This is a genomic window from Saccharospirillum salsuginis (genome assembly GCF_014651855.1).
Taxonomy (GTDB): domain Bacteria; phylum Pseudomonadota; class Gammaproteobacteria; order Pseudomonadales; family Natronospirillaceae; genus Saccharospirillum; species Saccharospirillum salsuginis.
This window is the reverse complement of the sequence record NZ_BMXR01000002.1, coordinates 346,030-403,557: the sequence shown is the minus strand read 5'-3', so window position 1 is coordinate 403,557 and position 57,528 is coordinate 346,030. Positions and strand designations below refer to the sequence as shown.

Here is a 57,528-nt window from a genome sequence, read left to right as displayed (position 1 = left end):
AGCCTTTTCGAATGGCGGGTACCAATACCCGGGTGCGCAGACACAATTCCAGCATGAAAAGATCGAGAATGGTCATGCAGCGGCCATTGTTGAGATGACCGTTGATGTCGATATCGTTCGGCAACACCCGCAGTTCACGTTGCAAGGTGTCCGACAGAGACATGGTGGGTTTGAAAAATCCACGGATGATCGAAACGATCAGTCGAAGATAGAGGTTCATACGATTGTCTTCCCTTGGATTGGCCGGGTTGGCTCGAATAAGCAAAACGGTACGACGCTCGAGGGAGGCGTCAGCCCCTCCCTCGACTCCTTGCATCGATACCGGGGTACACCCGTGTACGACGGCGGAAGTTACTCCCGCCGCTTGAAGGCTGTCAAACGTCACTCACCGCGAACACTCAACAAACGTGGCTGTGTGACGGATTTGTGAGAATTACTCCATGATCATCAACGATTCGGCCCGGATCTGATAGACGTCCGACAAGACACGGTCAAGCCCTGAACACTGTAACCTGCTGTTGCAGATCATTCGACAAGCGTGCGATTTCCCCGCTGGCACGGGCGCTTTGCTCCGCGCTTTGGGCAACTTCACTCAGCCCGCCGCTGAAGCGGTTGATGTTCTCGGTGATTTCGTTGGCGACGGAGGCTTGCTCTTCGGTTGCCGTCGAAACCTGAATGTTCATCTCGGCGATGCGGCTGACCGATTCGGCGATCGCTTCCAGGATATCGCCCGAGGCCTGGGCGAATTCCACGCTGCGCCCGGCCTGTTCACTGGCCCGGCCCATGGTGGACACCGCATCCTGGGCGGAGAGCTGCAACTTGTCGATCATCTCCGAGATGGATTCGGTCGCCTCCTGGGTGTTCTGCGCCAGCTTGCGCACCTCGTCGGCCACCACCGCGAAGCCGCGTCCGGCCTCACCCGCCCGCGCGGACTCGATGGCGGCATTGAGCGCCAGCAGATTGGTCTGTTCGGCGATGTTGCGAATCACGGTCAGCACTTCGGTGATGTCGCCGGATTGTTCGTGCAACGCGGTGATAACTCTGGACGCCTCCCGGATGGATTCCGACAGGGTGTGAATCGAGTCCAGGTTGTCCTTCACCTTCGCCCGCCCCTGCTGGGACTGGGTGTCCGCCTCCGACGCCCGGTTCGAAGTTTCGCTGGCGTTGTTGGCCACCTCCTGCACCGCGCCCGACATTTCGGTAATGGCCGTGGCGACCATATTCACCTGTTCCTCCTGCTCCTGCACGGTGGTGCTGACCTGGGTGCTGACCGCGCTCATTTCCTCGGCCGCGGTGCTGGATTGTTCAGCCGCGTCACGAAGCTGCGCAATCAGAGTCTGGAACCGCTCGAGCATTCGGTTGAAGTCGGTGCCCAGCTGCGCGACCTCGTCCCGACCGATGACCTCCACGCGGCGGGTGAGATCCTTGTTGTCGGCGATGTCGCTCATGATGGTCCGCAATGCACCGATCGGCCTGTTAATCGAGCGATAGATGAAATAACCGGCCAGTGCTACGGCGATGACCAGGACGACGGCGGCGATCACCAATTCCCAGAACAGCACTTCGAAGTCGGCATCGGTTCGCTCGACAAACACACTGGCCTCGTCCTTCTGCAAGTCGACCAGGTCGTTCAAACTGGCGGTTAAAGGGTCGAACGTAGTGTACAACTCGGTGGTGAACCGGTCCTGATCGACCGAGGCCAGCGTCTCGGCCTCGGCCATGGCGAGGTAGCGGTCGATGAATTGCTCTACCGGCCCAAGATGGGTTTCGGCCGCCTCGATCAGGGTTTTCTCGCGTGGCGTCAACCGGGTTTGTAAATACAACGCCCACTCTCTGGATCCGGTCTCCACCGCTTCGGTCACCTCGTCGATCAGTTCGGACCGTCCTATCATTCCAGCACGGTATTTTTGAAACGCATCCACCACGGCGATGCCATAGCTGTCGGAGGTGACCTTGATCTGCTTGAGCGGGACCACTCGATCGGCATAGAGACTGTCCACCCCCTGCACCAGTCGCACCATGGTTTGCAGAGACAGAACGATGACGAGGACGAGCACCGCCAGGGGCACGAGGACCAAAGTGGCCAGAAGCGCTTTGATACTGAAACGACTGAGCATGAGTACAACTCCGGATTCAAATGACAGCATCGGGTCCATCCCGCCCCGATGACGGCCGTTTATTTGACTGTAATGTCGGTATACAGCTCTAAGTCGTTCCTTCTCATTCCCGGGGGTGGGAATGACGCTTCCACTCACGGATGCGAATATACCCCTTATTGGGTACGCGCATCGTTTTATTGTAGATCGGTTTCCGCGTGTCCGACATGTCGAATAATGCAATTAATCATGACAATTCGATGTCGGCCGCGGCCAACCGGCGCCCCCGGATAAATGTCGACACCACTGGTTTAAATTATCGGGACTTTCTTATTCGAGTATTGTCGAACTATTTGTCCAACTATTACCGGGTCGATGCCTTTATATTTTCTATTCTTTCTATTTTTTCTTATCGGTCAGCAGGTAATCCGGCAGCCTGGGCATCCTTTCTTTCAATAAACCCACCAAGCGGCTACTCGACCACTTCGGTTTATAGATAAGGCCGAACTGGTAGTGAAATGTCGGTTTGAACGGTTTTATCACCAGATCGTCGCGAAACAACTGATGATCGTAAGCGGTAATCGGGTTGATCAGACTGATGCCGACACCATTGGCCACCAGTGAGGAAATGGCGGCGATATTGGCTTCCGTCTTACCGGATATACGAATGTTTTGCTCGGAGATGTGCAGCAACAGCTGGTCCGCCGCCAGGTTGGGCTGGTTGGGGATCACCAGGTGTTGCCCTTTCAGGTCGGCGGCCGTAATGAGCTCGGCGTCGGCCAGGCTGTGATTTTTGGGAATCAGACAAACCGCCTCGGTCGACATCAGTTCGTCGACAACCAGTTCTTCGCTGGTCACCGGCAAGGTCACGAAGCCCACATCGAATTGACCGGCTTCCACGCCGCGCGTCACTTCCGGGGTGGGCAGAATGTCCAGATAGACGCTGTATTTGGGGTTGTCCTTGAGTATTCGGGCGATGATTCTGGGAACGAAATCGAAACCCAACCCCGGAGCACAGGCAATGCGAATGCGCGAGGCACCAAACTCGCGCAAGGCGACAATGCTGTGCTTCATGTTCTCCAGGTTACTGAGCAACCCCAGGATTTCGCTGTAGAGCTCGTCGGCTTCGGGCAGTGCGACCAGCCTTTTTTTATGCCGCATGAACAGCGGAATGCCGATGTTTTCTTCCAGTTGAGCCAGCGATCGACTGACCCCGGACTGGGTAATCCCCAGTTCCCGCCCCGTATGCGTGGCGGTACCCGTCTCGTATAGCGTTTTAAAAATAAGCAATGATCTCAACGAGTTAAGGTTCATTTCAGTCATTTTCCGCCCCTTTCATCCAGGTACAGCCCTGTCACCAGGACTCTCTTCTTGCGCTTAAAACATGACAATAACTCATCAAATAATTAAAAAACATTATGCGTTGAAATTATTTTTTTGCTGTTCCTATAATGCGTCAGAACAAAAATTAACCAGACAATCCGAGGAATCACCGAACCCATGCCCAGCAATGCCTTGTTCTATCTGACCCGCGATGACATGCCTCTGGTGAGTCATGCCGATGGTATTTACATGTGGGATACCCAGGGCCGTCGTTACATCGACGGCTGTTCCGGCGCGATCACCTGCAACATCGGTCACAACCATCCCAGGGTGAAAGAGGCCATGGTTCGCCAACTGGACAAGGTTGCATTCAGCTATCGCACTCAGTTTGAAAGTCAGGTCGCACTGGACCTGGCGGACCGCATGGTGGAGCTGACACGGGGCGAACTGGACAAGGTGTTTTTCGTGGGCAGCGGCTCCGAAGCCGTCGAAAGCGCCATCAAGCTGGCCCGACAATACTTTGTCGCCAAGGGCGAACCGCAGCGGTCCAGGTTTGTGTCGCTGCGGCCCTCCTATCACGGCAGCACGCTGGGCGCCCTGGGCCTGACCGGTTATGAACCGCTGGAAGCACCCTACAAGGCGATCACCCTCGGTTCGATCAAGGTGCCCTCGCCTGACTTTTATCGCTACGAAGAAACCGATATCGATGCGCATATCGACGCCGTCCTCAAGCAGACCGAATCCGCCATGTTGACGGCCGGCCCCGAGACACTGGCGGCTTTCGTACTTGAACCGGTTGGCGGTGCAAGCACCGGCGCCCGCATGGTCAACCAGGCCTACCTGGATGGCATTCGCGCCCTGTGCGACCGCTTCGGCTGTCTGCTGATCATGGATGAAGTGCTCAGCGGCATGGGGCGCACCGGCGAATGGTTCGCCTATCAGCACTGGGGCGTCGCGCCCGATATTCTGGCCATGGCCAAAGGGCTGGGCTCCGGCTATTACCCGATCGCGGCGATGATGGCGCGCGGAGACCTGGTCGAAACCGTCACCGACGGCGGCGGTTTCATGCACGGACATACCTATGCGGGCAACCCGCTGGCCTGCGCCACGGGTCTGGCCGTTATCGATGCGATCGACGAGGAAAACCTGATTGACAACACCCGGGAGCAAGGCCGGCATTTACGGGCCCGACTGGATGAACTGGCGGACAAGTACGGCTGTATCGGCCAGGTACGCGGCATCGGACTGCTGCAGGGCGTGGAACTGGTCCGGGACCCGACCACCAAAGAACCCTTTCCGGCGGACCTCAATGCCTTCGACATCCTGACCCGCCTGGCCAAACAGCGCGGCTTGTTGATTTATCCGCGCCGCTCACTGAACGGGTTGCGGGGCGACCATGTTTTGATCACGCCTCCGCTGACGGTCACGCGCCAGCAGATCGATGACATCGTTGAATTGTTCGACGACAGCCTGGCGGCCTTCGAAACCAGCATCGCTGGCCAGGAGGCGTCGTAAGCCATGAAAAAGAACCGTTCAATCGAAGACGCCATCGCGGCCATCCCTTCCGGCGCCACTGTGATGATCGGCGGTTTCGGCAACCCCGGTACGCCCTTCAGCCTGATCAACGAACTGGTGCGTCAGGGTCAAACCGATCTGACCCTGATCAAGAACGACGCCAATGAGCCCGGTCATGGCATCAGCCGGCTGATCGAAAACGGTCAGGTCAAGAAATTGATCACCACCCATATTGGACTCAATAAAAAGGTGATCGAGATCATGAACGCCGGGGATCTGATCGTCGAATTCCATCCGCAAGGCATTCTCGCGGAGAAAATCCGTACCGCCGGAGCCGGCAGTTTCGGTTTTCTCAGCGACATCGCCCTCGATTCGGAAATAACACGCCCGGAGGATCTGCTCGACTGGCAGGGTCGCACCTACAAAGTGGAAATGGCCCTGAACGCCCAGTTCGCACTGGTTCATGCCGCCCGGGCGGACACCATGGGCAATCTGGCCTATCGCAGCGCGGCGATCAATTTCAATCCACTGATGGCGATGGCCGCGGACTGCGTCATCGCCGAAGCCATCGACGTCGGCGACCCCGGCTGCATCCCCCCCGAACACGTTCACACCCAGAGTGCTTTTGTCAGCCTCCTGGTGGCGCTGCCTTCGCTCACTTCCGACTACGGAGTTATGGCTCATCATGTCCGCCACTGATCGCATTTTGAACCGGGCCGCGCAGGAAGTCGTGGCCGGCAGCATTGTCAATCTGGGTATTGGTTTGCCAACGCAGGTCATCCACTTCCTGCCGGACGACTTCGATGTCCAGATTCACTCCGAGAACGGCATTCTGGGCGCCTGGAAACAGGCGCAGCCGGAAGCCATGGACCCTTTCCTGATCGACTCGGCGGGCGCCTATGTCACTACACGGCCGGGCAGCAGTTTCTTCGACAGTGCCGTCTCGTTCGCGATGATTCGCCGCGCCCGTCTGGACCTGACGATGATCGGCGCCTTCGAGGTCGATGCATCCGGCAACCTTGCCAACTGGAAGATCCCGGGCAAGTTTTCACCCGGAATCGGCGGCGCGATGGAACTGGCGCAGAAAACCCGGCGCATTGTCGTACTCACCACACACACCGATAAAAAAGGCCGTTCCAAGATTCTCGAAACCTGTCGCCTGCCGCTGACGGCGAAGCGATGTGTCAATCGCATCATCAGCGACCTGGCGGTGATGGACGTCACACCCGACGGCCTCGTGGTTCGGGAAATACTGACGGACATCAGCGATGCCGAACTGCAGGAGCTCACCGAAGCGAAACTCACCTTCACCGGGGCGGAGGCGGCGAATGACGGTCAGTAAACTTGAGTCGAGCATTCTCGACAGCGCCGATGCGCTGTTTCCCGACGCGGTCGACTTTATTCAGGACATGGTCGGCCAGTATTCGGTCCTCGGTCAGGAGCAGGGTGTGCTCAATAGCGTCGAAGCCCGGATGCGGGACCTGGACTTGCCGGTGACGCGTGTCGGTATGCCCAAGTCATCGCTGAGCGAGCATCCGCTCTATGCGCCGGTTCCCTGGGATCATGAAAACAAATACAACCTTGTGTCACAGCAAAACCCGGCCGCCGAGGGCCGATCCCTGGTGCTGAACGGACATCTCGACGTTGTCGCCGCCGAGCCGTTCGACATGTGGTCCCAGGCTCCCAACACCACCTGGCAACGCGATGGCTGGTTGTACGGTCGGGGAACCGGAGACATGCAAGGCGGTGTCGCGGCGATGATTTACGCCGTTCATGCTCTGCGCCATGCCGGTTATCGAGTGACCTCGCCGTTGACGATACAGACCGTCGTCGAAGAGGAATGCTCGGGCAATGGCACCCTGGCGTGCCTGCATCAGGGGTACAGCGGCGATTTTGTGTTGATTCCCGAACCCTTCGGCCCGGCCATCTACTCCGGTCAGGTCGGTGTGCTCTGGTTCAAACTGGGCGTGCGCGGTAAACCCGTACATGTGCAGGCGGCGAGAACCGGCGTCAATGCCATCGAGAAATTGCAGCGACTGGTCCCCCGGCTCGAGTCTCTGGCAGACGAACTCAATGAACATCACCGCAACGGTCCGTATCAACACCTGGACAATCCATTCAATCTGAACATCGGCACCATCCAGGGCGGAAACTGGCCGTCGAGCGTGGCCGCTTTCGCCGAGATGGAGGGACGCATCGGCTTTCCGCCCGGCATGACGGCCAACGAGATCATGCAGCGCGTCACCGACTGCATCGAGCACGCCAGCCAACACGATCCCGCTTTCGCCGAGGACAAACCGGTTTTGCGTTTTCACGGGTTTCGTTCCGAAGGGCACCTGATCGATACCACCCATCCCGGTATCGGTTTGTTGTCCGACTGTCACCACTCGTTGTGTCAGGCCGACCCAGAACCGTACTGGTCGACCTGTACCACCGATTTGAGAGCGTTTCATTTTTACAACCGGACCGGTGGTACCTGCTATGGCCCGGTGGCGAAAAACATCCATGGTGTGGACGAGTGCGTCAATCTGGAGTCGATACGCCATACGATGAAAGCCTACGCCTTGTTCATCAGCCGTTGGTGTCAGCTGGAGGCCCTATGAAATCCGTCTATCTCACACACTATCGGCGCACGGCGTTCAGTCGCGCCCACCCCAAAAAAGAAGGCGTCGATGCACTGGCGCAGTGGCCGGCGGACCGGTTGTTGGCGGGTTTGATCGACCACTGCCTGGAATCGACGGACCTGGCACCGGACCAGATTGACGACTTAAGTCTCGGCTGTGCTCTGGCGGTAAAAGAACAGTGGAGCTTCGGCGGTCGCTATCCGCTCATGCAAAGCCGACTGGGGAATCAGGCTGCCAGCCGCATGATCGACCAGCAATGCGGCTCCGGTATCGCAGCGCTGCGGTTCGGCATGATGACGCTGGCCAGCGGTTCCGCCGAGATCGCCCTGGCCGGGGGCTACGAACACATGAGTCGGGTACCGATGGGACCGGATTTGTTCGCTCAGGGCGTGTTGGGTGTACCGGACATTCCGGCGGCGTCCGGTAAGGACTATGACATGGCGGTGGCACTGAACATGGGCCTGACGGCCGAACGGCTGGCCACCGAGTCAGGCATTGGCCGGGAACATATGGATGCCTTCGCCTGCGAATCCCACCGACGGGCGAATCAGGCTCAGCGGTCCGGCTATTTTGCCGGGGAAATCATGCCGGTGCCTTCGCAGGAGGGTCGGACGTTCGCAAGCGATGCCCACATTCGCCCCGATACGAATACCGAGCGTCTGGCTCAATTGAAACCCGCATTCAGTGAAACCGGTCAGGTAACGGCCGGAAACAGCTCACCGTTGACCACGGGTGCGGCTCTGGGCCTGTTGATGACCGAAGCGGCTGTCGAGCGAACCGGCGCCACACCCCTGGCTCGTCTGGTGGCGTGCGCCGACCGGGGAACCCGACCCGAGTTGATGGGACAGGGCGTGGTGCCGGCGGTTCAACGGTTGCTGCGGAATCAGGGGCTGACACCGGACGATATCGACGTCTGGGAGATCAACGAAGCCTTCAGCGTCGTGCCCCTGTTCGCCATCCGTGAACTCGGGCTGGACCCGCAAACCGTCAACATCAACGGAGGGGCGCTGGCCCTGGGTCACCCTCTGGGCGCGACGGGGATCCGCCTGGTGGGAACCCTGGCTCGCACCTTGTCGTCTCGCCAAGGCCGATATGGCATTGCCGCCGCCTGTATCGGGGGCGGCCAGGGCATAGCCATGTTACTGGAACGGACTGGTGAATCGCTGTCGTCGGAACACTGACGACTCAGCCAACGTGCACAGCAATGTGCCAACATAAAAACAAAGACCAAACAGGATGCAACTATGATGAATGTAACGAGAAAGGTCACTCAAACCCTTGCCGTAACCGCCCTCGCGCTGGGCATGACGTCGATGTTGTCCGTGTCGGTTCAGGCGCGGGATCTGCCTGAAATTCGCGACGATGTGTTCGAGGTCGCCAACTCGGGAGCCTACCCTCCGTTCAGTTTCGTGAATACGGACGGCGAGCTGGTCGGTTTCGACGTTGACATTGCAGAAGCCCTCGCGGATCGGATGGGCGTGGATGTCAATATTCAAACATCGCCCTGGAACGGCATTGTCGCCGCACTGGCCGGTGGCCGGTTCGACGCCTGCATATGCAGCATGAGTGTCACCGAAGAACGCAAACGCGCCGTCGATTTCACCGACTCCTATTACAGCGCCGGCTTGTCGGTCTGGGTGCGTGGCGACAACACCGACATCAACAGCCTGGACGATCTCGAAGGCAAACGGGTCGGTTCCACACTCGGTGAAACCGGTAACCAGTGGGCCGTCGAGAACGGCAAGGGCAAGTGGCGCAACCAGACGTTCCAGGGCCTGCCCGACATGCTGTCCGGTCTGACCACGGGCCGCGTCGATGCTATCATCGGCGACGATGTACCCATCTACGTGGCGCTGAATGAGAACAACGTCGACATCAAGGTGGTGGATGTCGGTGAACTGCCCAGATGGCCGGCGGCGATCTCCATCCAGCAGGACAAACCGGAATTGATGGCCGCGCTCAACGCCGCATTGGCGGAGATCAAGGCGGACGGCACCTATCAGGACATCGTCGATAAATGGATCGGCGAAGGTGCCAACATCAAGTAAAGGTCCGGTACCGGACAGCCCAAGCCAGGGAGGGTTGGCTTACAGCTGGGACAGCGGATGCCCGCGTTGGACGCCCTCGTCTTACGTACCGTGGTAATAACAAGAAAAGGGTACTACCACCATGGACTTTGAATTAATGGTCGAGGTCACACCCCTGCTGGTCAAGGCCGCCTGGGTGACCATCGACATTTCCGTTCGAGCGATCGTATTCGGCTTTCTGGTCGCCAGTGCTCTGGTTTTTTTCCGGTCGGTTAAATTTACCCCCGTGCGGTGGTTCTCCCGTGCCTATGTCAGCGTTGTTCGGGGCACGCCCTACTTTGTTCAGCTCTTGCTGATCTTTTACGGGGGGCCGACCATCGGCCTGGATCTGGACCCCTTCACCTGCGGTGTCGTCGTCGGTGCCTTCAACATCGGCGCCTACATGAGCGAAGCCATACGCGGCGCCATCGAATCGGTCGACAAGGGGCAAAGCGAAGCGTCACGCTCCCTGGGCCTCGGTCGCCTGGCGACCATGGTCAATGTTGTACTGCCGCAGGCCGCCGGCCTGATGATCCGCTCGATCGGCGTACTGGCCATCGTATTGATCAAGAACTCCTCTCTGGTCTCGATCATCTCGGTTGTGGAGTTGACCTACCAGGCTCAGAGACTGATCGGCTCCACCTACAAGCCATTGGAAATTTTCGCCGTCAGCGCCCTGATGTACATCGTGATCATTTACGCCGTCATGGGCATCGTCGAGTTGGCCTATCGACGCACCACCCGTTTCAACGCCTTGTAGGAGACCCGCCGATGACTTTCGATTTTTCACCTGTCCTGACCTACCTGCCCACCCTGATTCAGGGCATCGGTATCACCTTGCTGATTGGCGTCATCGTGGCGTTGTTTTCCGTAGCGGGAGGGCTGTTGGTCGCGGTTATTTCAATCTACACCAACAAAGTGATCAGTTGGCCGCTGCGCGCCTTCATCTGGTTGTTCATGACGACGCCTCTGCTGTTGCAACTGTATTTTCTGTATTTCGGGCTGGGTGAACTGATACTGATCCCCGCCATCGTGGTCGGCATTCTGGGGCTGGGTTTTCACTATATGGCGTACAACGCGGACATCTTCATCGCCACAATCCGGTCGGTATCGGATGGCCAGTACGAAGCGTCGCGGTCGCTCGGTTTCGGCCATGGCGCGACCCTGTTCAACATCATCCTGCCTCAGGCTCTGATTCGGGCCGTTCCGCAATTGGGTAACAACCTGATCCTGATGGTCAAGGACACCTCGGTACTCTCCGCGATCGGCGTGGCCGAGTTGGTTTACGCATCTCAGTACGCGATCAGCGTATCGTTCCGACCGTTCGAATTTTTCATTGTGATCGCACTGATTTACTACGCGATCAACATTCTAATGGAGCTGGGCCAAGCCTGGCTGGAACGCCAGACCGCCTTCCGTCGATAGGCGCGATTGTCACAAGCGACGCAGAATAAAAAATGGAGTGACTATGAGCACGAACAGGCAGACAGAAACCCCCATGGTGGAAATCACCGATGTCCACAAGCGCTTTGGCAATCTTGAAGTTCTCAAAGGCATCAACCTGACCGTACCCCTCGGCAAGATCATTTCCATCATCGGACCATCGGGGTCCGGTAAAAGCACCTTGTTGCGGTCGGTCAACCATCTGGAAGTGATCGATTCCGGGACCATCACTCTGGACGGTGTCGCCGTCAACCGGCCCGACATCAAGGGCCTGGCGTTCGAGCGGCACATCAACCACATTCGCCAGAACATGGGCATGGTGTTTCAACACTTCAATCTGTTCCCGCACCTGTCCACCCTCGACAACGTCACACTGGCCCCCAGAAAACTTAAAAAGATGGACAAGAAGATCGCCCGCGAACTGGGGATGGAACTGCTGGATCGGGTGGGTCTGGCCGACAAGGCGGATGTGTTCCCGGCCTGGTTGTCGGGCGGGCAAAAGCAACGCGTGGCCATCGCCCGGGCCCTGGCCATGCAGCCCAAGGTCATGCTGTTCGACGAGGCGACATCCGCGCTCGACCCGGAGTTGGTGGAAGAGGTGAACCAGGTCATGCAGAGCCTGGCGAAAGACCACATGACCATGCTGATCGTGACCCACGAAATGGGGTTTGCCCGGGATGTGTCGAGTTGGGCCATGTTCATGGACGGCGGTGTCGTGGTGGAGGAAAACACGCCGGACAAGCTGTTCACCGCACCGGATCAGGAGCGCACCCAGAACTTCCTGCGCAAACACCTGGGTTCCAATCTGTAGGCGGATCGACATCGGCCGGTTTTGCGGTGCCGGTCGGCTGATGACGATGGATTACGCGCCTCGCGCCAAGCCTGTTATGATTCGACACCGTTCCAATTATCCAGAGTCATAGCATGGCATCCTTTGATATCGCCATCGTCGGCGGCGGCATGGTGGGACTGACACTGGTTCGTGCGCTCCGCCCCGCGCTCGACGCGGGCGCCCGTCTTGTCCTGATCGACCCGGCGCCGCAACCGGCCAACGCCGCCCCGAATTCACCCAGTTTCGACGACCGGGCCACGGCCCTGTCCGCCTTCACTCAAACCGCCCTGGACCGGCTCGATGTCGGATCCCGCCTGGAGCCGCACGCCAGCCGGATCGACTGGATCGAGGTCAGCGACCGGGGCCATGCCGGTTACCAGGTCATGGACGCCCGGGAGTTCCCGGGCCATCCGTTCGGGGCCGTGGTCGCCAACCGCAATCTGGGTCTGGCGCTGTGGCAGGCCTGCGCGGATCTGGACAACGTGGACTGGCGCTTCGAATCGTCGGTGGATCGGCTGAAGCCCGAAGCCGACCACCAGCAATTGACCCTGACCGATGGCGAGGTACTGACCGCGCGCCAGGTGTTTCTGTGCGACGGCGGCCGGTCACCGCTGGCGGACCGGCTCGGTATCGGCCACCGGCTGCACGACTACCACGCCCGCGCCCGGGTCGCCTCGTTGCGCACCGAGGAACCGCATCGTGGCCGGGCTTTCGAACGTTTCACCGAAGACGGTCCCATTGCCCTGCTGCCCTTCGGGGATTATTCGGCCCTGGTCTGGACGGTTCCGGAACATCTGGAAGGGCGTGTTCAGGCCATGGACCAGGCACAACAACTGGCCTGGTTGAACGAACATTTCGGTCAGCGCCTGGGTCGCATCACCGACATCAGCGAGACCGCCGACTACCCCCTGGTGTTGCGCCAATGCCTGGAACCGGTCCGGCACCGGCTGATGGTGCTCGGCAACTCCGCCGCCACCCTGCACCCGGTCGCCGGCCAGGGGTTCAACCTGGCGATTCGCTCGGTACTGCGTGCGGCGGACCGGATGAACACCCGGCTGGTCGATAACCTGGACCCCGGCGACTACGCGACGCTGAACGATCTGGCGCAGGCGATTGATCGCGACCAGTCGATGACCGCGCGGTTGTCCGACGGCCTGGTGCGCACCTTTGCCTCGAACCGGCTCGGGTTCCGGCTCGGCCGCAACCTCGGTCTGGGCATACTGGACCGGCACCCGCAATTGAACAAAGCCTTTACCCTGGCCAGCATGGGCCTGCTGCAAGGCGCGCCACTGCCCGAAGGAGCCCGTCCATGAACGACGCCTTTACGCACGACGCCATCATCATCGGTGGCGGTATGGTCGGCCTGTCGCTGGCTGTGGCCACAGCGCGACAGGGCTTGTCGGTCGCGGTCGTCGAACGCGGTCACCCCGAGCCCGACGCGCCCGAGCCCGGCCGATTCGCCCCCCGGGTCAGCGCCCTCAGCCGGCACAGCCAGGCCTGGTTGCAAAGGCTCGACGCCTGGCGCCGCATCCCAAACGGCCGGGCCTGCGCCTATTCGCACATGGCCGTCTGGGACGGTCTTGGCAATGGCCGGATCGAATTCGATGCCGCCGAGGTCCAGGCCGACAATCTGGGCCATATTGTCGAGAACCGCTGGCTGACCCAGGCGCTCTGGCAGACGGCGGAGGAAGGCCGCTCATTGCGATTGCTGGCCGGCCGCACGGTCGATCACTGGCAACAGGACGATTTCGGTGTGCAGGTGATACTGGATGACGGCGAGACGCTGTCGGCTCCGGTCCTCGCCGCCTGCGATGGCCGGTTTTCCACCGTGCGCGACCAGGCCGGTTTCCAGACCCGGGAATGGGCTTACGACCAAACCGCCCTGGTCACTTCCATTCGCCACAGCCACCCGCATGCCTTCACGGCGCGCCAGATCTTTCTGGAAACCGGACCGCTGGCCTTTCTGCCACTGAGCGACGAAACCGGCACGCAACACTGGACCTCCATCGTCTGGAGTGCGGACACCGACCGGGCCGAGGCTTTGCAGGCCCTGGATGACGCCGACTTCCTGGCCGAACTGAACCGGGCCAGCGAGGGCTGCCTGGGCACGATCGAGGCGGCGGATCCGCGCTTTTGCTTCCCGCTCGGCCAGATGCACGCCCACCAGTACTGGCAAGGCCGGGTCGTGCTGCTCGGGGACGCGGCCCACGCCATACATCCGCTGGCCGGTCAGGGGGTCAACCTGGGGTTCCTGGACGCCGAGGCCCTGAGCGATGTCTGGGGCCGGGCGCATGCACAGGGCCAGTCGCTTGGTGACGCCTGGACGATGCGGCGTTTCCAGCGCCGGCGCCAGACGCACAACCTGGCTGCCATGGCGGCGATGGAAGGGTTCAAGCGGCTGTTCGGCACCGATCACCCGGCGCCGGTACTGCTGCGCAATCGCGGTTTGAACTGGGTGCACCGGTTACCCCTGGCCAAACGCCCGCTGATTCGGGCGGCCATGGGCGAACTCTAATAAGCTACACCGCGCCGTCGAAATCCACCTGCCGCCAGGCCTCATAGACCATGATGGCAACGGCATTCGACAAATTGAGACTGCGACTGTCCGGTTTCATCGGCAGTCGCAACACCTGGTCGGCTGGCAGCGATTCGCGCACATCCACAGGCAGGCCCCGAGTCTCCGGGCCGAACATCAGATAGTCCCCTGCGTTGAAAGTCACATCGGACGGGTACCGCTTGCCCTTGGTCGAGAGGGCGTAGAGGCGCTCAGGGCGGGCTTGTTCGAGGAAGGTCGGGTAGTCCGGCCAGATGCGGATGTCGGCGAATTCGTGGTAATCGAGGCCGGCCCGACGCAGGGCTTTCTCGGCCATGCTGAATCCGAGCGGTTCAATCAAATGCAGATGACAGCCGGTGTTGGCGCACAGCCGAATAATGTTGCCCGTATTGGGCGGTATTTCCGGCTCGTAAAGCACAATGTGAAACATACCCGGATTTTCCTTTAGAATTGTGAGACAGTTAACAATAAATCACATAAACTGTGGACGGTATTTCATATTTTTGACACCCGACCCATGCTTAAGCGGATGAGTGTCAAAAACTTGAACGATTCCAAGGACATCGCACAAACCGCTTTTCAGCGCCCGTGATCTTTACACGAGCGGGAGGCGGACGGAATCGGCCAACCCCGGGAAAGGTTGCTAAACTCGTTTCTAACTGTATTTGAATACCGGAGCGTTGGGCTTTTGGGCTTATTGTCACCGATTCGACGTAACAAACGCCAACAGTGGATCTACCTCACCGAAGAGGGCATCGGCCGGGCCAGTTTCCAGAGCTCAGCGAACGCCATGCCCCGGTTGCATCGCTTTGACTGGAAAGTGGAGTCCGATGCCGTCAACCGCCCCGGGGAGCTTGCCGGCTGGGCGGCCGAAAAGGCCAGCGGCCCGGTTAATCTGCTGCTCGGCGAAGGCCTGTACCAGATGCTGATGGTCGACGTGCCCGATGTGCCGGCCGAGGAGATCGAATCCGCGTTGCGTTTGAAATCGGCCGATCTGATCAGCTACGACATCGAAGACGCCACCCTGGACGTCATCCTGTTGCCGACGGATGCCTATCGAGGCCGGCTGCGCATGGCCTTTGTCATCGCGGCGATGAAATCACCGCTGCGCCAATGGGCACTGGAACTGGCCAAACGCGGGCTGACGCTCAACGTGATCGATGTCGATCAACTGCAATTGAGGAATCTGGCCATTCGCAGCCAACAGCGCCATCAGAGCGGATTGCTGCATCTGGGGCCGGATCGCTGCCGTCTCGTGCTGCTGTACGAAAACGAATTGGTGCTGTCGCGCCAGTTCGATATCGGCTACCAGAGCCTGGGCATGAGCGGCCCGGACGAACCGGCACTGACTCTGGAAGGCCAGGACGATATCCAACTCGAATCCCTGGTGCTGGAGCTGCGCCGCTCCTTCGACTACTACGAATCGCAATTGGGGCTTGGCAGCATCGGCGAAGTCTCTCTGATCGGTTGGCCGGGCGACGTCGGCCTGACCGCCTCCCTGGGAGAAAAACTGGGGGTTCGCTTCCAGCCGTTGCGGGCCGAGGACCTGATCCTGCTGCCCGATCCGCTGGAGGGTGTCGTCCCCGACCCGTTGATTCCCATGCTGGGTACCGCCTTTCGGGGGGTGGCCGTATGACCCGACACATCAATCTGATGCAGCCGGACATTCTGCCCGGCTATGGCCCCTGGCAGGTCCCCGCCTTCCTGATCGCCCTGTTGCTGGTCGTGGTCGGAGCGGCGGGTTATACCGGCTATCACTGGAACCTGCGACAAACGCTGCTCGACGAGACCGGCTATTGGCAATCCCAGGTGCAGAACAGCCAGCAACGGCTGAACGATTTCCGCCGTGAAAACCCGAGCATGGCCAGCGAAGCGGATCTGCTTGTGGAAAACGAAACCCTGACCACTCGCCTCGGCGAGCGGCAGGCCGCCCTGAGCGGGCTCGCCGATCAACTGGACGTCTCCGCACAGGGCTTTTCCGAGCCGCTGGCCAGTCTGTCCAACTACGACCTGGACGGCATCTGGCTGACCCGCATCGAACTGCGCGACAGCCGGGCGCACCTCGGCCTGGAAGGGTTCGCCCGGGACCCGGGCCTGGTACCGCGCTATCTCGGTCAGTTGGAAGGCTCGGTGTTCGAGGGGCTCAGCATCCAGAACCTGAACATCCACCAGGCTGAGGACGATAACGCCTTGTGGCGCTTTTCCATCGCCGATTCGGTGGTCGGCGCCACTCTCGATCCCAAGCAGGAGGCTCGCTGATGGCACTGACATTTCGCCTGCGCCTGCTGCTGGACCGTTTTCAACCCCGGGAACGACTGCTGATCCTGATCACCCTGATGCTTGTGCTCGGATTTGCCGCTTATGGAGCGGTGTGGGTCACAGGATTAACCCAGCACGACCGCCTGCGCGACCGCATCGAGACCTTGCGCAACGAATTCACGGCCAACCAGAACGCCCTGCTGTCCCTGCAGGAAGCGCAGAACAACCCGCGCGCCCGTTCACTGAGTGAACGCAACGAGGCTCTGCGCGAGGAATTGTCGACGCTGGAAGATCGCATCAATCGGGTTACCGATGTGCTGATCCCGCCCAATCGCATGGCCAATCTGCTGCGCGAACTGCTGGTCGACAACGACCTGACCCTGGTCCGGCTCGGCGTTCAACCGGCGTCCGAGATCCAGACCGGCGACGGCGATTCGGGCGTTGTGCTCTACCGCCACCGCCTGGAACTGGATTTGCAAGGCAGTTTCCCGGCCCTGATCGGCTATCTGGAGGCGATCGAGGACAAACCCTGGCAACTGTTTTGGGACGAAATCAGCATCGAAACCGACAACTACCCGCAACTGCGGATCCGTCTGCGCGTGCACACCCTCAGTGACAAGAAGGAGTGGCTGAATGTCTAGTAGTGCCCTGTCGCTGTTGCTTGTCGTGCTGGCACCGCTCTCCGCCATCCAGGCGGATCCGATGCGACCGGATACCTATGCCGAACCCAAGGCCCAAACGGCACCGCGCCCGGTGCCCGAGCCCAGTTTCAACCTGTCTTCCGTCTACATCATGGACGATCAGCGCTACGCCGTGATCAACGGCCAATGGCTGACCCTGGACGACACCATTCACAACTACCGAGTGACGGACATCCAACCCGACCATGTTCACCTCAGACGGGGCGGCCGGGATCGCACCCTGAACCTGAGCCAGCCGGGTACCCTGTCCATCACCGAAACCGACGAGGAATGACCCTGTGACTGACCTCACGCCCTCGGCCATATCCCCGCTCAGAGCCATTCTCGGCACCGTACTGGTCGTGTCTGTCCTGGCCGGCTGTACCTCTGTTACGCCGAAACAACCCCGGGAAACCCCGGATTTCGACGCCAAGGCGGCCCTTGAGGAGAGCCGGCCGGACGCGGTACCCGAACGCACGCAAAAAGCCCCCGTCGAGGCCCCGCAGGCGCTGGAGGATGATTTACTGGATTTCAGCCAGGCCCCACGCGCCGCCAAACGCTTCGACGTCCAGGCCGACAATGTACCGTTGCAGCGTTTCTTCGCCGATCTCGGCCGAACCGAGGGCATCAACGTCCTGGTGGATCCGTCGATCAATGGCACCATCAGTCTGAACATGCGTTCGGTCACCATCGAGCAGGTCATGAGCGCCATGCGCGATCTCTATGGCTATGACTACCAGCGCACCGACTACGGTTACCGGGTCCTGCCGAACCAGATCCAGACCCGGATCTACCATCTGAACTATCTGAACGTCGCCCGTTCCGGCCGCTCGGACACCACCGTCAGTGGCGGCCAGATCTCCCGGCAGGGCAGCGAAGCCAATGAGACCAGCAGTGTCGCCACCGAATACAGCGCCGACTTCTGGGAAGGCATGGAAACCACGGTGATGGGCCTGCTCGATGAAGGGCCCGGGCGTCAGGTCGTGGTCAACCCGCAGTCGGGCCTGCTGGTTGTACGCGCGACACCGCGTGAACATGAAGTGGTGGGACGCTTCTTGGACGACGCCGAGGGCAGCCTGCAGAAACAGGTGGTGATCGAGGCCAAGGTGGTCGAAGTCACACTGAACAACGAATTCCGCTCCGGCATCAACTGGGAGACCTTCACCGAGGATGTTGCCCAGTTGTCGGGCAATGCGCTGGCCGGCGTCGGCAACATCGGCGGCGTATTCAGCCTGAACGTGGATTCCGAAGACTTCACCGCCATGCTGCAACTGTTGTCGCACCAGGGCGATGTGCAGGTGCTGTCCAGCCCGCGCGTGTCCACCGTGAACAACCAGAAAGCGGTGATCAAGGTCGGTACCGACGAATTCTTCGTGACGGAGGTGACTTCGCGCGACGAGTCGGACGACAACGGCAACAATACGTCCACGCCCGAATTCGTGCTCTCGCCGTTTTTCTCGGGCATCGCCCTGGACGTCACCCCCCAGATCAGCGCCCAGGATAACGTTATCCTGCACGTGCGCCCGTCGGTGACCGAGGTGGTGGAAAGCACCAAGGTCATCAATGTCGGCAACCAGACCTACAACCTGCCGCTGGCCCTGTCCAATGTCCGCGAGACGGACAGCATCATCCGGGCGGCCAGCGGTCAGATCGTCGTCATCGGCGGCTTGCTGTCGCAGAAGCAGGACACGTCGGCCACGGGTCTGCCCTGGCTGTCGCGGGTGCCGGGCCTCAAGTTCCTGTTCGCCCAGAACCGCGAGACCCAGAGTAAAAGCGAACTGGTGATTCTGCTCAAGCCCGTGGTGTATGACGAACGCACCACGCTCGACGACCTGGACAAGGTCCTGAACCGGATGTAGGTGACCGATTCCATGTACGAAGCGCACTTCGGACTCCAGCAACGACCCTTCAGTCTGTCGCCGGATACAGCCCTGTTCGTGCGCCTGGAAGACCACGAGGCCTGTTACAGCCTGCTGACCCATGTACTGGACACCGGCGAGGGCTTTCTCAAGGTCATCGGCGACGTCGGCACGGGAAAAACCATCCTCTGCCGCCGGCTGCTGCGCTATCTGAGCGACGACGAGACCGCCCGCGACCGCTTTCACAGCGTCTACATTCCCAACCCCATGCTGTCGCCGGTCGGCCTCTATCGGGCGGTCGGTCAGGAATTGGGGCTGAATCTGTCCGAGCAGGCGGACAACGCCGCCCTGCTCGACCACATCAACCGCCGTATTCTGGCGCTGGCCGAACAAAAGCGCGGTGTAGTCATCGTGGTCGACGAAGCCCAATCCCTGCCGGCCAAGACACTCGAAGCGCTGCGGTTGATCACCAACCTGGAAACCGAACAGCAAAAACTGGTGCAGATCATCCTGTTCGGTCAACCGGAACTGGACGACCTGCTGAACCAGAAACGTTTTCGTCAATTGCGGCAACGCATCACCTTCGCCCACTACCTGAAACCCCTGGACCGACAGGCGACCCGCCAGTACCTCGACTATCGATTGTCCCGCTGCGGCTACAACGGCCCGCCGCTGTTCGACCAGCGCACCGTCAAGGCCCTGCACAGACGGGCCCGGGGTGTCCCCAGGATGATCAATGTGCTGGCGCACAAGGCGTTGCTGTCGGCCTTTTCCGACCGCCGCCGGCAACTCAAGCCGGCCGACATCGACCGCGCCTACCGGGACAGCCGGCCGGAACCCGACTCCAGCGGCTGGCTGGCACCGTCGATGGCTCTGCTGGCCGTGGGTGCCCTGCTCGCCGTCTCCGCCTGGAGCTTCCTGTGAGCCGGATTCACAAAGCCCTGAGCACACCGGAACGGCTTGATACCGATACGGATTCGGACTTCAACCCCCTGACCCGGAGCGAACGCCGGCACAACCGCCCCTGGTGGTGGATCACCGCCCTCGCCAGCCTGGCTACCGTGGCCCTGCTCGTCCACCGGGGTTGGGAAACACCCGACCCGCCGGTCACGACTGAGAGTGCTCCCGTCACGCGCGCCGAACCGGTTGAACCAAAAACCGGAGTCGCGACCGAGGCGACCGAACCATCGCAACCCATGGTGGCCACCGAGTCGGTCAAGCCCCCTGTGCCGGAGGCGGAACCGACTCCAGTGGCGGCATCGGACTCGACGGTTCCATTACCGGACACCAAGGCGGAACCGGAGACTCAGCGTGTGGCGTCCACAGCCGTCGAGTCGGCGCCGTCCACACCGAAGGCTGATCAACCCGTTGCCGAACCGGATCCGGCGCCAACCGTGCCGAGTTCGGCAGAACGGACGGAACCGGACGACCCGGCGCCGGAGCCGAGCCCGGAACCCGCATCAACGCCGGAACCCAAGCCGGAGCCAAACCCGGAACCCCAATCAAGACCGGAACCGGAACCCGCCCCCGAACCGGCACCCGAGCCTGAACCGGCGTCAAACAGCCCCCGTTCCGATCCCGGTTCGGTCACCCTGGCCGAAAACCGCTCGGCGGACCTGGAACGACGGGTCCAGGCTGCTCTGGACCGGGGTGAACTGGAACGGGCCGAGGCCTTGCTGCGGAACTGGATCGATCGAGACCCGGACGAGGAATTGCCTCGTCTCTGGCTGGCGAAGATCTATCTGTCCAACCAGGTTCCCGAATCGGCCGAACCGCTGCTGACCGGCCTGACGTCCATCGAGGCACTGGGCCTGCGGGGAATGGCGTTGGAAAAGACCGGCCGCTATTCGGAAGCGTCCAAGTTGTTCGAACATCTCAGTAGACGCGAACCGGAAAATCACCAGTGGTGGCTGCATTGGGCCATCAACCAGGAAAACAGCGGCCAACTGGCGCAGGCACGGATTTTGTATCAGACTTACCTGGAGGAATTTTCGACCTATAACGCCAATCTGACCCAATTCGCCAGGGAGCGGTATCGGGCTCTGGCGGGGGGATGACAACCATGGCGACCAGTCGCCTGTATCAGGTGCTGAGCGAACATTCGAAACTGGATCCAGAGGTGCTCGATGCCTTGCAAGCCGAGTTGGAGGATCCGTCGGACGGCCGGGCGTTGGGCGAGTTGATCGTGCGGCGCGGCCTGATGTCCTTTTACGAGATGATGTCGTTCGCACTCAAACACGACCTCTTCCAGAAAACGGAGGCGGTGCTCAAGCGAATGGCCGAGGCCCGCAAGCACCACCAGGTCATCAAACCCCAGCAACATGTCAGCCGCTACAAGCTGTCCGAAGACGAGAAATTGAAAGAAGAGGTGACGCTGCCCGGCAGGTCCTTGAAACTGACCATTCCACGGCCCAACCTCGGTCGCTACAGCGCGATCAGCACCGATGAGAAACAGGTGGTGGAAATGGCGGTCGAACTGGTCAACATCGGCCAACTGCAGGAAGCCGAAATGTTTCTGATCGACGCCAGCGAGGAGTTTCCCAATTCAGTGCGGGTGAAGGTCGTGCTGGTCTGGCTGTATTTCATGTGCCAGCAATACAAACTGGCGCGCGATGTCTGTGCCAAGGCACAACGCGAACACCCCAGCGACATCAACCTGGTGGAATACCTGGGGTTACTGGAGCAGAGTCTCGGCAAGCATCTGTCGGCGGTCAATCATTATCAGCGCCTGACACTGTTGCCCAAGGTCAAACCGGTCTGGTACCTGTTGCTGGGCCTGTCACTCGAACACGCCGGCCTGCGCCAGGATGCCATCATCAATTACCGAATGTACGTCAATCTCGGTCAGCAGGAAGAACTGATCCACTACGTAAACCAGCGCTTGCAAGTATTGGTGCCTCAATGACACAACCGAACGAATCCACGCGTCCGCAAAAACGGGTCCGCCTGGGCGATCTTCTGGTCGAAGCCGGCCTGATCACCGAAGGCCAACTGAACCTGGCTCTGCAGGAACAAAAACACACCGGCAAAAAAGTCGGTCGTGTGCTGGTGGACATGGGTCTGATTCCAGAAAACAAACTGCTCAAGACCCTGTCGGAGCACTTGAAAATCCCCTTTATCGAGCTGCGTCAGTTTCAACTGGACAATGCGGTGATGCAGAAGCTCGACGAATCCATTGCCCGGCGCTTCCGCTGCCTGTTACTCGCCGACAATAACGACGGCCTGCTGCTCGCGATGGCCGACCCGCTGGACTTGATGGCCATCGACGAAGTCGAAAAGAAGCTGAAGAAACAGGTCAAACCGGCGATCGTGCGCGAGTCCGAACTGTTGGCCACACTCGATTCGGTCTATCGGCGCACCGGACAGATCGAGTCGATCGCCGTGGAGCTGGAAGGCGAACTGCGCGACAGCGATTTCGACCTGGCCAACCTCGCCGACGATACCGACCTGCAGGACGCGCCCGTGGTGCGCCTGCTGCAAAGCCTGCTGGAAGACGCCGTCTCGGTGCGCGCCTCGGATGTGCACATCGAGCCGGATGAAACCGTCTTCCGCATTCGCATGCGCGTCGACGGTGTCTTGCAGGAACAGGTCATCAAGGAGAAACGCGTTGCCTCAGCTCTGGTGTTGCGCCTGAAGATCATGTCCAACCTCGACATCTCCGAGCGCCGCATGCCCCAGGACGGCCGCTTCAACATCCGGGTCAACAACAAGTCGATCGACGTGCGCCTGTCCACCATGCCGGTGCAGTACGGCGAATCCGTCGTCATGCGTTTGCTCGACCAGAGCGCCGGTATCATGTCGCTGGAAGACCTGGGCATGCCCGAATCCATCCGATCGCGTTTTGAACTGATGATCGAACGCCCTCACGGCCTGATCCTGGTGACCGGACCGACCGGCAGCGGTAAAACCACGACACTCTATTCAGCGCTGAACCTGCTGAACAAGCCAAAGAACAAGATCATCACCGCCGAGGATCCGATCGAATACCGCATGAGCCGGATCAATCAGGTTCAGATCAACCCCAAAATCAATCTCGATTTCGCCGGCATTCTGCGTTCCGCCCTGCGCCAGGATCCGGACATCATCCTGGTTGGCGAGATGCGGGACCAGGAGACCGTCGCCATCGGCACCCGGGCGGCATTGACCGGTCACCTGGTGATGAGCACGCTGCACACCAACGACGCCGTCTCCAGCGCCATCCGACTGGCGGACATGGGGGTCGAGTCCTATCTGGTGGCTTCGGCCCTGCGCGGTGTGATGGCGCAGCGACTGCTGCGCAAGGTCTGCGAGGACTGCCGCCAGCCGCATGAACCCAGTACACGGGAAAAGCTCTGGCTGCAAAACATGGCCGACGGGCGCTACGTCGATCATCAGTTCTATACGGGTGCCGGTTGCTATCAATGCAACAACACCGGTTACCGGGGACGCATCGGTGTGTTCGAATGGCTGGAACTGGATGAGCCCATGCTGCTCGCACTGCGCGACCAGAATCACAACGCCTTCGTCGAGGCCGCCAAGGCCAACCCCAATTTCAAGACGATGGAAGAGTGGGCACTGGAATTCGCTGAGCAAGGCATTACCGACCTGAGCGAGGTGTTTAAGATCTCTGTCGACCTGAGCGACGAGGCACCGATCGAGCGAGCGGCGACCCATGGCTGAGTTTTACTACAAAGGGCGCACCGAGGACGGGCAACCGGTGGAAGGCGTGTTGGAAGCCGCCTCCCAGGGGGCTTTGTTGCAACAGCTTAAACGCCAGAACGTGATCCCGACGTCAGTCCAGCCGGCCGGCAAGAAACGCGGCGCGGCGACTATCAACTTGAACATGTCGCTGGAGGGCCTGTTCAACCGCAAGAAGAAAGTCAGCATCGACGAACAGATCATGTTCTGCCGTCAGATGTACGCCCTGACCCGATCGGGTATTCCGCTGATGCGGGCCATCAACGGCCTGGCGGATGCCACCCGCTCGCCCCGGCTGGGAGAGGTGCTGCACGACGTGGCGCGCAGCCTGACCCAGGGCACGACGCTGTCCACCGCCTTTCGCGCGCACCCGGACGTCTTCGGCGACCTGTTCATCTCGATGATCCGGATGGGTGAGTCGACCGGTCAACTGGACACGGCTTTCAAGCAGTTGATCGACCATCTGGAACTGGAGAAAGACACCCGCAAGCGCATCGCATCGGCCACGCGTTACCCGATCATCGTGGTCAGCGCCATCCTGGTCGCCATCCTGGTCATCAACTTCGCGGTCATCCCGGCGTTCGCCGGCGTCTTCGCCAAATTGGGCGCCGACCTGCCGATTCCGACCCGAATTCTGATCTTCAGTTCCGAATTCATGCTCAGCACCTGGCCCTACCTGCTCGGATTGATTGCGCTCGGCGGCTACGCCTTCTATCGCTGGAAGCAGACCACCGAAGGCCAGTACAAATGGGACCGCATTATCCTGAAGGTCCCGATACTCGGTGGTGTATACGAACGCATCGCCCTCGGTCGCTTCGCCCGCCCGTTCGCCATGATGCTCGATGCCGGTGTTCCGCTGCTGCAGGCGCTGAACGTCGCCAGCCGGACCACCGGCAACCGCTACATCGGTCGCGGCATCGAAGGCATGGTCGGCGGCATCGAACGCGGCGAATCGTTGCTCGCCACCGCCTCCGCCAGCGGCATGTTCAACTCGCTGATTTTACAGATGATCGCGGTGGGGGAAGAGACCGGCAACGTCAGTGACCTGCTGGTAGACATCGCCGACTTCTACGATCAGGAAGTGGAGTATGACTTGAAACGTCTCGCCGAGGCAATCGAGCCCATCCTGTTGCTGTTTATGGGGGCTATGGTGTTAGTGCTGGCGTTGGGTGTCTTTCTGCCGATGTGGGATTTGGGGTCGGCGTTTGGGGGCTAGCCATGCATCGTTGGTTGTGGCTTCATCACGGCCTGCCCCTCCCGGGACTCCTTCAGCGCCACGGCAACCAGAGCCAAGGCGGATATATTCAGGGTCACCGGATTGAACGCCTCGAATAACAATTCGGTACTAAAAAAAGCCACATCCAGCAATAACAGGATCAGCATTCCGCCAACCAGATAGAGGGGCCAGCGATGGTGTGAAAACACCAGTAATACGATGGCCAGTAGAATCTCTATTACGCCCCCCGCCCTGGCTACCCAAAGCGGATCCACCGGTAACCCATGTGCTTCGATCATTCGGATCTCGGTTTCACTGGTAAACAGGATTTTGGGAACCAGACCGTGATAGAAGAAAATGAACGCCAACACCCACCTTGCCAACATTTCACCATCCACCTTTTACAAAATGATCCTTTTCCGTACCGTCCGGTACCCGGCAGGCTTCTTGTCGACCAAACCAACGGTATCGATTGGATGCAATGCGGTCATACAACCCATTTCGAACGACACCCGGTACAACATACAGGACTTTGAGCAGCGGCCAGGGCATGGGTAACTGCCCAACTACCTTAAGAAAGGCATCGCTCTGAGTCCAAACCCGTCCCCTGTCGAGGAGCACCATGGTTTCATACCGATCCGTCGGCATGTCGAGAGCGTACAGCAGGCTCTGCCCCTGCTCGGACTGGACACTGCACAGCTTGAATCGTTTGCGGGTGTCGAACTTGAGCAGGAAACGAACCCAGGCATTACAGAGTTTGCAGACGCCATCGAATAATACGATGCGTTCATAGGCGTAGGCTTCTAACTCATTGGTGTTCATGGCGATTCTCTCGAAGCTGGAGTTTTGCATATGGCCCCGGATTACCGGGGCAAGACGTCGGCGAATACAAACTGGTCCCGTTGCACCCGCTCTCCAACCTCAACGTCGATAGGCGCTTTGAACATAGGCCCGTCAAACACAAAGGTGTGGAACTCTCCGTTCTCACCGCAAGGGTCGGCCGAATCGGGCAGATCCTTCAGGAATTCGGCCGTATACTCCCGTCCGGCGAATGCCGCCGGGATTTGCTGACTGTCGACACAGGTGACGACGGTCCTCAGTCCGCTGTCCAGCATGTCTCTGGACAATTCACGGGTCGGTGTGTGCCAGATCGGGAACAGCGGGGTGAGCCCGGTGCCCCGCAAATTGTCTTCCCGGTATTGCCGCACGTCGGCGAGAAACAGATCACCAAAGGCAAGATGGGTGACGCCGCGATCCAGGACCCGATCGACAAATCGCGTCATGATCCGCTCGTAGTCCGCGTTACTACAGGGGTTAGGCAAGTCAATGACATCCAGCGGGAGATCGAGACGGTCAGCCTGTTGTTCCAACAGTTCACGTCGCACGCCGTGCATCGCCACCCGGTCGTACTCTTCATTCAGCGTGGAGAAGACACCGACAACATCGAATTCCGGATCCTGCCTCAGTTGATGCAGTGCCCAGGCGCTGTCTTTGCCGCTGCTCCAGGACACCATTACCTTTTTTTCCGAACGGTGGGATCGCATCAGGCTTCCTCCGAGGCGCCGGCCTCGTGTTCTTCCGAGAGCCTACGCTTTTGTCGTACTTTCACCGATGACCAGGCTTCACCCGACTCGATGGCGGCCACCCTCTCAGCGTATTTCCCGACACCACGACGGATGACTCTCTCCAAACTCACGCCCTGCTCTTGCTCAAGACAAACAATCGCATTCAGATAGTCCCAGAGTACGTCCGCCAGCTCATCTTCCAAATAACACAATCGCTGTTGACGAATCTCTTCCTCAACTTCAAGCAACTCCTTACGCACTTCGTCGAGATAGGTCGCCGAGCCATTCGACCAGTCGCTCCCCTGATCCACCCGGTTCTTGCGCCTTACAATGTCGATCAATGATTCGAAATCAGACGTATACATGGCAATCCCTCTGATTCGGATAAAGTAGGTTTCACAGTGACTCAATCCCACTGCCGCTGTTTGTTCCGGGATTCCTTTTAAAGGACATCCTGCTCATCGAAACCGCGTTCTCTCTCCAATTCGGTGACGTACTGCTGATAATCCCGAAGCCGTGTATTGGCCAGTTCCGGCATGTGTTCAATCTCCTGTTACAGTCGAATAAGCGGGACAATTTCCCATTCCCTTGCCCCGGCCAGGGTCACAGGCTAGATTACTCTTAATCATAAAAACAAGATGGCCGGCATGTTTCCGGCCAGGGAAGCCCTTCACAGGGAGGATTCAACAGGAAGCGATGTATGTTGGATCACTGGCCGGCGCCACTGCGCCAAGGCCTGTTCAAACTGGTTGGCGTCGACTGGGCCGGACAGTTGCTTAACCGCGCCTGGCGTACGGGTCGGGGCGACTTGCATGGCATGCTGGACTGTCTGTTTCGCCGCAACCGATTCGACATCACCGTCGAAAACGCGGAGCGACTGGACGAGGTCGACAGTTGTATAGTCGCCGGCAACCACCCTCACGGCCTGTTCGATGGCCTGGCACTGGCCTGGCTCGCCAGCCAAAACGGTCGCGAGACACGGGTTATCGCCCGGCATTTCCTCAATGTTTTCAAGCCCTTGCGCCGAGTCTTCCTCGCCGTACGCCTGGACAGCCAACGACGCTCCGTATCCGGACGCGCCTCGTTCGAAGCGGCCCAGGACTGGCTGAACCACGGTGGTCGCCTGGTCATGACCCCGGCCGGCGGTCTCAGCCGCGCCAAACCCTTCTGGGGCCGGGCTCGAGACCCCGCCTGGCGAACCGGCATCGTCCGGCTGGCGCAGAGCACCGGCAAACCCATCGTTCTGGTCGACATCGCCATGCCCGAGTCACCCATTCGGCAACTGTTGCACAGCCTGCACCCCATCGCACGCGCCGTGGTCCAGGTCTGGGCCTATCGCCTGGGCAAACACCAGACCATTCACCTGCGCGTGGTCGACGTCATCCAACCGGAGGAACTGCCGGTCGACCGCCCCCTCCCCGAACAAGCCGCCTGGCTGCAACACAAATTGCAGCCTTCAGGATAGCTGGGGCGTCCCCATCACCGGCCTGCGCGACCAAAACGCCGACATCAGCAGGCCGCTGACCAGATGCCAGACACCCCAAAACGCCGTAATCAGCATCATACCGCCCAGATCCGGATAAAAACTGAACAAAATGATCAACCCCAGTCCCGAATTCTGGATACCGACTTCCAGGGTCACCGCCCGGCGCTGATCTTCCGGCAACCGTGCCAGACCGCCCGCGGTCCAGCCCAGCCCCAATGCCACCGCATTGTGCAAAATCACCAGCCCCGCGAACGACGCTGCATGCTCCAGAAACAAAGCCCCGTTACGGCTGAAGGCAATGCCGACGAATACCAGGAAAATGGCCAGCGATACCCACCGGAACGGCGTATCGGCCCGCTTCGCAAAGCGTGGAAAGCGCTGCCCGACCACCATTCCCGCGATGATCGGCAACACCAGCACCAACCCCACCAAGCGCATCATCTGCCAGGGTTCCACCGCGATCGCCTCCACAATGGCCCGGGTTTCAGGGTGCAGACTCGCATAAAAGGTAAAATTCAGCGGCGTCATCACCAAAGCCGCCAACGACGACACCGCCGTCATACTCACCGACGTCGCTAAATGCCCACGGCTCAGCCAGGTCATGATGTTCGAAAAACTCCCGCCCGGGCACGCGGCCACCAGAATCATTCCCAACGCCAGCGACGGCTCCAGATCCAAAACCCGCGTCAACGCCCAGGTCGCCGCCGGCAATAACACAAACTGGCACACCAACCCGATCACAGGAGCTCTCGGCGAGCGCACAATGTAACGAAAATCGGCCATTTTCACGGACAGCGCGGCGCCGAACATCATCAGCGCCAGGAGGGCATTCAGTAGATCCAGACTGGACGGATCGAACTGGATGCGAACTTGATCCAGCACAGTAAAACTCCCGGACGGTGTTTTATGCTGAGTTTACCACGATCGCAATACACAGTTGGTCTGGAAACCAACGCTTAACACCTTCATCATTATAGAACGTGTACTTAGCCTAGGCACTACAGGCTAGTACCCCGGGGCTGGCGATATTCTGGAGGGGACATCTGAGGCATGGATGCCGAAGTTAAGCGCCCATGGACGGGTTCACAGCGGCCGAAACGTCGGACCGCCCCTGAAGAGTGTCGGCAGTCTCCGGGGTACGGGTTTTCGGCAGGTGTTTACTAACCAGCACCGCATTCAGGGAGTTCCCACTGTGCAATCGAAAAACGTTTCATTGGTACTGGGCAGCGGCGGCGCCCGCGGCATCGCCCACATCGGCATCATCCGCTGCCTCGAAGACAATGGCTACACCATACGCTGCATCTCCGGCTCCAGCATCGGTGCCCTGATCGGCGGCTTCTACGCGGCCGGCAAACTGGACGACTACCAAAGCTGGGTCTGCGCCCTGGAGCGGTCCGACGTCCTGCGCCTGCTCGACCTGTCGTTCAATGGCGGCGGCCTGTTCAAGGGCCACAAAATCATGGACGTCCTCAAGAAATTGGTCGGCGACGCCCGAATCGAAGATCTGCCCGTCGAATTCACCGCCGTCGCCGTCGACATCGAACGCCAAAAGGAAATCTGGTTCACCGACGGCTCCCTGTTCGAAGCCATCCGCGCCTCCATCGCCATCCCCTCGGTATTCCGGCCGCACACCTATCGCGGCATGATGCTGGTCGATGGCGGCGTACTGAACCCGGTCCCGATCGCACCGACCTTGCGCACCACCACCGACTTCACCCTGGCCGTCAACCTGAACGGCCGCGAAGAAACCCCCATGCTGCCGAAGTCCAAGCCCAAAAAGCAGCAGCCGGTCAAACTCAGCGACGAAGCGCAAAACACCGTTCACCGCGCGATCAGCCGCTTTATCGACCGGTGGTGGTCGGAGGATGAAAAAACCGAGGAACCCCAGAGCCAATGGAGTCTGCTGGAACTGATGACCCGCTCGATCGACACCATGCAGAACAGCATCGCCCACATGAAACTGGCCGCCCACCCGCCGGATATCATGATCGAGGTGCCGCGCAGCATGGGTGGGCTCTTCGACTACCACCTGTCTCAGGCGATGATCGATGAAGGCTATCGATTGTGCGAAGAAGCCTTGAAACGGTTCGAAGAGCGCAGAAAGCTCAACGAGCCGGCGGAGGAAACCCAGGCGGACGTCGAGGTGAAGTAGCCGCCGGGCTGTAACGACGCCCCGATCGGGGCGTCCATGGCGTCATCGATGATCGCTGTCCCAATTGAACAGGGCGGCGGCGATCAGCAGGAAAACGGCCGACATGCCGGCCAGGGTGAGTAAGTGATCGCTCACCTCCAGGAGTGTGGCGCCCTCGGTGGTGATCTCCCGCGCCGCCGAGACCAGATGCGTCAGCGGCAACAGATCGGAGATGCGATGCACGCTCTCGGGGGCGCCTTCCAGCGAGAACCAGACCTCCGACAACCCCATCATCGGCCAGGTGGCCATGTTCAGCAGACCACCGGTCAATTCCTCGCTGCGGGTCCGGCTGGCGACCGCCAGGCCCAGGGAAATCATCGCCAGAGCGCCCAGCAGAATGGTCAGCACCAGCGGGCCGTACGAGCCCAACATCAGGGTCGCCAGCGCCCAATGGCTGCCGAAAAAGAGAATGGCGGCGATCACCAACACCATCAGCAGTCGTGACAGAATCTGGGCACCGACGAACTCGAACGCGGACAACGGCGTCGCCTTCAGCCGTTTAAGCACTCCGTTCTTGCGATACCGGACGATGGCGTAGCCAACCCCGAACAGCGAACTGAACATGATGTTCATACCGATGATGCCGGGCAGCACCCAATCGACATAGCGGATCGGTTCACCGCGCACCAGGCGCCGCTGGAAGTCCGGATCCTCGGAGACCAGCAAGCGTTCGGCCATGTACCCGTTGCGACTCTCCTCGTTGACCCAATACCGCCGTTCGTCCAGATCCATCAACAGATCGATCTGATGGCGACGCACCCGTTGAACGGCCACATCCAGGTCCTCGTAGGGCACAAACTGGACATGGTTCAACGACATGAATCGCGGCTTGGTGATGTAGGCATCCTGGTCGCTGATCACGCCGACTTTGAACATCGGCATGCCCTGCCCGAAGATGAAATAGAAGCCGAACACCAGCAGGAACGGGAAGGCCAGGTTCCAGGACAGTGAACTGCGATCGCGCCAGAATTCTCGGTTGCGGGCGTTGAATACCGCCAGCATGCGGGTCAGCATCAATGGGTCTCCCTAGCGCCCTAGGCGCGCAGCGCGTGGCCGGTGAGTTTGAGAAAGAGGTCTTCCAGGTTCGGGCTCTTGACCTGCAGGCCGTCGAGCGGAATGCCCGCCGCCGTCAGTTGCTGGACAGTGCGATCGACCTGACCGGTCTGGATCTCCAGGCGATCGTCCAATTCCAGCACCTCAAACGGCAGGGTTCGACCTTCGGCGGCGGATTTGGGCAGGTGCACCATGACGCCATCGAAATGCCGAGACAGCAGTGCCTCGGGCGAACCACGCTCGATGATACGACCCTGGTCCATGATGGCGATGTCGTCGCACAGGACCTGGGCTTCGTCCATGTAGTGGGTGGTCAGCACAATGGTCTTGCCGCGCCGCTTGATGCCCTGCACCAGCTCCCAGAAATTGCGCCGCGACTGGGGGTCGAGCCCGGTGGTCGGTTCGTCCAGGAAGACCAGATCCGGATCGTTGATCAGCGCCAGAGCCAACAGCAGGCGTTGGCGCTGGCCGCCGGACAGTCGCCGGGTATCCCGGTCGAGAAAGTCGCCGAGCGAACACAGTTCGATCAATTCCTCGCGGGGCAGTGTTACCGGATAAAAGGCAGCGAAGAGTTTGAGCGTCTCCTCCACGGTCAGATAATCCTGCAGGGCCGTGTTCTGGAACTGGATGCCGATGCGTTCATAGGCACGGCGATCGGCCGGTTCGCCGAACAGGCGCACTTCACCGGAACTGGGCTTGCTGATGCCCTCCATCATCTCGATGGTGGTGGTCTTACCCGCACCATTGGGGCCGAGCAGCCCGAAACACTGTCCCGGGGACACGCTGAAGCTGATGTCGTTCACCGCGGTGACGCTCTTGAAGCGTTTAACCAGACGATGAACAGTAAGAATATCGGTCATGCCATCTCATTGTTGGTGACTCAAATTTCGGGTTCTGTGGCTGGGGTCACTGGGTGGCAGTGGCCCACAGGTTCCGTGGCTGGGTTCGCCCCTGAGGCGGGGGTAACCCTCCCCGTGGCCACCCTGCTACCGGTGCGGGTTTTGGCACCCGACTGGGTCTACCCGGCAGCCGGTGCGGATTCTGGCACCAATACCGCCCTCCATCCATGGCCGATAAGTCATTCGATTGCTTGGGACCTCGGTGTTAGACTGAACGATCACAAAGACCGGTATCGAGTCCGGTCCGGCCGTCCCCATATCGTCATCCGTCCATCTTTCCCGGGGCGCGGTCATCATCAACGTTCGAGGTAGTTGTGTGATTCCCGAAAAAGTCCTGGTGGTGTCGCCCGCCCTGGCGGAGACACTGGGCCTGGAAGAGGCGCTATTGTACCAGTTGCTGACCGAGCTCGCCCTCCTGGGCGGCCAGCCATTGCAACTGACCGAAGAGCACCGGCGTCGCCTGCTGCCCTTCTGGAGCGCCACCCAACTGACATCCGTGCTGCGCCGGTTGCAGGCTCAGGGCCTGTTGAACGCGACCGGCAGCACGCCCTGGCAAGTCACCCTGGTCGATCTGGACAAGGACGAGGCACCCGCCGCCGAGCCCAGGCCGGAACCGGCGTCCACGCCCGTGCCCGATCCCCAGACCGAGTCGCCCAACCGCGTACCCGTGTACGGCATGAACGATGCCCGGCGACGCAACCAGATGGAAGACGACCTGGCGTACCTGCGACCGGAACAACCGGCCCGGGAATCGGTTCGGGCCGAACGCACGCGCATGCACGCCGAATGGGAGCCCTCAGAGGACTTCCCCCGGCTGCTGTCGTTTCACGACATACCGCTCACGTTCGCACTGTCGGAACTGGCCAAGTTCCGCCAGTATTACCAGGATAAGGACCGCGCCGAATACAGTTGGGACGTCCGTTTCCTGAACTGGGTCCAACGGGCCTGGCACGATCAACTGAACAACAAGGGCCGATATGAGCGCACCCAACGAACCCAAAACACCGCAGAGAGTGCTAACCCTGCTCGGGAAAAACGGGCCAAGGTTCGCGAAGCCCTCCGAAACATCCGGGACACAGACTGGTAATGCATCGCCGCTGGATCACGACACCAAGCTGCTGATCAACATGCTGTTCGCGCGGCTGCACCACATCTACACCCACCGGTTCGAAAGCGCCTATGGCGACGAGACCACGATCGGCCAGGCCAAACGGGAGTGGGCTTTCAGTCTGGCCGGGTATTCGCGCGAGCGCATCGAATACGCTCTGGAGCGTTGCAAGCTTGAGCTGGCCTGGCCACCGACCATCGCCGAGTTCTGCCGCTACCTGATTCCACGACCGGAAGACCTGGGGCTGCCGACCACTCGCGAGGCCTATCTGGAGGCCTGCCAAAAAAGCCATGCGCCCTTGCAAGCACACTGGTCTCACGCGGCGGTGCATCTGGCGGCCCGCAATACCGGCCACTTCGCGTTGCGATCGGAGCCTGAGCGCAACACCTGGCCGGCGTTTCAAAAGGCCTATTCGGACCTGGTGGCCCGGGTAGCCGACGGTGAGGAATTGGTTGTGGAGACGGCCCACGCCTTGCCGGAACCCGACCTGAGTGCCGAGGAACGGCTGGTGGAGCAACTGAAAGCCGCCGGAGTGGAAAAAACGGTTGCGTATCCGCTGGCGTATTATCTGGAGAAGCCAGCCGGCAGCCCGGTTCGGGCCCGCTACCGTGATCGGGCGCAGGAGAAGCTCAAGGCGCTGGGAGTCGAGCTGACCCTGCCAGACTGATCGCGGGGTTCTTTGGGGCGGAAGGGGTACGTCTGGTCCGGCATCCCGGCGTCGGGCGCTGCGATATCCGCCGCAGCTATCACCAGCATCTCTATAAAGAGGCACAAGTGTGACAGGAGTCCATGTCAGCCTTTTGGTGGGCTTCGCTCACCCGGCGGATATCGCTACGCTCTTCCGCCCTACAGCCCTTCTATTCCGCCGGTGTCATATATCGTCCGCTGGCGTAACCGATTGTCTCGTCCACCCGTACCTGCCGCCAGAACCCTTCCGACTTGGAGGGATCTACCCAGACCTGGGCGCCGGCGCCCAATTTCATCACCACTTCGGCCTCCAGAGAGGGTTCCGCGCGGACATTCAGCACCGAGGCGGTGATGGTCATCAACACTTCCTCGGATGGTTCTTCCGTCGATGCTTCGGAGGACTCCGGGGCTTCGGGTGCCTCGGTCGCGTCCTCGCCTTTGGCATCGGAAACCTGGGTCTCGGATTCCTCGCTTTGGCTGGCTGACGTTCCGGCCGTGTCCGGATCGGGCTGTGCCGAATCGGCAGCGGCCTCTCCGGTCACGGTAGAGTCGGTTTCAGCCGGCGCTGTTTCGCCGGTCGATCCGGATTCGGTAACGGCGGGGACGGACGGTTGTTCGATCACCGGCCCGGTCTCGATCGGTGCGGAGGTCGGCGTGTCGTCCTCCATGATCAGGTGGGACATTCTCGGCACCGGTTGGCGCCCCAGTTGCATGGGGCCCCAGACCAGGAAGCCGAGCAAGCCGGCACCGACCAGGATACCGGCGAGAAAAATTGTAAACTGACGCCAGCCGCCGCTGTCGCTCCTTTGCTCGGGCTCCGCACGGCTGGGTCGCACCGGGTCGCTGACGCCGTACAGACGCCATTCGACACGATCGAGGTAACGGGGATCGTCCGGCAGCAATGGTGCCCGTTCGACGTCCGAGTCCTCGTCCTGGACTTCACGTTGGACCTGCTGGCCGATCTCCAGCACCTGAAATTCGGGCACGTCGAGGATGCGGGCCATCAGACGCAGTGCCAGCGGGACATGGCTGGGCATGTCGTGCGAGACGAGCAGCAATCGCCAGCAGCTTTCGACCAGGAAGGGAACCTGTTCCCAGGAGAGGGTTTTGGACAGCCAGCGCAGTGCTTCGACGTGGTCGTCGATGTCGTGTTGTTCGAGGAAGTCGCGCCAGCGGGTGTTGAGTTCGGGGTCGGAATACGGCAAAGCCTGGCGCAGGGTGGCGGCCAGGTGCGCTTCGCTTTCGGGATAGACATAGGCCAGCCATTGCAGTGCGAGATGCACGGCAGCCTGGGTCGGGTCGGGATGACGCAACCAGAAGGACGAGCTTTTCACATCCGTATCAGCCAATGACTTCATAGGTTTGACATTCAACCACTGGTTGCGGTTGTTCGCAACAGGAAGCGGTTTCATGTCAGTGGAACGGTTGGGTTCCGTGGCAAAACCCGCGGTGGTGACCCCTTATGCTTATTCGGGGCCGCCGTAAACCCGTCCATGGGGGCTTAGCTTCGGCATCCTGCCTCAGATATCCCCGAATAAGCATAAGGGGCCTCCACCGCTAGTCTTTTTAGCCGTTCTCAGCCTTCCAGCAACAAAAAACCCCGGACTGGCCGGGGTTTTGTTTCTCACACTCTATTTTGAGCGTGTAAGGTGGAAGCCGGGTTTTACAGGTCTTCCGGGCTTTCGTCGTCGACGATTTCAGGGTCGAAGGAGGCTTTCTCTTCGTCCGTGACTTCGCGGATGGAGAGTTTCACACGGCCCCGGTTGTCGACGTCGAGGATCTTGACGACCACGTCGTCGCCTTCGGCCAGTTCGTCAGTCACCTTGGCGATGCGGCGGTCGGCGATCTGGGAGATGTGGACCAGGCCGTCTTTGCCGGGCAGGAACTGGACGAATGCGCCGAAGTCGGCGATGCGGACGACCTTGCCTTTGTAGACCGAGCCGGGCTCGGGTTCGGTGGTGAGGGCGAGGATCTTGTCCTTGGCGGCCTGGGCGGCTTTGGCATCCGGGGCGTAGAGGCGAACGGTGCCGTCGTCGGAGATGTCGACTTCGGAACCGGTCTCTTCGACGATGGAGCGGATGGTGGCGCCGCCCTTGCCGATGACGTCGCGGATCTTGTCGGTGTCGATCTTCATGGTTTCCATGGTCGGCGCGTTGTCGGACAGTTCGGCGCGCGACTGGGAGATGACCTGGTTCATTTCACCCAGAATGTGGGTACGGGCGGCGTGCGCCTGTTCCAGGGCGATTTCCATGATCTGTTCGGTGATGCCTTCGATCTTGATGTCCATCTGCAAGGCGGTGACACCGGTGTCGGTACCAGCCACTTTGAAGTCCATGTCGCCGAGGTGGTCTTCGTCGCCGAGGATGTCGGTCAGTACGGCGAACTGCTCGCCGTCCTTGACCAGACCCATGGCGATGCCGGCGACCGGGCGCTTGACGGGGACACCGGCGTCCATCAGGGCCAGAGAGGCGCCACAGACGGAGGCCATGGAGGACGAGCCGTTGGACTCGGTGATCTCGGAGACGACCCGAGTCGTGTACGGGAAGTCGTCGTGGTTCGGCATCAGGGCGAGGACACCGCGCTTGGCCAGGCGGCCGTGACCGATTTCACGACGGCCGACGGCGCCGATGCGACCGGCTTCACCGACACTGAACGGCGGGAAGTTGTAGTGGAACATGAAGTGGTCGGTGTAGTTGCCCTGCAGGGAATCTTCCATCTTGCCGTCGCGCAGGGTTCCCAGGGTGGTGGTGACCAGTGCCTGGGTTTCGCCGCGGGTGAACAGGGCGGAACCGTGTGCGCTGGGCAGGACACCGACTTCAACGCTGATCGGGCGGACGGTCTTGTTGTCGCGACCGTCGATGCGAGGCTCGCCCTTGACGATGCGCTCGCGCACCAGTTTCTTTTCGATTTTGGCGAAGATGCCTTCCACTTCACCGGCTTCCGGCTGGCCTTCCTCTTCGCCCGCCAGAGCGGCGACGGCTTCGTCACGCAGGGTGGACAGGGCGTTGTAGCGCTCCATCTTGTCGGAGATCTGGTACGCCTCGGCGATCTTGGCGCCGAACTGGCTGCTGACCTGTTCGATCAGGGCCGTGTTTTCCGGCTCGGGCTGGAAGTCCCATTTGGGCTTGCCGGCTTCGACGGTGAAGTCGTTGATGGCGTCGACGGCGCACTGGAATTCCTGGTGCGCGTACAGAACACCGCCCAGCATCTGGTCTTCGGACAGTTCGTCGGCTTCGGATTCAACCATCAGGACGGCGTCCTTGGTACCGGCGACGACCATGTTCAGACGGGAATCTTTCAGTTGCTCGAACGTCGGGTTCAGCACATAGCCTTCGGCGTCGGTGTAGCCAACGCGGGCAGCGCCGATCGGGCCCGCGAACGGAATGCCGGAGATGGACAGCGCGGCCGAAGTGGCAATCATGGCGGCGATGTCCGGATCGTCCGTCTTGTTGGCGGAAATGACGTTCAGGATGACCTGCACTTCGTTCATGAACCCTTTCGGGAACAGCGGACGGATCGGGCGGTCGATCAGACGGGAGGTCAGGGTTTCCTTCTCAGACGGACGGCCTTCACGCTTCAGGTAACCCCCCGGGATCTTGCCGGCGGCGTAGTACTTTTCCTGGTAGTGAACGGACAGCGGGAAGAAGGGCTGGCCGGGCTTGGGTTCCTTGGCCGCGACAACGGTGGCCAGTACCTGGATGTCGTCGATGGAACACAAAACGGCACCGGTGGCCTGACGGGCGACGCGACCGGTTTCCAGTGTGACGGTCTTGCCGCCGAATTCGAATTGCTTGGTAATCGGGTTCAAATGACTCACGTGAGTCTCCTCTTTCTTTGCCTTTGAGAGGACACCGATCCCAACGATGCTTCTATCGATGCACCCCTCGGCGGAGACGCGTGGGGAGATGCATGGATAGAAGCTCCACAGGCGGGCAAGGCCCTGACCCGGGGAAGATATCGTTGTTCACGGTTGTCCATATGTTGGTCTACCAACCGACCACTACACTAGCCGGTGGATGGGGAGTTTCAAGCCGGTTTTCACAGTGCGAAAACAACAAGGGCTCCCGTTGGGAGCCCTTGCTGGAAATCGTCCGCTTAGCGACGCAGACCCAAACGCTTGATCAGGCTGGCGTAACGCGAAACGTCTTTACGCTTCAGGTAATCCAGCAGTTTGCGGCGCTGGTTAACCATGCGGATCAGGCCCCGACGGGAATGGTGATCCTTGGCGTTGGCTTTGAAGTGGCCTTGCAGACCTTCGATGTTGCGGGTCAGCAGGGCAACCTGCACTTCCGGAGAGCCGGTATCGGTTTCGTTGGTACCGAACTCTTTTACGATTTCAGCTTTTTGCTCGACTGTGAGTGCCATGGGCGAATAACTCCACGAATGTGCATTCAATAAAGGAGTGACCACCGTGCACATTAACAGTGGCATTCCAGCAATCGGGCCCGAACGGCCCGAAGCCGCGCGCATTATACATGAAGGCCCGGCGCGAACAAACCCGTCAATGGCCGGCGTCGGCCACAACCCGTACCGGCTGCAGAACGGCATCGGCGGTGATCGCACCCACGCCCAGAAAACGACCGCTAACGCCGTCCCGAACGCGCACCTGGCCCGCGTCCATCGGCGGGATACGATCGACCGCGTTACCGTGGCTGAAACGTCGCGACTGGCCTTCGGTCAGCTCCACCACTGGCAGTTCGACCAGCAGATCGTCCATCGACAACAGATGCCGGTCGAGCGCTTCACAGCCCTCGCTTTCCCCCTGCTCGATCAGGGCATCGAGTGAAATGGCGCCCTCAAGCGAGAAGTGACCGTGCCGGGTTCGACGCAACGCGGAGACATGAGCCCCGCAGCCGAGTGCCTGACCGATGTCGTCGACCAGAGTGCGAATATAGGTTCCCTTGCTGCAGGCCACCGCCAGATCCAGTTCATCGGTGCCCAGTCGCTCCAGCGACAAGGCGTGGATGGTTACCGGCCGAGGCTCAAGCTCCACCGCCTTGCCTTCGCGAGCCAGCTCGTAAAGCTTCTTACCGTCCCGTTTCAGCGCCGAATACATGGGCGGAACCTGTTCGATGTCGCCAGTAAAGCGCTCGGCGAGCAGCTGTTCGATCGTCGCGGCATCCAGGGCCGGTACAGGCGCGGTATCCGTCACCTCGCCTTCGGCGTCCAGCGTTTCGGTCCGTATGCCGAGCCGGGCTGTCGTCAAATAGGCTTTGTCCGCATCCAACAGAAACCGCGTGAACTTGGTCGCCTCCCCCAGACACACGGGCAACAAACCGGTCGCCAAGGGGTCCAGCGCACCGGTATGGCCCGCCTTTTGAGCCTGGAACAACCATCGCACTTTCTGCAGCACCGCATTGGACGACCAGCCCGCCGGCTTATCCACCAACACAATACCGTTGATCGGACGTCCTTTTTTTCGTCTAGCCATCGGGGAAATCCAAAACCGGGGAGTTCAACACAAGGAGGGAACACCGGCCGAAAGACGGTCGGCCGGTGGATACTTCACAATCGCGCAGTCACTCGTCACCACGATGACGGGACTTGTCCTGACGCAACGCCTCATCGATCAGGCCGCTCAGACGCGCCCCGGATTCGATCACTTCATCGTAGTGGAATCGTAACTGCGGCATCACCCGCAACTTCAACGCCTGCGCCAGCATCGACCGCAGGAAACCCGACGCTTTGTTCAACAGTTTCTCCTGCTCACGCCGGGCCTGCTCCGCATCCGCATCGTCGCCGAAGACCATGCAGGTGAAGTAGACATCCGCGTAGGACAAATCACGACTCACCTTCACCGCATTGATGGTCACCATTCCCAGACGCGGGTCTTTGACCTCCTGCTGGATCAATACGGACAGGTCACGTTGAATCTGGTCCGCGATGCGGCGAATACGGCTGTTTTCTTTGGCCATGGTGGGCCTCTCGTTTCTGGCTTTGGGGAGGTTGTTGGAAATCGGGTTTTGTGGGAACTGTAGGTCGGATTAGGCCGAAGGCCGTAATCCGACACCCACCCGTGACAACGTCGAAAATCATCGCCACCGTCTGGATTGTCGGATTACGCTGCGCTAATCCGACCTACGCTGGTGGGCGGCCCCAATGGCCCCCACCCCGACCCAGGCACTCAACGACATCAATCGTCGATGCTGCGAGCCACTTCCTTCACGTCGAAGACCTCGATCTTGTCGCCGGCCTTGACGTCATTGTAGTTCTTGACGCCGATGCCGCACTCCATACCCTGCCGCACGTCCTGGACATCGTCCTTATAGCGCCGCAGCGATTCGAGTTCGCCTTCGTAGATCACCACTTCATCACGCAATACGCGGATCTTCTTGTTCCGGTACACCGTGCCCTCGATCACCATACACCCGGCCACCTGACCGAACTTGGGTGAATTGAAGACATCGCGCACTTCGGCCAGACCGACGATTTCCTCACGCAGATCCGGTGACAACAAGCCGCTCATCGCCGCCTTGACGTCGTCGATCAGGTCGTAGATCACGTTGTAGTAACGCAGATCAAGGCCGGCCTGTTCGATAACCTGACGCGCCTTGCCGGTGGCACGGACGTTGAAACCGAAGACCACAGCGCCGGCGGTGATCGCCAGGTTCGCGTCGGACTCGGAGATCGCACCCACGCCGCTGGCGACGATGTTGACCTTCACCTCATCCGTGCTCAATTTCTGCAGGGAGGCGTTGATGGCTTCCAGTGAACCGCGAACGTCGGCCTTGACGACGACATTGAGGTTCTTCTGTTCATCGGAACCCATGCCCTGGAACAAAGCATCCAGCTTGGCCGCCTGTTGCTGAGCCTGCATGGACTCCTTGCTGCGTTCGCTGCGCATTTCGGCGACTTCACGGGCATCCCGTTCGCTATCGACGACAACAAACTCGTCACCGGCATCCGGAGTGCCGTTCAGGCCGAGGATCTCGACCGGAATGGATGGGCCAGCATGCTCGACCTGCTTGCCGGTTTCATCCAGCAGGGCCCGAACCTTGCCGTAGAAGTGTCCGGCCAGAACCACATCGCCTTTGCTCAAACGACCGGACTGGACCAGAACAGTGGCGACAGCGCCGCGACCCTTGTCCAGACTCGATTCGACCACGACACCCTTGCCCGGGCCTTCGTAGTGAGCCTTCAATTCGAGCATTTCGGACTGCAGCAGGACACCGTCCAGCAGCTCATCGATGCCCAAACCGCTGTGTGCGGACACCTTGACGAATTGGGTGTCACCGCCCCAGTCTTCGGGAATAACTTCCCGCTGCGCCAGTTCGTTGATCACACGATCCGGGTCGGCACCTTCCTTGTCCATCTTGTTGATGGCCACGATGATCGGAACACCGGCCGCCTTGGCGTGCTGAATGGCTTCTTCGGTTTGCGGCATGACACCGTCGTCGGCCGCCACAACCAGAATAACCACGTCCGTCGCCTGGGCACCGCGGGCGCGCATGGCGGTGAACGCTTCGTGGCCCGGTGTATCGAGGAAGGTAATCATCCCCTTGCCGGTTTCCACGTGGTAGGCACCGATATGCTGGGTAATACCACCGGACTCGCCGGCGGTGACCCGGGTGCGGCGAATGTGATCCAGCAGACTGGTCTTACCGTGGTCGACGTGACCCATGACGGTGACGACCGGCGCACGCGGAGACTCTTCACCTTCGTAGGTCACTTCCATCACATCGTCTTCCATCGCATTCTCGTTGACGATGGTGTACTTGTGACCCATTTCCTCGATGACCAGAATGGCGGTGTCCTGATCGATGCTCTGGTTCACGGTGACCATGACACCCATCTTGAACAGGATCTTGACCACTTCGGCGGCCTTGACCGACATCTGTTGAGCCAGGTCGGACACAGTGATCGCCTCGCCCAGTTGCACTTCGCGTACGACCGGTGCGGTCGGACGTTCGAACTGGTGATCGCGCTTCTTGCCGTGGCCTTTCTTCGGACGACGACGGCGGCCGAAGCCTTCGCCTTCGTTCAACGCCGACAACATTTGCTGATGCTTGTTGCCACCACGACCGGTTGCGCTGCGCTGAGCCACTTCGGCTCGCTTGCCACCCTTCTTGTGACCGGCCTTGCGGGCATCGGCTGCGGGGCCATCATCGACACGGATCGGTTTTTCGGTCTTGTGCTTCTTCTTGTCGCTGGTGCGGTCTTCCTTGGCCATCTTGGCTTCGGCTTCGGCAACCGCGAGTTTCGGATCAACCTCTTCCGGCTCGGCCTTGGCTTTCTTGGCTTCCGGTTTGGCTTTCTTTTCCGCAGCGGCAGGCTCGGCGGCTTCTTTCTCAGCCGTTTCCTTACGTGCCGCTTCCTCACGGGCCTTTTCCTCGGCGTCGCGTTGGCGAGCCGCTTCCAGCTTGGCGTCCTCTTCGGCACGACGGCTGGCAATGGAATCGGCCGCCGGTGTCGGCTCGGCCTGGCTGGGTGCTTCGGCGCCCTCGGCCGCATCGCGCTTCACATAGGTGCGCTTTTTGCGCACCTCGATGCTGACGGTCTTGCCGCGCCCGCCACCACCGGTTTTCAATTGGGTGGTGACTTTGCGTTTCAGGGTGATCTTTTTGGGTGACCCGCTGTTTTCGCCGTGACTGGTCTTCAGGTACGTCAACAGGGTCTGTTTCTGGTCGTCACTGACCGCATCGCTTTCGGCTTTATGCGGCAGACCAGCATCGCTCATCTGTTTCAATAAACGATCAACGGGTGTACCAACGCTTTCCGCCAGTTGTTTAACGGTGACTTCTGCCATGGATTCCTCCTACCCGTGATTACTCGTTCTCAAACCAAGGCGCCCGTGCTGCCATAATCAACTGACCGGCACGTTCCTCGTCCATATCATCGATGTCCATCAGGTCATCGATACTCTGTTCCGCCAAATCTTCCATCGTACTGATACCTTTGCTGGCCAGGACACGGGCCAGGTGGTCGTCCATGCCGTCCATATTGAGCAAATCCTCACTGGGTTCGGCGGAGTCCAGTTGCTCTTCGCTCGCCAATTCGAGCGTCAGGAGTACGTCCTTGGCGCGTTGACGCAGCTCCTGGACCATATCCTCGTCAAAGCCTTCAATGCCTAGCATTTCCTCCAGCGGCACATAGGCCACTTCTTCCAGAGTGGTGAAGCCTTCCTCGACCAGTACGGCCGCGATGTCTTCATCGACATCCAGCTTCTCTTCGAAGTAACGAACCAGTTGACCGGCTTCCTCTTCCTGCTTCTCGCCGGCTTCCTCTTCGGTCATCACGTTGATGGTCCAGCCCGTCAGGTCACTGGCCAGCCGAACGTTCTGGCCGTTGCGGCCGATGGCGATGGCCAGATTGTCGGACGCGACCGCCACATCCATGGTGTGGGTGTCCTCGTCCATGACGATGGATGCCACTTCGGCCGGCGCCATGGCGTTAATCACCAATTGTGCCGGGTTATCGTCCCACAGGATGATGTCGACCCGTTCGTTGTTCAGTTCGTTGGACACCGCTTGCACACGGGAACCGCGCATACCGACGCAGGCCCCGACCGGGTCGATACGACCGTCGTTGGTCTTCACGGCGATTTTGGCGCGTGAACCCGGGTCCCGGGCGCAACCGCGAATCTCGATCACTTCTTCCTGGATCTCCGGCACCTCGATGCGGAACAGCTCAATCAACATCTCGTTGCTGGCTCGGCTGAGAACCAGCTGCGGTCCACGGCCTTCGGCGCGTACGCCTTGCAGAACCGCCCGCATCCGATCGCCGATGCGGAAGGTTTCGCGCCCGATCACTTCCTCGCGCGGCAACACGGCTTCGGCGTTATTTCCCAGATCGACGATGATGTTGTCACGGGTGACCTTCTTGACGGTCCCCAGCACCATTTCACCGACGCGTTCACGGTATTGCTCGACGATCTTGGCGCGCTCGGCTTCGCGCACTTTCTGCACGATGATCTGTTTCGCGGCCTGGGCGCTGATGCGACCAAAACCGGCGTTTTCGATCTTTTCTTCGTAGATATCGCCCGGTTGCAGCGATTTGTCGACTTCGTGCGCCTCTTCCAGTGTCCACTCGGATCCCAGGGTCGGCACAGCTTCGTTGTCCCGAACGGTCCAGCGGCGAAAGGTCTCGTACTCGCCGGTCTTGCGGTCGATGACCACATGAATATCCGCCTCGCCTTCCTCGTCGAAACGCTTCTTGGCGGCCGCGGCCAGTGCGAGCTCCATGGCGTCAAAGATGACCTCGCGGGACACACCCTTTTCGTTCGCTACCGCGTCCACGACCAGGAGAATTTCTTTGCTCATCGTCTCAGCCTCTCGTTTGCCGGACTGTACCGGGCTTTCCTTTCGGTTGAATCGCTATGTTCTGTATGCGGTTGCGCCGCACTTATTTTTTGTCGAAATTGGGAATCAGGTTCGCTTTCTCGATGCTTTCGATCGGCAGCAGGTAATCGGTCCCGTCGACGGTGACGCAAACATCCTGATCCTCGATGGCGGTCAACACCCCCTTGAATTTGCGACGGCCTTCGAAGGGTGCGCGCAGCCGGACATTGACCCACTCGCCGATGTAGGCGGCGTACTGTTCCAGGGTAAACAGGGGACGGTCCATGCCGGGGGAGGAGACTTCCAGCGTATAGTTCTGGGCGATCGGATCTTCAACGTCCATGACGGCGCTGATCTGATGGCTGACCTCGGCACACTGGTCAACATTGATGCCGTCTTCATGGTCGATGAACACCCGCAAGGTGCTGTGTTTGCCCTGAGAAGCATATTCCACCCCCCAGAACACATAGCCCAGACCCGTTACCACGGGATCCAGCAATACCTTGAGTTCATCGACTTTCGCCATCTATTACCTCTAATTGGGCCACGGCGCTGCGCCGATGGCCTCACTTTTTTCAAAGACAAAAAAAGGGCAACTTTGGAACCAACACCTTCCGCTGGCTCCGCAGGCCCAGATCAATCGTGCAATCTGATCTCGACAGTACCTCCATGTACACATTCGCTTGCACCCCAAGGCGTCGGAACGCCCGCGCTTCGCGAAGTAAAGACCTCCATGTACAAAAAAGCCCCTTCAATGAGGGGCTCCAAAAACGGGTCACACGGACCGCTCTCTGCGACGGAAGGCCCTCTGGCTTCCGTATGGTCCGTAGACCAGGCGTCGTACCCGTGGTCTCAACGCCGGGCGTCACTCCCAGTGATCGCCGATACAATTGGTAGCGGGGGCTGGATTCGAACCAACGACCTTCGGGTTATGAGCCCGACGAGCTACCAGACTGCTCCACCCCGCACTAAACCTTTGCCACCGAATACCCTAGCCACTCTCCGTGGTCGGGCTCATAAGCCGAAGGTCGGTGACTCCCTTCGGCTCTTTCGGGGTGGGGAGCCCAACGAGCTACCAGACTGCTCCACCCCGCAACAAACTCTTTCCAAACGCGCATAAACCGCGTCAGGCGGCGCGCATTATAGGGATGCAGCGCCGGACTTTCAAGGGCCGAAACCAAGACCGGGCAATCCGTGCCCGATATGCGGTCTCCGCATAAAAAGAAAAGGCCTGATGAACAGGCCTTTGTATTGGTGCCGACGACTAGACTCGAACTAGCACGGGCTAAAGCCCACCACCCCCTCAAGATGGCGTGTCTACCAATTCCACCACGTCGGCAAAAGCGTTACTCGGCGGGGATTTCAGTGACACTGCTGCCACTGCTTTCTTCCCCAGCCGGGACTTCCTGCGATTCGGTGGTCTGCTCCGCCGCAGGGATGTCCAGACCGAGATCATCCAGACCTTCGGCTTTTTGCTTGGCCACATAGGCCAGCCCAAAGCTTGTCAGGAAGAAACCGGTCGCCAGGATAGCCGTGGTGCGGGTCAGAAAATTACCGCTACCACCGCTACCGAAAACGGTCTGGGATGCACCACCGCCGAACGAGGCGCCGGCATCGGCGCCCTTGCCGCGCTGGATCAACACGAAGCCCACCAGGGCTACGGCCAACACCACGTGCACCACCAGTACTAAATTCTCAACCATCATATGCGTTACGCCTCTTTCGCGGCCTGGCAAATGGCGATGAACTCATCGGCCAGCAGAGAGGCGCCGCCGACCAGCCCACCGTCGATATCAGGCTGCTTGAACAATTCTTGCGCGTTGGCCGCCTTGACGCTGCCACCATAGAGCAGACGACACTTCCGGGCGACGCTTTCATCCGAACCGGCCAGTTGCTTGCGAATAAACGCATGCACTTCCTGAGCCTGCTCCGGAGTGGCCGTCTTGCCGGTACCGATGGCCCAGACCGGCTCATACGCGATCACGATACGCTCGAACGCCGCGATCCCGACCTTGTCCAGAACGGCTTGAATCTGACCGCCCACGACCTTTTCGGTAACGCCTTGCTCGCGCTGCTCCAGCGTTTCGCCGACGCACAACATCGGTGTTACGTCCGCGGCAAGCGCGGCGGCGACCTTGTCGGCCACCAACGCATCGTCTTCGCCGAACAGCTCACGGCGCTCGGAGTGCCCAACCAATACATAACGGCACCCGAACTCTTTCACCATCGACAACGACAGTTCGCCGGTGAAGGCGCCCTTATCGGCGTGATGCACGTTCTGGGTCCCGAATTCGATACCCGAACCGGCCAGCTTGTCCGCAACCTGGCCAACATACAGTGCCGGAGGAAATACGACCGCATCGATCGACTGGCCGTCGACATTCTGGACGAATTCGGACAACAGACTCTCTACAGTCGCCTTGTCCCCATTCATTTTCCAGTTCGCTGCTACCAGTTTGCGTCGCATCGCTGACCTCCTTAAAGCGGGCGCAGAGTGTACTGTCTTTCGTGCGCCCGGGCAACCGCGTTTTGCATCAATTGAGTAAAAAGAGTGGTTTTAAAACAACAGGTTAGCGAATCCGGACCGATTCAGGCCTGACTGACGGCCTCCTCGACCTGGTCCGCCAACTCATTGCAGGTACGTTTAACCAGGCCGACATCCTCACCTTCGACCATAACCCGCACCACCGGTTCGGTACCGGAAGGACGCAGCAACACCCGGCCGGCATCGCCGAGCACCCGTTCAGCTTCGGTAACGGCATCGGCCACCGAGGCCAGTGACATGACGTCCATCTTGACCGGCATCCGGACGTTAATCATCACCTGCGGGAATTTGCGCATGCCCGATTTCGCCTGGGCCAGTGTTTGATCGGCGCTGCGCAGACCGCTCAGAACCTGCAGGGCCGAAACGATACCGTCACCTGTCGTGGTCACATGCTTGCAGACCAGGTGGCCGGAGCTTTCCCCGCCGAGGATCCAGTCGCGCTCATTTAACTGCTCCATTACGTAACGGTCGCCCACCTTGGCCCGAACCAGGTCGATGCCTTCCTTCTTGAGGGCCACTTCCAGCCCGAGGTTGGTCATCAGGGTGCCGACGATGCCGTCACCATTCAGCAAACCCTGCTGTTTGAGATGGGTCGCGAGGATAAACAGCAGTTCATCGCCATCGACCAGCTCACCCTCGTTGTCGACCATCAGGACGCGGTCGCCGTCGCCGTCGAACGCGATGCCCAGATCGGCTTTTTGCTCCAATACAGCCCGCTGCAACGCCGCCGGGTGGGTCGACCCCACCTCCTCATTGATGTTGAGCCCGTCGGGCCGAGTGCCGATGGAGATCACCTGGGCACCCAATTCGCGGAACACCTTGGGAGCCACGTCGTAGGTCGCGCCGTGCGCGCAATCGAGAACAATCTTCATGCCCTCGAGGTCCAGATAACCCGAGGTGCTCTTGCAGAATTCCACATACCGCCCACCGGCGTCATCGATGCGCTGGGCCTTGCCCAATCGGTCGCTCTCGGCCGTGGTCAGTGTTTTTTCGAGCTCGGCTTCAATGGCCAATTCCAGCTCGTCGGGCAATTTGGTCCCGTTCTCCGAGAAGAATTTGATGCCATTGTCATAAAAGGGGTTGTGCGAGGCCGAAATCACGATGCCGGCGTCGGCATGGAACGCCCGGGTCAGATAGGCGATGGCCGGAGTCGGCATCGGGCCGACAATCAACGTATCGCATCCGGCCGCCGACAAACCCGCCTCCAGCGCGGATTCGAACATGTAGCCGGATATGCGCGTATCCTTGCCAATCAGGATCTTGCCCTTGGTTCCATTGGAAAAGACCCGACCGGCCGCCCAGCCGAGCTTGAGAATGAATTCAGGGGTAATGACACCGTCGCCCACCCGTCCGCGGATGCCGTCGGTTCCGAAATACTGTTTATCCTTGGTCACGCTTTGGGTTCTCCGTTGACGGCCGGGTCCTGACCCGACTGTCTCATCGCGTTGATCATGGTGATGGCGTCGACCGTCTCGGCCACATCGTGCACCCGCACAATGGCCGCGCCCTTCATCGCGGCGGCCACGGCCACCGCCAGACTGCCGTAGAGTCGCTGGTCCACCGGTTTGCCCAGCACATCGCCGATCATACTCTTGCGCGACATGCCGACCAGTATCGGACACCCCAGGGACTGCAGACGGTCCAACTCATTAAGAAGCCGCAAATTGTGACCCACCGTCTTTCCAAAGCCAAACCCGGGGTCAACCAAAAGTTGTTGACGTTTCATACCCGCCGCCTCGCAGGCCGCAATGCGATCGCCCAGATAGCGCAGCACCTCACCGACCACATCGCCATATTGCGGATTCAACTGCATCGTCCCCGGCTGACCCTGCATGTGCATCAAACACACCGGCAGGCCCAGTCCGGCCGCTGCCTCGAGAGCCCCGTCGCGGGATAAGGCACGAACATCGTTCAACAGATGTACCCCGGCCCGAGCCGCCTCACGCATCACCTCGGGCGTGCTGGTATCCACCGACAACACCGCATCCACCCGACCGGCCAGCGCCTCGATCACCGGGATCACCCGATCCAACTCCTCCTGCACACTCACCGGCGTCGCTCCCGGCCGCGTACTCTCCCCACCGATATCGATGATCGCCGCGCCCTGATCGACCATCTCAGTTGCATGCCGTAAGGCCTGATCATGACCAATGAAATGACCACCGTCCGAAAAACTGTCCGGCGTTACGTTCAACACGCCCATTACCTGGGTTTCGGTCAGGTTCAAAGTCTGATTGCCGCATGGCCATTTTGAAAGGTCGGTCATGTTGGAGAGACTCCTTTAAGAATTCGCGCGCTGCCGACGGTAGTGCCCGTTGGCGGGTATGCTCTGGAGGGGACATCTGAGGCAGGACTGGAGCGCCAGCCCGGGCCGAAGTTAAGCGCCCATGGACGGGTTTACAGCGGTCCCCGGAAGAGCATACCCGCCAACGGGTACGGATTTAACCTCCTGGACTACAAATAAAAAACGGCGCCTTGGCGCCGTTCTAAACTCTCGAATCGGTGACCTTACTGCTCGGTTTGTCCGTCCCGATCCAGATCACCGTCGCCGGACTTGGCATCGGCCGGTTCTTTCTGAGTGTCGGCCCCTTCATCGGCCGCCGGCGCTTCACCACCACCGGCACCGGTGTGGTCACTGCTGTTCCAGCCCCGCGGCGGACGCGGCTTGCGACCGTTCATGATGTCGTCGATCTGGTCCGCATCGATGGTTTCATACTCCATCAGGGCGTCCTTCATGGCTTCCAGCTTGTCGCGATGCTCTTCGAGCAGATCGAACGCTGTTTTGTAACACCGATCCAGAATCTTCTTGATCTCGTTATCCACCGCCTGGGCCGTATCCGGAGACACCTGAACCATCTGAGACTGGTTGCCCAGATAGCCCTGATTCTCTTCCTCGAACTGCTGCGCACCCAGATCGCTCAGGCCCCACTTGGTGACCATGTTGCGCGCCAGCTGGGTCGCCCGTTCGATATCGTTGGATGCGCCGGTGGTCACACCGTCACGGCCGTTGGTCATTTCTTCGGCGATACGGCCGCCGTACAGGCTGCAGATCTGGCTCTCCAACTGGCGTTTGCTGATCGAGTAGCGATCCTCCTCCGGCAGATACATGGTCACACCCAGAGCCCGACCGCGCGGGATGATGCTCACCTTGTACACCGGATCGTGCTCCGGTACGAGTCGACCGATAATGGCGTGGCCGGACTCGTGGTAGGCCGTATTGATCTTTTCTTTCTCGGACATGACCATGGATTTGCGCTCGGCGCCCATCATGATCTTGTCCTTGGCCCGATCGAACTCCTCCATCGTCACCACACGCTTGTTCAGACGAGCGGAGAACAGGGCGGCCTCGTTGACCAGGTTGGCCAGGTCCGCACCGGAGAAGCCGGGCGTGCCCCGCGCGATGACAGCGGCTTCGACATCGTCGGCCACCGGCACCTTGCGCATGTGCACCCGCAGGATCTGTTCGCGGCCGCGAATATCGGGCAGGCCGACCACGACCTGGCGGTCGAAGCGACCCGGACGCAGCAAGGCCGGATCCAGAACGTCCGGACGGTTGGTGGCGGCGATGACGATGACACCGTCGTTCACCTCGAAGCCATCCATTTCCACCAGCAACTGGTTCAACGTCTGTTCACGTTCGTCGTTACCGCCGCCGATGCCAACGCCCCGGGAGCGGCCCACGGCGTCCAATTCGTCGATAAAGATGATACAAGGCGCCTGTTTCTTGGCCTGATCGAACATGTCGCGAACACGGGACGCACCCACACCGACGAACATTTCGACGAAATCCGAGCCGGAAATCGAGAAGAACGGCACCTTGGCCTCGCCGGCGATGGCCTTGGCGAGCAGGGTTTTACCGGTACCCGGCGGGCCCACCATAAGAACGCCGCGCGGAATCTTGCCGCCCAGACGCTGGTATTTTCCGGGATCGCGCAGGAACTCCACCAGTTCTTGAACGTCTTCCTTGGCCTCTTCTACGCCGGCCACATCGGCGAAAGTGGTCTTGATCTGGTCCTCGCCGAGCATCTTGGCTTTGCTCTTGCCGAAACTCATCGGGCCCTTGCCCCCACCGGAGCCACCCTGCATCTGCCGCATGAAGAACATGAACACGGCCAGGATGATCAGAATCGGGAAGGCGGCGACCAACAGCTGGGTCCAGATGCTTTGTTGCTCCGGCTGTTTGGACTCGACGTTGACGTTGTGCTCGATCATCTGGTCGATCAGCTCGGAATCGTCGACGTACGGTGGCCGAACGGTCGTAAAGGTCGACCCGTCGCGCCGCTCGCCCTGAATGGTCAAGCCCTGGTAGGTCACCGACCGCACCTGGTCCTGCTCCACTTGCTGGACGAAGCGCGAGTAGCTGACTTCCTCGACGGTCGGAGCCATATCGAAATTCTGGAACACGGCCAGCAACACAAATGCGATGATCAGCCAGAGAACAAGATTTTTAGCCATATCGTTTAACTTTTTACCCTTAAAGAGCAGCTGCGCTGCTAGTTCGCTTAACCCCGGAACCCCTGAGCGACCAGGTATGTTTCCCGGGAGCGGGCGCGCGAGGACTTCGGTTTCCTCATCACTACGCGCGAAAACTGTTGGCGGACGCCTTTGACGTACTCGTCAAAACCTTCCCCATGAAATACTTTGGCGACAAAGCCCCCACCCGGTTTCAGGATAGTCTGGGCCATGTCGAGAGCCAATTCCACCAAATACATGGCCGCCGGTTGATCGACAGCCGACATACCGCTCATATTGGGGGCCATGTCGGAGATTACAAGATCGACCGGACGCTCTCCAATGCTGGCCAGAAGCGCCTGAAACACCTCGTCTTCGGTGAAATCCCCCTGGATGAATTCGACCCCCGCGACCGGGTCCATCTCCAGGATATCGGACGCGATGACCCGGCCCTCATCACCGACGGCCCGGGCCGCCACCTGCGACCATCCGCCCGGTGCCGAGCCCAAATCTACCACCGTCATACCGGAGCGAATCAAATTGTCTTTCTCGATCAACTCGATCAGCTTATAGCTGGCACGGCTGCGGAACCCGTCCTGCTGGGCCTTGCGCACGTATTGATCGTCAAAATGTTCCTGCAGCCAGTTGTGACTGCTTTTCGATCGGGCCACGGAAATCCTCGGGGAGTCTGTATCAGCGAGCGTGTTCTAAAGTACAATAGCGCGTTTTGCAAGCGACCGAGTCAGAGATTTACGATGAGTTTGAATCAGGAACAGAAAAAACGCTACCGGGCCATTGGTCACCATTTGAATCCACTGGTCACCGTGGCGGAAAAAGGACTGGCCGAAACGGTGCTGGCGGAAATCGAACGGGCCTTGAACGACCACGAGTTGATCAAGGTTAAGGTCAATGTGGCCGACCGTGCTCAAAAAACCGCCCTGATCGACGAGATGTGCGCGGAAACCGGCGCCACCCTGGTCCAGTCCATCGGCCGGGTCGCCCTGCTGCTGCGCAAGGCCGACAAACCCAACCCCAAGCTCTCCAACCTGGTGCGCTACCAGCAGCTGTAACGAGCGGCCACCGAGCGCAAGACGGTCGGCAGTGCCGCCGTCTCCGCCCAGCGCATCAGGCCACCGGCGTCAGCCAGCCGTGCTTGTCTTCCGCCTGGCCCCACTGAACCTCGTTCAGGGCCCGGCGCAACTTGACCGTCTTCTCGAATGTCTGTTCGGTGCCGACATTGATCACCTTGCCGTGACGAATCAACCGTCCGACCGGTGTCAGCACCGCCGCCGTGCCCGAAAGAGCCGCCTCCGCGCCCGGTTTCGATGCCCGTTCGATCAGCTCATCCACGGTCAAATCCCGTTCGCTGACCGTCATCCCCATGTCCCGGGCAATGGTCAGGATCGAATCCCGCGTGATGCCATGCAGAAAGGTGCTGTCCAGCCCCTTGGTGATCACTTCATCGCCATCGATCAACAGAAAATTCGCCGCCCCGGTCTCCTGAACGTCGCCGTTCGGGCAGAACAGCACCTGATCGGCGTCGTACTCCGCCTTGGCCGACAGAATCGGCCCCAGCGCACTGGCGTAATTCCCCCCGCTTTTGACCACCCCCATGTGGGGCGCACAGCGCATACCGTTCTCTTCCAGCAGCAGGGTCAGCGCCTTGCCGCCACCGGCGAAATAATCGCCGACGGGCGACAGCAACACGTACAACAACGAGTTTTCGGACGGTGCCGCCGCCTTGCCGATGGCGGCATCGGTCCCGATATGGGTGGGTCGAATGTACATGGAACCGGGGGCGTCGGGGACCTGGTCGGCGAACCGCCGAACCCCTTCGATGATCATCTCACGCAGTTGAGCTTGATCGAACGCCGGCAGATTGAGCAATTGGGTGCTTTGCTCCATGCGCCGGATATTGGCGTCCATCCGGAAGATGTTGACCGAGCCGTCGGCATGGCGAAAGGCTTTGAGGCCTTCGAAGCAGGTACTGGCGTAGTGCAGTACGTGAGCGCCGGGGTGCAGGGTGAGGGAATCGGAGGGGACAAATTCGGTGGGCGTCCACTGATTGTCTTCGAAGCGTGCCAATGCCATCTCGGGCATGAAAACTGTACCAAATGCGGACATCGTAGTTTCCCATTACGGGGGTCCGGCAGATCCGAACCCCGGGTGACTTGAGGTTGCCTCGATTGTATGACAAAGCACCACCCTCTCTCTACTCTCCCACTCTGCCTTGATTGCAACGTGGTGTTCTGGATTCTGCGGATGCTTTAGTGCCAGTCGTTCAGTTGGGTGCCTCGGTTTGTCACGGCTGGGCCAGCTTAAGTGCCATTGGCCCGTGCCCGATGCCCGGCGCGCTCTTCCGGGGACCGCCGTGAATACATCCATGTAGGCTTAGCTTCGGCATCCATGCCTCAGATGTCCCCTCCAGAGCACCCCGGGCCTCGGGCACTGTCTTCTTACCACCATATCCATTTTCATCCCAAAACATCGTTCGAACACTTTTTTCTTCGAAGCTTCAAGAAGAGGGTAGTTAAATAGTGTTTTAGGGAATTCGTATTGGATTTAACCCCTGAGTGTCAGTGCCTGCCTCCGGGTGTACTCTGAAAGGGACATCTGAGCCATGGATGGCGAAGTTAAGCGCCCATGGAAGGGTTCACAGCGGTCCCTGGAAGAGTACACCCGGAGGTTGGCACGGGTTCTGGCACTCAGGCCGACTCAGCCATACCAAACGGAGGCACCCAGCCAAACGACAGGCAGGATCATAGAGCTAGAAAGAAGCCGGGGACTCGACCCCCATCCAGTGGCGCCACTGTTCCTGAATGTATTCGCGGACTTTATTGACCTCCGGGGTCAGTTCGTTCAGGGGTACGGTTGAGGAAGTCCCCGCAAGCAGAGCGTGGTGGACCTGCTCGCGCAGGGTGATGTAGGCGTCGAGCCAGGTGTCGCGGTCGGCTTCCGAAAGGATGCCGGCCTCGTGCAGGGCCTTGATACAGCGGACATTGTCCGACCAGCGGGTGACCTCCGGGTAGTGTTCGCCGTTGGCCAGAACCAGATATTGGACCAGAAATTCCAGGTCCACTATGCCACCCGGGTCGTGCTTGACGTTGAACACCGCCTCCCCGGTTTTGGGCGATGTCGCCTCGCTGGACAAGTGGTCGACCATTTTCTTGCGCATCTGCACCACCTCGTCGCGCAGGGTGGCGGAATCCCGGTGTTGTTGCAGTATCGAACGGCGTACCGCATTGAAGTCCTGCTGCAGATCGGCGTCGCCGGCGATGTAGCGGGCGCGGACCAGGGCCTGGTGCTCCCAGGTCCAGGCGTCGCGGTTCTGGTACTTCTCGAAGGTACCGAGGCGGGTGACCAGCTGACCGGACTTGCCCGAGGGCCTCAGCCGGGAGTCGACTTCGTAGAGAATGCCGGACGGGGTCTGGGTGCTGAGCAGGTGGATCAGGCGCTGGCCAAGGCGAGCCATGAAGACGACGTTGTCGATGACCTTGGGGCCTTCGGTTTCGCCCTGGAGGGCGGCGTTGTGCACGAAGACGAGGTCGAGATCGGACTCGTAGGACAGTTCGAGCCCGCCCATCTTGCCGTAGGCGATAACGCCGAAATCGAGCTCGCACCAGTCGCCGTCATCGCGGCTGGGCCGGCCGTGTTTGGCGACCATTTGCTGCCAGGCCAGCGCGAGCGCCTGTTCAACCACGACCTCACCAACGCGAACCAGATAGTCCGAAATCTTCATCAGCGGCAACATCGATGTGACCTCGCACGCCGCCGCGCGCAGTACGCGACCGTGGCGGAAATGGCGCAGCACTTCCATCTGCTGCTCCAGGTCATCCTCCGGCACCCGCACCAGGGCGAGGTGGAGCTCGTCCATCAGTTCGACCCGGTTCGGCAGGCGATACAGGGTGTCCGGATCGGTCAGTTCGTCGAGCAGGTAGGGTTTTTGCTGGAGCTGGGTGGCGATCCAGGGGGATTCGGGTGCCAGACGGCAAAGCTGGCGCAGCGCATCGGGGTTTTCGGCCAGCAGAACGAAGTAGACGGTGCGCCGCAATACGGCTTCCAGAATCGGTTGCAGACAGGAAAAGCCGCCCTCCAGACGTTTGATCCGCGCCAGTTCGGTCAGCAGCAGCGGCATCAGCCGGTCCAGATTGTCCCGGGCCTGGCCTTTGAGCCGCTGGACGGCCGGCTCTTCTTTAAACGCGCGGATCTCAAAGGCCACGGACTCGGGCAGCGCTTCCGGGATTCGGTCGGGCGATTGCCAGAACGCCGCCAGATCTTCATCGACGCGCTGCCCATCGTTTTCATCCTCGGCAATCACCTGCTGGAAGTGGTAGTGCACCCGTTGGCGGTGAGCGTCCAGCCGGTCGAGCAGGGCTTCGGTGTCGTCGAACCCCATCGACCAAGCCAGTCGGGCCAGATTGGTTTCGTCGCCCGGCAGGCGTTGTGTCTGCTCATCGCGCAGACCCTGGATGCGGTGCTCCAGATCGCGCAGAAAGCTGTAGGCGTCGGCCAGTTCATGGACCACGCCACCGGGCAGGTATCCCTGCTGCTCCAGAATGTCCAACACCGGCCAGGTGCCCCGGGTCTGCAGGGCATAATCCTGGCCACCGCGGATCAATTGGAACGCCTGGGCGATGAATTCCACTTCCCGGATGCCGCCCTGCCCCAGCTTGATGTTGCTCTCCAACTGCTGGCGCCGGACTTCTTTCTGGATCATTCCTTTCAGCTTGCGCAAGGCGCCCAGGGCGTGAAAATCGACATAGCGGCGATAGACGAAGCCGCTCAGGTCGGCTTCCAGGGCTTTACGGGCGCCCGGCGCACCGGTCAGGGGGCGGGCCTTGACCATTGCGAAACGCTCCCATTCCCGACCCTGCTGACTGTAGTAGTTGTGCATGGCGGTGAAATTGCTCACCAGGGCGCCGCTCTGCCCCCAGGGGCGCAGGCGCATATCGACGCGGAAGACGATGCCGTCCGGTGTGCGGGTGTCCAGCAACTGGATCAGTTTGCGCCCGACCCGCGTGAAAAACTCCTCATGGCTACGGCCGTTTTCGGTTTCTCCGGTGCTGGGGAAGGCGAATATCAGGTCGATGTCCGACGACAGGTTCAGCTCCCGCGCGCCGTGTTTGCCCATGGCCATCACCACCAGGCGCTGATGCGTTTCGCCGTATTCCGACGGTCCGGGTTCGCCCCACTGGCTGGCCCAGAGTCGATGGGCATAGTCCAGTGCCCGGGTAATGGCGCTGTCGGCCAGATCCGACACCGTTCGCGCGGTCTCCTTCACCTCGCCCAAGGCGTTGGCATCCCGAACGATCAAGCGCGCTATATGCCAGTTGCGCCACTGCCGCAGGTCCGACATCACCCGGGCTTCATCGTCCAGCGCCCAGTGTTCGGCCAGACCAGCCAGCTCTTGATCCGGATCCACCGGCTCGGCCGCCGCTTCAAGCAACGCCTGCCAATCCTCCCGGGTCTCCAGCCATTCCCACAGCCAGGGGCTGCACAGGGCCGCCTTCATCACCCAAGACTGATGTCCGGTGCTCAACGATTGAAATACCGGCTTTCGGGACAGGGTCTCGGACAGGGATTGCAGGGCGGCGGGTGCGGTCACATCAAACTCCAACTCGGTTCAGTAGCGCAAGGCTCGCCACTGGCCGTGATGCTGTCAAGCACAGCGTCGCCCCCGACCGATTCACGCTCGATTCCGGACCCGGATCGATCGGGAGGCGTTCTATTAAGGCCCGGCCTAGATGGGCCGGCTGCCGTATCGGTTATTGGGTTTGCGGGGCTGGTCGGAGCGTTTTCCGCGCTCTACGACTTCAACCTGCCCTCCGGCCTCCAAATAGGCCTCCACCTGACTCGCCATTTGCTCGCGCAACGACTTTCGGTTCTCGGATGTATGGTTCAAGGGGGGTGGTACGTCCTTCGTACGTTCGGATTCGTGACCGGTCATCGACAGCTCCTTTTACAGGGAAAATCGGCACTTTGCCGTTCGGTTTATTCGTTGTGATCAGCGTCGCAACTCCTTCGACCTGAAAACTAATACCAAAAGCCGCCAAGGAAGGGAAGCCGGAGTTCCAACACACACACCACGACCGGGGCCGACTAACCCTCGAACAACGGCTTT

55 protein-coding genes and 2 tRNA genes (2 of these 57 cut by a window edge) are annotated in these 57,528 nt (G+C 60.1%); 26 read left to right on the top strand and 31 right to left on the bottom strand.

Annotated elements, in window-relative coordinates:
• The 3 genes from IE111_RS04935 to IE111_RS04925 all read right to left on the bottom strand — a co-directional run.
• A protein-coding gene (locus tag IE111_RS04935; RefSeq protein ID WP_189607385.1) for a thioesterase family protein crosses the window boundary here: on the bottom strand, positions 1-220 show its start. Its footprint begins 320 nt before the window's first position; the window shows 220 of its 540 coding nt (coding positions 1-220); it begins with the start codon at positions 218-220; its stop codon lies beyond the left edge, outside the window.
• 271 nt (positions 221-491) lie between these two features.
• Positions 492-2,117 (bottom strand): methyl-accepting chemotaxis protein, encoded by a 1,626-nt coding sequence (locus tag IE111_RS04930; RefSeq protein WP_194523963.1) that lies wholly within the window; start codon positions 2,115-2,117, stop codon positions 492-494.
• A 378-nt stretch (positions 2,118-2,495) separates the two neighbouring features.
• A complete protein-coding gene (locus IE111_RS04925) occupies positions 2,496-3,419 on the bottom strand; it encodes a LysR family transcriptional regulator (protein WP_189607383.1) in 924 nt (307 codons plus the stop codon).
• A gap of 177 nt (positions 3,420-3,596) precedes the next feature.
• Between IE111_RS04925 and IE111_RS04920 the strand changes: the two genes are divergently transcribed.
• The 11 genes from IE111_RS04920 to IE111_RS04870 all read left to right on the top strand — a co-directional run bounded on the left by IE111_RS04920 (position 3,597) and on the right by IE111_RS04870 (position 14,414).
• Positions 3,597-4,934: an aminotransferase family protein gene (locus IE111_RS04920; protein ID WP_189607382.1), complete on the top strand. Its 1,338-nt coding sequence runs from the start codon at positions 3,597-3,599 to the stop codon at positions 4,932-4,934.
• Positions 4,935-4,937: 3 nt separating this feature from the next.
• Positions 4,938-5,633: a CoA transferase subunit A gene (locus IE111_RS04915; RefSeq protein ID WP_189607381.1), complete on the top strand. Its 696-nt coding sequence runs from the start codon at positions 4,938-4,940 to the stop codon at positions 5,631-5,633.
• The gene (locus IE111_RS04910) at positions 5,620-6,276 is read left to right on the top strand and encodes a 3-oxoacid CoA-transferase subunit B (RefSeq protein ID WP_189607380.1); all 657 of its coding nucleotides are present in this window, start codon (positions 5,620-5,622) and stop codon (positions 6,274-6,276) included. The genes IE111_RS04915 and IE111_RS04910 overlap by 14 nt, the downstream gene beginning before the upstream one ends.
• Positions 6,263-7,537, top strand: coding sequence for an ArgE/DapE family deacylase (locus tag IE111_RS04905; protein WP_189607379.1), 1,275 nt, complete (start codon positions 6,263-6,265; stop codon positions 7,535-7,537). Before IE111_RS04910 ends, IE111_RS04905 begins: the two co-directional genes overlap by 14 nt.
• Complete coding sequence (locus tag IE111_RS04900; protein WP_189607378.1) at positions 7,534-8,739, top strand: acetyl-CoA C-acyltransferase; 1,206 nt, start codon at positions 7,534-7,536, stop codon at positions 8,737-8,739. The genes IE111_RS04905 and IE111_RS04900 overlap by 4 nt, the downstream gene beginning before the upstream one ends.
• A gap of 63 nt (positions 8,740-8,802) precedes the next feature.
• Positions 8,803-9,606 carry a transporter substrate-binding domain-containing protein gene (locus IE111_RS04895; protein ID WP_229805225.1) on the top strand — a complete coding sequence of 268 codons (804 nt, stop codon included), beginning with the start codon at positions 8,803-8,805 and terminating at the stop codon, positions 9,604-9,606.
• Between the two features lie 121 nt (positions 9,607-9,727).
• Positions 9,728-10,384 carry an amino acid ABC transporter permease gene (locus IE111_RS04890; protein WP_189607377.1) on the top strand — a complete coding sequence of 219 codons (657 nt, stop codon included), beginning with the start codon at positions 9,728-9,730 and terminating at the stop codon, positions 10,382-10,384.
• A gap of 11 nt (positions 10,385-10,395) precedes the next feature.
• Positions 10,396-11,049 carry an amino acid ABC transporter permease gene (locus tag IE111_RS04885; RefSeq protein ID WP_189607376.1) on the top strand — a complete coding sequence of 218 codons (654 nt, stop codon included), beginning with the start codon at positions 10,396-10,398 and terminating at the stop codon, positions 11,047-11,049.
• Between the two features lie 43 nt (positions 11,050-11,092).
• Complete coding sequence (locus tag IE111_RS04880; RefSeq protein ID WP_308427496.1) at positions 11,093-11,878, top strand: amino acid ABC transporter ATP-binding protein; 786 nt, start codon at positions 11,093-11,095, stop codon at positions 11,876-11,878.
• A gap of 113 nt (positions 11,879-11,991) precedes the next feature.
• Positions 11,992-13,212, top strand: coding sequence for an FAD-dependent monooxygenase (locus tag IE111_RS04875; RefSeq protein ID WP_189607375.1), 1,221 nt, complete (start codon positions 11,992-11,994; stop codon positions 13,210-13,212).
• Positions 13,209-14,414, top strand: coding sequence for a UbiH/UbiF/VisC/COQ6 family ubiquinone biosynthesis hydroxylase (locus tag IE111_RS04870; protein ID WP_189607374.1), 1,206 nt, complete (start codon positions 13,209-13,211; stop codon positions 14,412-14,414). The genes IE111_RS04875 and IE111_RS04870 overlap by 4 nt, the downstream gene beginning before the upstream one ends.
• Before the next feature lie 4 nt (positions 14,415-14,418).
• Here IE111_RS04870 and trmL read toward each other — a convergent pair whose 3' ends face one another.
• The gene (trmL, locus tag IE111_RS04865) at positions 14,419-14,883 is read right to left on the bottom strand and encodes a tRNA (uridine(34)/cytosine(34)/5-carboxymethylaminomethyluridine(34)-2'-O)-methyltransferase TrmL (protein ID WP_189607373.1); all 465 of its coding nucleotides are present in this window, start codon (positions 14,881-14,883) and stop codon (positions 14,419-14,421) included.
• Between the two features lie 258 nt (positions 14,884-15,141).
• Between trmL and IE111_RS04860 the strand changes: the two genes are divergently transcribed.
• From IE111_RS04860 to IE111_RS04815, 10 genes are read left to right on the top strand one after another with little or no spacing between them, the layout of a single operon-like run.
• Complete coding sequence (locus tag IE111_RS04860; protein WP_189607372.1) at positions 15,142-16,089, top strand: type IV pilus biogenesis protein PilM; 948 nt, start codon at positions 15,142-15,144, stop codon at positions 16,087-16,089.
• On the top strand, positions 16,086-16,712 hold the full coding sequence (locus tag IE111_RS04855; RefSeq protein WP_189607371.1) for a PilN family protein: 627 nt from the start codon (positions 16,086-16,088) through the stop codon (positions 16,710-16,712). The genes IE111_RS04860 and IE111_RS04855 overlap by 4 nt, the downstream gene beginning before the upstream one ends.
• Positions 16,712-17,353, top strand: a complete 642-nt coding sequence (locus tag IE111_RS04850; protein WP_189607370.1) for a hypothetical protein — start codon at positions 16,712-16,714, stop codon at positions 17,351-17,353. The genes IE111_RS04855 and IE111_RS04850 overlap by 1 nt, the downstream gene beginning before the upstream one ends.
• Entirely contained in the window at positions 17,346-17,687 is a 342-nt protein-coding gene (locus tag IE111_RS04845) for a hypothetical protein (RefSeq protein WP_189607369.1), read from the top strand. Before IE111_RS04850 ends, IE111_RS04845 begins: the two co-directional genes overlap by 8 nt.
• Before the next feature lie 4 nt (positions 17,688-17,691).
• Positions 17,692-19,251, top strand: a complete 1,560-nt coding sequence (mshL, locus tag IE111_RS04840) for a pilus (MSHA type) biogenesis protein MshL (RefSeq protein ID WP_189607368.1) — start codon at positions 17,692-17,694, stop codon at positions 19,249-19,251.
• 12 nt (positions 19,252-19,263) lie between these two features.
• Entirely contained in the window at positions 19,264-20,175 is a 912-nt protein-coding gene (locus IE111_RS04835) for an ExeA family protein (RefSeq protein ID WP_189607367.1), read from the top strand.
• Positions 20,172-21,308, top strand: coding sequence for a tetratricopeptide repeat protein (locus IE111_RS04830; RefSeq protein ID WP_189607366.1), 1,137 nt, complete (start codon positions 20,172-20,174; stop codon positions 21,306-21,308). Before IE111_RS04835 ends, IE111_RS04830 begins: the two co-directional genes overlap by 4 nt.
• A gap of 5 nt (positions 21,309-21,313) precedes the next feature.
• On the top strand, positions 21,314-22,156 hold the full coding sequence (locus IE111_RS04825) for a tetratricopeptide repeat protein (RefSeq protein ID WP_189607365.1): 843 nt from the start codon (positions 21,314-21,316) through the stop codon (positions 22,154-22,156).
• Positions 22,153-23,910, top strand: a complete 1,758-nt coding sequence (locus tag IE111_RS04820; protein ID WP_189607364.1) for a GspE/PulE family protein — start codon at positions 22,153-22,155, stop codon at positions 23,908-23,910. Before IE111_RS04825 ends, IE111_RS04820 begins: the two co-directional genes overlap by 4 nt.
• Positions 23,903-25,144 (top strand): type II secretion system F family protein, encoded by a 1,242-nt coding sequence (locus IE111_RS04815; RefSeq protein ID WP_189607363.1) that lies wholly within the window; start codon positions 23,903-23,905, stop codon positions 25,142-25,144. Before IE111_RS04820 ends, IE111_RS04815 begins: the two co-directional genes overlap by 8 nt.
• Here IE111_RS04815 and IE111_RS04810 read toward each other — a convergent pair.
• The 4 genes from IE111_RS04810 to IE111_RS04795 are packed head-to-tail and all read right to left on the bottom strand — an operon-like array spanning position 25,141 to position 27,074.
• A complete protein-coding gene (locus tag IE111_RS04810) occupies positions 25,141-25,542 on the bottom strand; it encodes a DoxX-like family protein (protein ID WP_229805223.1) in 402 nt (133 codons plus the stop codon). The two genes, IE111_RS04815 and IE111_RS04810, sit on opposite strands and share 4 nt — an antisense overlap.
• Positions 25,532-25,966, bottom strand: coding sequence for a thiol-disulfide oxidoreductase DCC family protein (locus IE111_RS04805; RefSeq protein WP_189607362.1), 435 nt, complete (start codon positions 25,964-25,966; stop codon positions 25,532-25,534). The genes IE111_RS04810 and IE111_RS04805 overlap by 11 nt, the downstream gene beginning before the upstream one ends.
• A gap of 41 nt (positions 25,967-26,007) precedes the next feature.
• Positions 26,008-26,688: a Dph6-related ATP pyrophosphatase gene (locus tag IE111_RS04800; protein ID WP_189607361.1), complete on the bottom strand. Its 681-nt coding sequence runs from the start codon at positions 26,686-26,688 to the stop codon at positions 26,008-26,010.
• Positions 26,688-27,074 carry a MazG nucleotide pyrophosphohydrolase domain-containing protein gene (locus tag IE111_RS04795; RefSeq protein WP_189607360.1) on the bottom strand — a complete coding sequence of 129 codons (387 nt, stop codon included), beginning with the start codon at positions 27,072-27,074 and terminating at the stop codon, positions 26,688-26,690. The genes IE111_RS04800 and IE111_RS04795 overlap by 1 nt, the downstream gene beginning before the upstream one ends.
• 335 nt (positions 27,075-27,409) lie before the next feature.
• Between IE111_RS04795 and IE111_RS04790 the strand changes: the two genes are divergently transcribed.
• The gene (locus IE111_RS04790; protein WP_189607359.1) at positions 27,410-28,174 is read left to right on the top strand and encodes a 1-acyl-sn-glycerol-3-phosphate acyltransferase; all 765 of its coding nucleotides are present in this window, start codon (positions 27,410-27,412) and stop codon (positions 28,172-28,174) included.
• On the opposite strand, the gene IE111_RS04785 is transcribed toward IE111_RS04790, so the two are convergent.
• On the bottom strand, positions 28,166-29,077 hold the full coding sequence (locus IE111_RS04785) for a bile acid:sodium symporter family protein (RefSeq protein WP_229805221.1): 912 nt from the start codon (positions 29,075-29,077) through the stop codon (positions 28,166-28,168). The two genes, IE111_RS04790 and IE111_RS04785, sit on opposite strands and share 9 nt — an antisense overlap.
• Positions 29,078-29,387: 310 nt before the next feature.
• Here IE111_RS04785 and IE111_RS04780 point away from each other — a divergent pair, with 310 nt between their 5' ends.
• Positions 29,388-30,347, top strand: a complete 960-nt coding sequence (locus tag IE111_RS04780; RefSeq protein WP_229805220.1) for a patatin-like phospholipase family protein — start codon at positions 29,388-29,390, stop codon at positions 30,345-30,347.
• Positions 30,348-30,389: 42 nt separating this feature from the next.
• On the opposite strand, the gene IE111_RS04775 is transcribed toward IE111_RS04780, so the two are convergent.
• Together IE111_RS04775 and IE111_RS04770 are read right to left on the bottom strand one after the other, a co-directional pair.
• On the bottom strand, positions 30,390-31,400 hold the full coding sequence (locus IE111_RS04775; RefSeq protein ID WP_189607357.1) for an ABC transporter permease: 1,011 nt from the start codon (positions 31,398-31,400) through the stop codon (positions 30,390-30,392).
• Between the two features lie 20 nt (positions 31,401-31,420).
• Positions 31,421-32,299, bottom strand: a complete 879-nt coding sequence (locus IE111_RS04770; RefSeq protein ID WP_189607356.1) for an ABC transporter ATP-binding protein — start codon at positions 32,297-32,299, stop codon at positions 31,421-31,423.
• Positions 32,300-32,654: 355 nt separating this feature from the next.
• Between IE111_RS04770 and IE111_RS04765 the strand changes: the two genes are divergently transcribed.
• Together IE111_RS04765 and IE111_RS04760 are read left to right on the top strand one after the other, a co-directional pair.
• Entirely contained in the window at positions 32,655-33,425 is a 771-nt protein-coding gene (locus tag IE111_RS04765; protein WP_189607355.1) for a DnaT-like ssDNA-binding domain-containing protein, read from the top strand.
• A gap of 40 nt (positions 33,426-33,465) precedes the next feature.
• Positions 33,466-34,113 carry a replication protein P gene (locus IE111_RS04760; RefSeq protein ID WP_189607354.1) on the top strand — a complete coding sequence of 216 codons (648 nt, stop codon included), beginning with the start codon at positions 33,466-33,468 and terminating at the stop codon, positions 34,111-34,113.
• 190 nt (positions 34,114-34,303) lie between these two features.
• Here IE111_RS04760 and IE111_RS04755 read toward each other — a convergent pair whose 3' ends face one another.
• The 16 genes from IE111_RS04755 to rlmE form a co-directional block, all read right to left on the bottom strand.
• A complete protein-coding gene (locus tag IE111_RS04755) occupies positions 34,304-35,491 on the bottom strand; it encodes an SH3 domain-containing protein (protein WP_189607353.1) in 1,188 nt (395 codons plus the stop codon).
• A gap of 305 nt (positions 35,492-35,796) precedes the next feature.
• Positions 35,797-37,941 carry a polyribonucleotide nucleotidyltransferase gene (gene pnp / locus IE111_RS04750; RefSeq protein ID WP_189607623.1) on the bottom strand — a complete coding sequence of 715 codons (2,145 nt, stop codon included), beginning with the start codon at positions 37,939-37,941 and terminating at the stop codon, positions 35,797-35,799.
• 287 nt (positions 37,942-38,228) lie between these two features.
• Positions 38,229-38,498 (bottom strand): 30S ribosomal protein S15, encoded by a 270-nt coding sequence (gene rpsO, locus IE111_RS04745; protein WP_189607352.1) that lies wholly within the window; start codon positions 38,496-38,498, stop codon positions 38,229-38,231.
• Between the two features lie 136 nt (positions 38,499-38,634).
• Positions 38,635-39,564: a tRNA pseudouridine(55) synthase TruB gene (gene truB / locus IE111_RS04740; protein ID WP_189607351.1), complete on the bottom strand. Its 930-nt coding sequence runs from the start codon at positions 39,562-39,564 to the stop codon at positions 38,635-38,637.
• Positions 39,565-39,652: 88 nt separating this feature from the next.
• Positions 39,653-40,048 (bottom strand): 30S ribosome-binding factor RbfA, encoded by a 396-nt coding sequence (rbfA, locus tag IE111_RS04735; RefSeq protein ID WP_189607350.1) that lies wholly within the window; start codon positions 40,046-40,048, stop codon positions 39,653-39,655.
• Between the two features lie 218 nt (positions 40,049-40,266).
• Complete coding sequence (gene infB / locus IE111_RS04730; protein WP_189607349.1) at positions 40,267-42,879, bottom strand: translation initiation factor IF-2; 2,613 nt, start codon at positions 42,877-42,879, stop codon at positions 40,267-40,269.
• A 19-nt stretch (positions 42,880-42,898) separates the two neighbouring features.
• Positions 42,899-44,392, bottom strand: a complete 1,494-nt coding sequence (nusA, locus tag IE111_RS04725; protein WP_189607348.1) for a transcription termination factor NusA — start codon at positions 44,390-44,392, stop codon at positions 42,899-42,901.
• Positions 44,393-44,474: 82 nt separating this feature from the next.
• The gene (rimP, locus tag IE111_RS04720; RefSeq protein WP_189607347.1) at positions 44,475-44,936 is read right to left on the bottom strand and encodes a ribosome maturation factor RimP; all 462 of its coding nucleotides are present in this window, start codon (positions 44,934-44,936) and stop codon (positions 44,475-44,477) included.
• Positions 44,937-45,301: 365 nt separating this feature from the next.
• Positions 45,302-45,378 (bottom strand) — tRNA-Met (locus IE111_RS04715).
• A gap of 284 nt (positions 45,379-45,662) precedes the next feature.
• Positions 45,663-45,749 (bottom strand) — tRNA-Leu (locus IE111_RS04705).
• A 7-nt stretch (positions 45,750-45,756) separates the two neighbouring features.
• Complete coding sequence (gene secG, locus IE111_RS04700) at positions 45,757-46,116, bottom strand: preprotein translocase subunit SecG (protein WP_229805218.1); 360 nt, start codon at positions 46,114-46,116, stop codon at positions 45,757-45,759.
• Positions 46,117-46,121: 5 nt separating this feature from the next.
• On the bottom strand, positions 46,122-46,877 hold the full coding sequence (tpiA, locus tag IE111_RS04695; RefSeq protein WP_189607346.1) for a triose-phosphate isomerase: 756 nt from the start codon (positions 46,875-46,877) through the stop codon (positions 46,122-46,124).
• Positions 46,878-46,999: 122 nt separating this feature from the next.
• Entirely contained in the window at positions 47,000-48,349 is a 1,350-nt protein-coding gene (gene glmM / locus IE111_RS04690; RefSeq protein WP_189607345.1) for a phosphoglucosamine mutase, read from the bottom strand.
• Positions 48,346-49,221, bottom strand: coding sequence for a dihydropteroate synthase (gene folP, locus IE111_RS04685; RefSeq protein ID WP_189607344.1), 876 nt, complete (start codon positions 49,219-49,221; stop codon positions 48,346-48,348). Before folP ends, glmM begins: the two co-directional genes overlap by 4 nt.
• A gap of 242 nt (positions 49,222-49,463) precedes the next feature.
• On the bottom strand, positions 49,464-51,410 hold the full coding sequence (ftsH, locus tag IE111_RS04680) for an ATP-dependent zinc metalloprotease FtsH (protein ID WP_189607343.1): 1,947 nt from the start codon (positions 51,408-51,410) through the stop codon (positions 49,464-49,466).
• Between the two features lie 47 nt (positions 51,411-51,457).
• Entirely contained in the window at positions 51,458-52,078 is a 621-nt protein-coding gene (gene rlmE / locus IE111_RS04675; RefSeq protein WP_189607342.1) for a 23S rRNA (uridine(2552)-2'-O)-methyltransferase RlmE, read from the bottom strand.
• 84 nt (positions 52,079-52,162) lie between these two features.
• On the opposite strand from rlmE, the gene IE111_RS04670 reads away from it, so the two are divergent.
• Positions 52,163-52,477: a YhbY family RNA-binding protein gene (locus IE111_RS04670; RefSeq protein ID WP_189607341.1), complete on the top strand. Its 315-nt coding sequence runs from the start codon at positions 52,163-52,165 to the stop codon at positions 52,475-52,477.
• A gap of 55 nt (positions 52,478-52,532) precedes the next feature.
• On the opposite strand, the gene IE111_RS04665 is transcribed toward IE111_RS04670, so the two are convergent.
• The 4 genes from IE111_RS04665 to IE111_RS04650 all read right to left on the bottom strand — a co-directional run.
• Positions 52,533-53,531 (bottom strand): branched-chain amino acid aminotransferase, encoded by a 999-nt coding sequence (locus IE111_RS04665; RefSeq protein ID WP_189607340.1) that lies wholly within the window; start codon positions 53,529-53,531, stop codon positions 52,533-52,535.
• A 643-nt stretch (positions 53,532-54,174) separates the two neighbouring features.
• Complete coding sequence (gene glnE, locus IE111_RS04660) at positions 54,175-57,012, bottom strand: bifunctional [glutamate--ammonia ligase]-adenylyl-L-tyrosine phosphorylase/[glutamate--ammonia-ligase] adenylyltransferase (RefSeq protein ID WP_189607339.1); 2,838 nt, start codon at positions 57,010-57,012, stop codon at positions 54,175-54,177.
• 135 nt (positions 57,013-57,147) lie between these two features.
• A complete protein-coding gene (locus tag IE111_RS04655) occupies positions 57,148-57,354 on the bottom strand; it encodes a hypothetical protein (protein WP_189607338.1) in 207 nt (68 codons plus the stop codon).
• A gap of 152 nt (positions 57,355-57,506) precedes the next feature.
• Positions 57,507-57,528 carry the 3' end of a LytR/AlgR family response regulator transcription factor gene (locus IE111_RS04650; protein WP_189607337.1) on the bottom strand. It continues 698 nt past the right edge of the window, so the window shows 22 of its 720 coding nt (coding positions 699-720); its start codon lies beyond the right edge, outside the window — the gene reads right to left on this strand; it ends in the stop codon at positions 57,507-57,509.

What these genes read in the sequence shown, in the direction of transcription:
- IE111_RS04790 (WP_189607359.1), top strand. Translation starts at nt 27,410, where the DNA reads ATGTTGGATCACTGGCCGGCGCCACTGCGCCAAGGCCTGTTCAAACTG.
- folP (WP_189607344.1), bottom strand. Translation starts at nt 49,221, where the DNA reads ATGACCGACCTTTCAAAATGGCCATGCGGCAATCAGACTTTGAACCTG.
- IE111_RS04850 (WP_189607370.1), top strand. Translation starts at nt 16,712, where the DNA reads ATGGCACTGACATTTCGCCTGCGCCTGCTGCTGGACCGTTTTCAACCC.
- tpiA (WP_189607346.1), bottom strand. Translation starts at nt 46,877, where the DNA reads ATGCGACGCAAACTGGTAGCAGCGAACTGGAAAATGAATGGGGACAAG.
- IE111_RS04655 (WP_189607338.1), bottom strand. Translation starts at nt 57,354, where the DNA reads ATGACCGGTCACGAATCCGAACGTACGAAGGACGTACCACCCCCCTTG.
- IE111_RS04825 (WP_189607365.1), top strand. Translation starts at nt 21,314, where the DNA reads ATGGCGACCAGTCGCCTGTATCAGGTGCTGAGCGAACATTCGAAACTG.
- IE111_RS04670 (WP_189607341.1), top strand. Translation starts at nt 52,163, where the DNA reads ATGAGTTTGAATCAGGAACAGAAAAAACGCTACCGGGCCATTGGTCAC.
- IE111_RS04925 (WP_189607383.1), bottom strand. Translation starts at nt 3,419, where the DNA reads ATGACTGAAATGAACCTTAACTCGTTGAGATCATTGCTTATTTTTAAA.
- IE111_RS04770 (WP_189607356.1), bottom strand. Translation starts at nt 32,299, where the DNA reads ATGACCGATATTCTTACTGTTCATCGTCTGGTTAAACGCTTCAAGAGC.
- IE111_RS04800 (WP_189607361.1), bottom strand. Translation starts at nt 26,688, where the DNA reads ATGCGATCCCACCGTTCGGAAAAAAAGGTAATGGTGTCCTGGAGCAGC.
- rpsO (WP_189607352.1), bottom strand. Translation starts at nt 38,498, where the DNA reads ATGGCACTCACAGTCGAGCAAAAAGCTGAAATCGTAAAAGAGTTCGGT.
- IE111_RS04760 (WP_189607354.1), top strand. Translation starts at nt 33,466, where the DNA reads ATGCTGTTCGCGCGGCTGCACCACATCTACACCCACCGGTTCGAAAGC.
- IE111_RS04920 (WP_189607382.1), top strand. Translation starts at nt 3,597, where the DNA reads ATGCCCAGCAATGCCTTGTTCTATCTGACCCGCGATGACATGCCTCTG.
- IE111_RS04895 (WP_229805225.1), top strand. Translation starts at nt 8,803, where the DNA reads ATGATGAATGTAACGAGAAAGGTCACTCAAACCCTTGCCGTAACCGCC.
- IE111_RS04930 (WP_194523963.1), bottom strand. Translation starts at nt 2,117, where the DNA reads ATGCTCAGTCGTTTCAGTATCAAAGCGCTTCTGGCCACTTTGGTCCTC.
- nusA (WP_189607348.1), bottom strand. Translation starts at nt 44,392, where the DNA reads ATGAGCAAAGAAATTCTCCTGGTCGTGGACGCGGTAGCGAACGAAAAG.
- IE111_RS04905 (WP_189607379.1), top strand. Translation starts at nt 6,263, where the DNA reads ATGACGGTCAGTAAACTTGAGTCGAGCATTCTCGACAGCGCCGATGCG.
- IE111_RS04755 (WP_189607353.1), bottom strand. Translation starts at nt 35,491, where the DNA reads ATGAAGTCATTGGCTGATACGGATGTGAAAAGCTCGTCCTTCTGGTTG.
- IE111_RS04835 (WP_189607367.1), top strand. Translation starts at nt 19,264, where the DNA reads ATGTACGAAGCGCACTTCGGACTCCAGCAACGACCCTTCAGTCTGTCG.
- IE111_RS04875 (WP_189607375.1), top strand. Translation starts at nt 11,992, where the DNA reads ATGGCATCCTTTGATATCGCCATCGTCGGCGGCGGCATGGTGGGACTG.
- IE111_RS04890 (WP_189607377.1), top strand. Translation starts at nt 9,728, where the DNA reads ATGGACTTTGAATTAATGGTCGAGGTCACACCCCTGCTGGTCAAGGCC.
- truB (WP_189607351.1), bottom strand. Translation starts at nt 39,564, where the DNA reads ATGGCTAGACGAAAAAAAGGACGTCCGATCAACGGTATTGTGTTGGTG.
- rimP (WP_189607347.1), bottom strand. Translation starts at nt 44,936, where the DNA reads ATGGCGAAAGTCGATGAACTCAAGGTATTGCTGGATCCCGTGGTAACG.
- IE111_RS04855 (WP_189607371.1), top strand. Translation starts at nt 16,086, where the DNA reads ATGACCCGACACATCAATCTGATGCAGCCGGACATTCTGCCCGGCTAT.
- IE111_RS04805 (WP_189607362.1), bottom strand. Translation starts at nt 25,966, where the DNA reads ATGAACACCAATGAGTTAGAAGCCTACGCCTATGAACGCATCGTATTA.
- IE111_RS04900 (WP_189607378.1), top strand. Translation starts at nt 7,534, where the DNA reads ATGAAATCCGTCTATCTCACACACTATCGGCGCACGGCGTTCAGTCGC.
- IE111_RS04820 (WP_189607364.1), top strand. Translation starts at nt 22,153, where the DNA reads ATGACACAACCGAACGAATCCACGCGTCCGCAAAAACGGGTCCGCCTG.
- IE111_RS04815 (WP_189607363.1), top strand. Translation starts at nt 23,903, where the DNA reads ATGGCTGAGTTTTACTACAAAGGGCGCACCGAGGACGGGCAACCGGTG.
- IE111_RS04775 (WP_189607357.1), bottom strand. Translation starts at nt 31,400, where the DNA reads ATGCTGACCCGCATGCTGGCGGTATTCAACGCCCGCAACCGAGAATTC.
- rbfA (WP_189607350.1), bottom strand. Translation starts at nt 40,048, where the DNA reads ATGGCCAAAGAAAACAGCCGTATTCGCCGCATCGCGGACCAGATTCAA.
- secG (WP_229805218.1), bottom strand. Translation starts at nt 46,116, where the DNA reads ATGATGGTTGAGAATTTAGTACTGGTGGTGCACGTGGTGTTGGCCGTA.
- IE111_RS04795 (WP_189607360.1), bottom strand. Translation starts at nt 27,074, where the DNA reads ATGTATACGTCTGATTTCGAATCATTGATCGACATTGTAAGGCGCAAG.
- IE111_RS04885 (WP_189607376.1), top strand. Translation starts at nt 10,396, where the DNA reads ATGACTTTCGATTTTTCACCTGTCCTGACCTACCTGCCCACCCTGATT.
- IE111_RS04665 (WP_189607340.1), bottom strand. Translation starts at nt 53,531, where the DNA reads ATGTCCGCATTTGGTACAGTTTTCATGCCCGAGATGGCATTGGCACGC.
- IE111_RS04910 (WP_189607380.1), top strand. Translation starts at nt 5,620, where the DNA reads ATGTCCGCCACTGATCGCATTTTGAACCGGGCCGCGCAGGAAGTCGTG.
- IE111_RS04915 (WP_189607381.1), top strand. Translation starts at nt 4,938, where the DNA reads ATGAAAAAGAACCGTTCAATCGAAGACGCCATCGCGGCCATCCCTTCC.
- trmL (WP_189607373.1), bottom strand. Translation starts at nt 14,883, where the DNA reads ATGTTTCACATTGTGCTTTACGAGCCGGAAATACCGCCCAATACGGGC.
- IE111_RS04845 (WP_189607369.1), top strand. Translation starts at nt 17,346, where the DNA reads ATGTCTAGTAGTGCCCTGTCGCTGTTGCTTGTCGTGCTGGCACCGCTC.
- IE111_RS04880 (WP_308427496.1), top strand. Translation starts at nt 11,093, where the DNA reads ATGAGCACGAACAGGCAGACAGAAACCCCCATGGTGGAAATCACCGAT.
- ftsH (WP_189607343.1), bottom strand. Translation starts at nt 51,410, where the DNA reads ATGGCTAAAAATCTTGTTCTCTGGCTGATCATCGCATTTGTGTTGCTG.
- IE111_RS04870 (WP_189607374.1), top strand. Translation starts at nt 13,209, where the DNA reads ATGAACGACGCCTTTACGCACGACGCCATCATCATCGGTGGCGGTATG.
- infB (WP_189607349.1), bottom strand. Translation starts at nt 42,879, where the DNA reads ATGGCAGAAGTCACCGTTAAACAACTGGCGGAAAGCGTTGGTACACCC.